This is a genomic window from Streptomyces sp. 796.1, assembly GCF_047525675.1.
Lineage (GTDB): Bacteria > Actinomycetota > Actinomycetes > Streptomycetales > Streptomycetaceae > Streptomyces.
Map to the genome: position 1 here is coordinate 1 of NZ_JBLIWA010000005.1, position 57,671 is coordinate 57,671.

Annotated in this window: 23 protein-coding genes and 2 pseudogenes (1 of these 25 running past the window's edge); 14 read left to right on the top strand and 11 right to left on the bottom strand. The window is 72.6% G+C overall.

Annotation, left to right across the window (positions count from 1 at the left end; translation table 11 throughout):
- The 7 genes and pseudogenes from ACMA1D_RS05175 to ACMA1D_RS05205 all read left to right on the top strand — a co-directional run.
- A partial coding sequence (locus ACMA1D_RS05175) for an SDR family NAD(P)-dependent oxidoreductase (RefSeq protein ID WP_414722664.1) occupies nt 1-3,720 on the top strand: 3,720 nt, incomplete at its 5' end.
- Nucleotides 3,721-3,777: 57 nt separating this feature from the next.
- Nucleotides 3,778-14,145 carry a type I polyketide synthase gene (locus ACMA1D_RS05180; RefSeq protein WP_414722807.1) on the top strand — a complete coding sequence of 3,456 codons (10,368 nt, stop codon included), beginning with the start codon at nt 3,778-3,780 and terminating at the stop codon, nt 14,143-14,145.
- A gap of 70 nt (nt 14,146-14,215) precedes the next feature.
- Nucleotides 14,216-20,542: pseudogene (locus ACMA1D_RS05185) on the top strand (type I polyketide synthase); the annotation flags it as partial.
- Between the two features lie 113 nt (nt 20,543-20,655).
- Nucleotides 20,656-27,561 (top strand): SDR family NAD(P)-dependent oxidoreductase, encoded by a 6,906-nt coding sequence (locus ACMA1D_RS05190; protein WP_414722665.1) that lies wholly within the window; start codon nt 20,656-20,658, stop codon nt 27,559-27,561.
- Between the two features lie 123 nt (nt 27,562-27,684).
- Nucleotides 27,685-29,121, top strand: a complete 1,437-nt coding sequence (locus ACMA1D_RS05195) for a class I adenylate-forming enzyme family protein (protein WP_414722666.1) — start codon at nt 27,685-27,687, stop codon at nt 29,119-29,121.
- Nucleotides 29,118-30,149 carry an ACP S-malonyltransferase gene (locus ACMA1D_RS05200; protein WP_414722667.1) on the top strand — a complete coding sequence of 344 codons (1,032 nt, stop codon included), beginning with the start codon at nt 29,118-29,120 and terminating at the stop codon, nt 30,147-30,149. Before ACMA1D_RS05195 ends, ACMA1D_RS05200 begins: the two co-directional genes overlap by 4 nt.
- Nucleotides 30,150-30,694: 545 nt before the next feature.
- Nucleotides 30,695-32,323, top strand: a complete 1,629-nt coding sequence (locus ACMA1D_RS05205) for a flavin monoamine oxidase family protein (RefSeq protein WP_414722668.1) — start codon at nt 30,695-30,697, stop codon at nt 32,321-32,323.
- 541 nt (nt 32,324-32,864) lie between these two features.
- On the opposite strand, the gene ACMA1D_RS05210 is transcribed toward ACMA1D_RS05205, so the two are convergent.
- The 4 genes from ACMA1D_RS05210 to ACMA1D_RS05225 all read right to left on the bottom strand — a co-directional run bounded on the left by ACMA1D_RS05210 (nt 32,865) and on the right by ACMA1D_RS05225 (nt 39,640).
- Nucleotides 32,865-33,548 carry a helix-turn-helix transcriptional regulator gene (locus tag ACMA1D_RS05210; protein ID WP_414722669.1) on the bottom strand — a complete coding sequence of 228 codons (684 nt, stop codon included), beginning with the start codon at nt 33,546-33,548 and terminating at the stop codon, nt 32,865-32,867.
- Nucleotides 33,549-34,770: 1,222 nt separating this feature from the next.
- Nucleotides 34,771-36,180: an acyltransferase gene (locus ACMA1D_RS05215; protein WP_414722670.1), complete on the bottom strand. Its 1,410-nt coding sequence runs from the start codon at nt 36,178-36,180 to the stop codon at nt 34,771-34,773.
- Between the two features lie 518 nt (nt 36,181-36,698).
- On the bottom strand, nt 36,699-38,222 hold the full coding sequence (locus ACMA1D_RS05220) for an aldehyde dehydrogenase family protein (protein ID WP_414722671.1): 1,524 nt from the start codon (nt 38,220-38,222) through the stop codon (nt 36,699-36,701).
- A gap of 56 nt (nt 38,223-38,278) precedes the next feature.
- Nucleotides 38,279-39,640 carry a GAF domain-containing protein gene (locus ACMA1D_RS05225; protein WP_414722808.1) on the bottom strand — a complete coding sequence of 454 codons (1,362 nt, stop codon included), beginning with the start codon at nt 39,638-39,640 and terminating at the stop codon, nt 38,279-38,281.
- A 733-nt stretch (nt 39,641-40,373) separates the two neighbouring features.
- Here ACMA1D_RS05225 and ACMA1D_RS05230 point away from each other — a divergent pair.
- Nucleotides 40,374-41,165, top strand: coding sequence for a hypothetical protein (locus tag ACMA1D_RS05230; RefSeq protein WP_414722672.1), 792 nt, complete (start codon nt 40,374-40,376; stop codon nt 41,163-41,165).
- A gap of 648 nt (nt 41,166-41,813) precedes the next feature.
- Here the strand turns inward: ACMA1D_RS05230 and ACMA1D_RS05235 are convergent.
- Complete coding sequence (locus tag ACMA1D_RS05235) at nt 41,814-41,996, bottom strand: zf-HC2 domain-containing protein (protein WP_414722673.1); 183 nt, start codon at nt 41,994-41,996, stop codon at nt 41,814-41,816.
- Nucleotides 41,997-42,057: 61 nt separating this feature from the next.
- Here ACMA1D_RS05235 and ACMA1D_RS05240 point away from each other — a divergent pair.
- Nucleotides 42,058-42,666: pseudogene (locus tag ACMA1D_RS05240) on the top strand (sigma-70 family RNA polymerase sigma factor); the annotation flags it as partial.
- 780 nt (nt 42,667-43,446) lie between these two features.
- Here ACMA1D_RS05240 and ACMA1D_RS05245 read toward each other — a convergent pair.
- The 5 genes from ACMA1D_RS05245 to ACMA1D_RS05265 all read right to left on the bottom strand — a co-directional run bounded on the left by ACMA1D_RS05245 (nt 43,447) and on the right by ACMA1D_RS05265 (nt 49,907).
- Nucleotides 43,447-44,082 carry a copper chaperone PCu(A)C gene (locus ACMA1D_RS05245; RefSeq protein ID WP_414722674.1) on the bottom strand — a complete coding sequence of 212 codons (636 nt, stop codon included), beginning with the start codon at nt 44,080-44,082 and terminating at the stop codon, nt 43,447-43,449.
- Nucleotides 44,079-46,526, bottom strand: coding sequence for a heavy metal translocating P-type ATPase (locus ACMA1D_RS05250; RefSeq protein WP_414722675.1), 2,448 nt, complete (start codon nt 46,524-46,526; stop codon nt 44,079-44,081). The genes ACMA1D_RS05245 and ACMA1D_RS05250 overlap by 4 nt, the downstream gene beginning before the upstream one ends.
- 2 nt (nt 46,527-46,528) lie before the next feature.
- Complete coding sequence (locus ACMA1D_RS05255; RefSeq protein ID WP_414722676.1) at nt 46,529-46,777, bottom strand: hypothetical protein; 249 nt, start codon at nt 46,775-46,777, stop codon at nt 46,529-46,531.
- Nucleotides 46,778-47,137: 360 nt separating this feature from the next.
- Nucleotides 47,138-48,307 carry a PP2C family protein-serine/threonine phosphatase gene (locus ACMA1D_RS05260; protein ID WP_414722677.1) on the bottom strand — a complete coding sequence of 390 codons (1,170 nt, stop codon included), beginning with the start codon at nt 48,305-48,307 and terminating at the stop codon, nt 47,138-47,140.
- 271 nt (nt 48,308-48,578) lie between these two features.
- Entirely contained in the window at nt 48,579-49,907 is a 1,329-nt protein-coding gene (locus tag ACMA1D_RS05265; RefSeq protein WP_414722678.1) for a glycoside hydrolase family 18 protein, read from the bottom strand.
- A gap of 327 nt (nt 49,908-50,234) precedes the next feature.
- On the opposite strand from ACMA1D_RS05265, the gene ACMA1D_RS05270 reads away from it, so the two are divergent.
- Together ACMA1D_RS05270 and ACMA1D_RS05275 are read left to right on the top strand one after the other, a co-directional pair.
- The gene (locus ACMA1D_RS05270) at nt 50,235-51,407 is read left to right on the top strand and encodes an acyl-CoA dehydrogenase family protein (RefSeq protein ID WP_414722679.1); all 1,173 of its coding nucleotides are present in this window, start codon (nt 50,235-50,237) and stop codon (nt 51,405-51,407) included.
- Between the two features lie 480 nt (nt 51,408-51,887).
- Nucleotides 51,888-52,823 (top strand): endonuclease/exonuclease/phosphatase family protein, encoded by a 936-nt coding sequence (locus tag ACMA1D_RS05275; protein ID WP_414722809.1) that lies wholly within the window; start codon nt 51,888-51,890, stop codon nt 52,821-52,823.
- A gap of 193 nt (nt 52,824-53,016) precedes the next feature.
- Here the strand turns inward: ACMA1D_RS05275 and ACMA1D_RS05280 are convergent, their stop codons facing one another.
- A complete protein-coding gene (locus tag ACMA1D_RS05280) occupies nt 53,017-53,382 on the bottom strand; it encodes a hypothetical protein (RefSeq protein WP_414722680.1) in 366 nt (121 codons plus the stop codon).
- Between the two features lie 211 nt (nt 53,383-53,593).
- On the opposite strand from ACMA1D_RS05280, the gene ACMA1D_RS05285 reads away from it, so the two are divergent.
- From ACMA1D_RS05285 to lnt, 3 genes are all read left to right on the top strand, one after another.
- A complete protein-coding gene (locus ACMA1D_RS05285) occupies nt 53,594-54,034 on the top strand; it encodes an Lrp/AsnC family transcriptional regulator (RefSeq protein WP_349994862.1) in 441 nt (146 codons plus the stop codon).
- A 365-nt stretch (nt 54,035-54,399) separates the two neighbouring features.
- Nucleotides 54,400-56,064 (top strand): amidohydrolase, encoded by a 1,665-nt coding sequence (locus ACMA1D_RS05290; protein ID WP_414722681.1) that lies wholly within the window; start codon nt 54,400-54,402, stop codon nt 56,062-56,064.
- 854 nt (nt 56,065-56,918) lie between these two features.
- Nucleotides 56,919-57,671, top strand: partial view of an apolipoprotein N-acyltransferase gene (lnt, locus tag ACMA1D_RS05295; protein WP_414722682.1) — the 5' end (the start) only. Its footprint extends 1,128 nt past the window's final position; the window shows 753 of its 1,881 coding nt (coding positions 1-753); it begins with the start codon at nt 56,919-56,921; its stop codon lies off the right edge, out of view.

The window sequence follows — 57,671 nt, forward strand, 5'->3', positions numbered from 1 at the left end:
TCGGCGGGTGAGGTGCGGCTGCTGACGGAGTCCACCGAGTGGCCCGAGACCGGGCACCCGCGCCGGGCCGGCGTCTCGGCCTTCGGCGTGAGCGGCACCAACGCCCACACCATCATCGAGCAAGCCCCCGCGGACACCGCGGACGCACGACCGGCCGAGGTGACCTCCTCCGACGACCGCGGCACGGCGCCCTGGACGCTCTCCGCCCGGAGCGCGGACGGGCTGCGAGCCCAGGCACAGCGGCTGCGGGCCCAGCTCACCGCACATCCGGAACTGAGCCTGAAGGACGTCGGCTACTCCCTGGTCGCCACCCGTTCGGTGTTCGAGCACCGTGCCGTACTGACCGGCGCGGACCGCGCGGAGCTGCTGCGCGGACTTGAGGCCGTCGCTACCGCCGAAGACGCCCCCGGCGTCGTGCGCGCGGTCGCGACCCCGACGGGGATCACGGCGTTCCTGTTCTCGGGACAAGGTGCGCAACGGCTCGGCATGGGACGGGAGTTGTACGAGACGTTCCCGGTGTTCGCCCAGGCGCTGGACGAGGTGTGCGCGCACCTGGACGTCGTCCTTGACCGCCCGCTCAAGGACGTGATGTTCGCGGCAGAGGGCGGCGCGGACGCCGAGCTGCTCAACCAGACGGCGTTCACGCAGCCCGCGCTGTTCGCCGTCGAGGTGGCGCTGTTCCGGCTGCTGTCCGCGTGGGGTGTGGCACCGGACGTGGTGATGGGCCACTCCATCGGTGAGATCGCTGCCGCGCACGTCGCGGGGGTGTTCTCGCTTGAGGACGCGTGCACGCTGGTCGCGGCCCGTGGCCGGCTGATGCAGGCGCTGCCCGAGGGCGGCGCGATGGTCGCCATCGAGGCGTCCGAGGAAGAGGTCGCCCCGTCGCTGATCGGTCGTGAGGCCGAGGTGAGCGTCGCCGCCGTCAACGGCCCGACGGCCGTGGTCATCGCCGGTGACGAGGCCGCGGCAGAAGAGATCGCCGGACAGTGGGAGCAGCAGGGCCGCAAGACCAAGCGGCTGCGGGTCAGCCACGCCTTCCACTCGCCCCGCATGGACGCCATGCTGGACGACTTCCGCAAGGTCGTCGAGGGGCTGTCGTTCGCCCCGCCCGTCACCGCCCTGGTATCCAACGTGACGGGCAAGCCGGCGGGCGCCGACGAGGTGTGCTCGCCGGAGTACTGGGTGCGGCACGCGCGGGAGGCCGTACGCTTCCTCGACGGGCTGCGCTCCCTGGAGAACGCGGGCGTGACCAGGTTCTTCGAGGTCGGCCCCGACGGTGTGCTCGCGGCGATGGCACGGGAGTGCCTGACGGCGCAGGAGGCTTCGGCCCCCGTCGTGGTGCCCGCGCTGCGCAAGGACCGCGCCGAGGCCCAGGCGCTGACGACGGCGCTGGCCGAACTCCACGTCCACGGAGCCACCGTCGACTGGGCGGCCCTCTTCGCCGGCGAGGACGTCCGGCGGGTCGAACTGCCGACGTACGCGTTCCAGCGGCAGCGGTACTGGCTGGACGCCCCCGAGGACGGCGCTCTTGACGCCGCCGCCTCCGCGGACTCGGTCGACGCCCGGTTCTGGGACGCGGTCGAGCGCGAGGACCTGGAGGCGCTGACCACCGCGCTGGACGTCGACAAGAACGCCTCGCTGACCGAGGTGCTCCCAGCCCTGTCCTCGTACCGCAAGGGCCACCGCGAGCGGTCCACGGTGGACGGCTGGCGCTACCTGATCGCCTGGAACGGGGTGTCCGAGCTCTCGGAGCGGGCGCTGACCGGCACCTGGCTGGTCATGGCCCCCCAGTCGTACGCCGACGACGAGCTGGTCACCTCCGCGGTGACCATGTTCGAGCGGCAGGGCGCGGACGTGACGCGGATCGTCCTCGACGGTGCGGCGGACATCGACCGCGCGGCGGTCGCCGAGCAACTGCGCACCGCGGTCGAAGGCGCGTCCGACGGGACCGTCAGCGGGGTGCTCTCCCTGCTGGCCCTGGACGAGGACCCCTGCGCCGGGCACGCGGTGGTGCCGCGAGGGCTCGCGCTGAACCTCGTCGCGCTCCAGGCACTCGTGGACGCCGATGTCGAGGCTCCGCTGTGGGTGGCGACCCGGGGCGCCGTGTCGGTGACCGGCTCCGACACCCTGCGCAGCGCGGCCCAGGCGCAGATCTGGGGCCTCGGCCGGGTCGCCGGACTGGAGCACCCCAGGCTCTGGGGCGGTCTGGTGGACCTCCCCGAGACGCTGGACGAGCGGGCCGCGAACCGGCTGTCCGGTGTGCTGGGCGGCGGTGCGGGCGAGTTCGAGGACCAGGTGGCGGTGCGCACGTCCGGCGTGTTCACCCGGCGCCTGGTGCGGGCCGCCGCGCCGCGGACCACGGCCCGGCCGTGGAGCGCGCGCGGCTCGGTGCTGGTGACCGGCGGCACCGGGGGAGTGGGCAGCCAGGTGGCCCGGTGGCTGGCCGGCGCCGGCGCCGAGCACCTGGTGCTGACCAGCCGCCGTGGCCCGGAAGCCGACGGCGCGGCCGAACTGCGCGACGAACTCACCGCCCTGGGCGCCGAGGTGACCATCGCGGCCTGTGACACCGCCGACCGCGACGCCCTGGCCGCCGTACTGGCCGCCATCCCCGAGCAGTATCCGCTGACCGCCGTCGTGCACGCGGCGGGCGTCCTGGACGACGGCGTCCTGGACTCGATGTCGGTGGAGCGGGTGGCGGGCGTGCTGCGCCCCAAGGTGGACGGGGCCCGCCACCTGCACGAGCTCACCGAGGGCCTCGACCTGTCCGCGTTCGTGCTGTTCTCCTCGCTCGCCGGGGCGATCGGCGGGGCCGGGCAGGGCAGTTACGCGGCGGCCAACGCCTACCTCGACGCCCTGGCGCAGCAGCGCGGGGCCCGGGGACTTGCCGCCACCTCGGTGGCCTGGGGCCCGTGGGCCGAGGGCGGCATGGCGGTCGACGGGGCGCTGGAGGACCGGCTGCGGCGCGGCGGCATGGCCGCGATGACGCCGGAGCTGGCGGTGATGGCACTCCAGCAGGCCCTCGACCTCCAGGAGACACACCTGGCCGTCGCCGACCTCGACTGGGAACGGTTCGTCCCGTCCTACACCGCCGTACGGGCCAGCAGGCTGCTGGACGAGGTGCCCGAGGCGCGGCGCATCCTGGAAGCCGCGACCGCGGGCAGCGGCGCCGCGCAGTTCGAGACCGGTGGCTCGGAACTGCGTGAGCGGCTGGCCGGACTGTCGGAGGCGGAGCAGGAACGAGCGCTGCTCGACCTGGTCACCACCCAGGTGGCCGTCGTACTCGGCTTCCCTTCGGTGGAGTCGGTCGAGTCCCAGCGGGCCTTCCGGGAACTCGGCTTCGACTCGCTGACCGCCGTCGAACTGCGCAACCGCCTCGACGCGGCGACGGGCCTTCGCCTGCCCGCGACGATCGTCTTCGACCACCCGACGCCCGTGGCGCTCGCCCGGCGACTGCGTACCGACGTCGTCGAGGACGGGGTCTCAGCGGCCACGCCGATCCTCAGTGAACTGGACCGGATCGAAGCGGCGATGGCCACGATCTCCGCCGACGACGTGGACCGGCCGAGGATCACGACGCGTCTGCAAACCATCCTCCTGAAGTGGGGAGAGGCGGAGCAGGATTCGCGCAACTCCGGCAAGAAGGCGGTTACGGACAAGATCCAGTCGGCGACGTCGGACGAGATCTTCGACTTCATCGACAAGGAGCTCGGGATCTCCTGAGCTGGCGCGGTTGGTTCCCGAGGGCCGTTCCTTACTACTTCCATGGGTGACATAACAATGAACGAAGAGAAGCTTCTCGACTATCTCAAGCGGGTGACCGCGGACCTCCAGCAGACTCGCCAGCGTCTGCTTGAGGCCGAGTCGGCCGACCAGGAACCGATCGCGATCGTCGCCATGAGCTGCCGGTTCCCAGGTGGGGTGAGCTCTCCCGAAGACCTGTGGCGCTTGGTGGCGGACGGTACCGACGCGATCGCGGAGTTCCCCGTGGACCGCGGCTGGGACCTCGACGCCCTCTACGACGAGGACCCGGACCGTCCCGGCACCAGCTATACGACCGAGGGCGGTTTCCTGGAGCACGCCGACCGGTTCGACCCGGCGTTCTTCGGGATCTCGCCGCGTGAGGCGCTGTCGATGGACCCCCAGCAGCGGCTGCTGCTGGAGACGTCCTGGGAGGCGTTCGAGCGCGCGGGCATCGACCCGATGTCCCTGCGGGGCAGCAGGACCGGTGTGTTCGTCGGCACCAACGGCCAGGACTACTCCATGCTCACGCTCGGCGCGGCCGAGAGCCTGGAGGACGTCGAGGGCCACTCGGGCACCGGCAACGCGGCGAGCATCGTCTCCGGCCGGATCTCCTACACCATGGGCCTGGAGGGCCCCGCGCTCTCCGTGGACACGGCCTGTTCGTCGTCCCTGGTGGCCCTGCACCTCGCCGTTCAGGCGCTGCGCCAGCGCGAGTGCACCCTCGCGCTGGCCGGTGGCGTCACAGTGATGTCCACCCCGTCGGCGTTCATCCAGTTCAGCCGGCAGCGCGGCCTCGCCGCGGACGGCCGGTGCAAGCCCTTCGGCGCCGCGGCCGACGGCACGGGCTGGGGCGAGGGCGTCGGCATGCTGCTCGTGGAGCGGCTGTCCGACGCCCAGCGCAACGGCCACCAGGTGCTGGCCGTCGTCCGGGGCTCGGCGATCAACCAGGACGGTGCGTCCAACGGCCTGACGGCGCCCAACGGCATCTCGCAGCAGCGCGTCATCCGGCAGGCGCTGACCAGCGCCCGGCTGTCGGCCGCCGAGGTCGACGCGGTGGAGGCGCACGGTACGGGTACGTCGCTGGGTGACCCGATCGAGGCGCAGGCGCTGCTGGCCACCTACGGCCAGGACCGGCCCGCGGACGAGCCGCTGTGGCTGGGCGGCATCAAGTCGAACTTCGGTCACACGCAGGCCGCCGCCGGCGTCGCGGGCGTCATCAAGATGGTGATGGCGATGCGCGAGGGTGTCCTCCCCAAGACCCTCCACGCGGACGAGCCCTCGCCGCACATCGACTGGACCAGCGGCGCCGTCTCCCTGCTGAGCGACTCGATCCCGTGGCCGGACCGCGAGCACCCCAGGCGCGCCGCGGTGTCCTCGTTCGGCATGAGCGGCACCAACGTGCACACCATCCTGGAGCAGGCTCCCGAGGTCGAGGAGGCGGAGGCCGTCGAGACCGGGCCCGCCGACGCCCCGGTGGCCTGGCCGGTGTCGGGCCGTAGCGCGGATGCACTGCGGGCGCAGGCCGGGAAACTGCGTGAATTCCTCGCGGACCGCCCGGAGTTGAACGTGGCGGAGGTGGCCATCTCACTGGCCACGACCCGGTCCGCCTTCGAGCACCGGGCCGTGGTGACCGGAGCCGACCGCGAAGCACTCCTTGTGGGCCTTGAGGCGATCGCCGAGGACACCGTCACCTCGGCGTCGAACGGAGTGGTACGCGGGAGGACCGGCGACGCCGGTCGTTCGGTGTTCGTGTTCCCGGGTCAGGGGGCGCAGTGGGTGGGTATGGCGGTGGGGTTGTTGGATTCCTCGCCGGTGTTCGCCGAGGCGGTGGCCGAGTGTGAGTCGGCTCTGTCGGCTCATGTGGACTGGTCGCTGACGGATGTCCTGCGTGGTGCTGAGGGCGCTCCCGGTTATGACCGGGTGGATGTCGTGCAGCCGGTGTTGTTCGCGGTGATGGTGTCGCTGGCGAAGTTGTGGCGTTCGGTGGGTGTGGAGCCGGATGCGGTGATGGGTCACAGCCAGGGTGAGATCGCTGCCGCGTGTGTGGCGGGTGCGTTGTCGCTGGAGGACGCCGCGAAGGTGGTGGCCTTGCGGTCGCAGGCGATCGCCGCCGGTTTGGCGGGTCGCGGCGGCATGGTGTCGGTCGGGCTTTCGGTCGACCAGGTGCGCGAGCGCATCGCCGCCTGGGACGGCGCGATATCGGTCGCCGCGGTCAACGGTCCCGGCTCGGTTGTCGTCTCCGGTGATCCTGGTGCGTTGGATGAGATGGTCACCCAGTTGGAGGGTGAGGAGGTGCGGGTTCGCCGGGTGCCGGTGGACTACGCCTCGCACTCCGCCCACGTGGAGGAGATCCGCGAGAATCTGCTGAAGGCCCTGGCGGACATCGCGCCGCGCTCCTCGGAGGTGCCGTTCTACTCGACCGTGTCCGGTGAGCTGGTGGACACGGTCGGTCTGGACGCGGAGTACTGGTACCGCAACCTGCGCCAGACGGTCGAGCTGGAGGCCACCACCCGCACCCTGCTCGATGACGGTCACACCGTGTTCATCGAGGTGAGCCCGCATCCGGTGCTGAACCTGCCGGTGCAGCAGACGGTGGAGGCCGCTGAGGCGCAGGCCGTGGTCACCGGGACGCTGCGGCGGGACGAGGGTGGTCTGGAGCGGTTCCTGACCTCTGCCGCCGAGGTGTTCGTGCGGGGTGTCAAGGTTGACTGGGTCGCCCTGATCGGGGGCCGGAGCGCCCGTCGGGTGGGCTTGCCGACGTACGCCTTCCAGCGGCAGCGGTACTGGCTGGACGTGTCGGGCTGGGAGATGTCGGCCACCGCCGACGCCCTGGGCACGGACGCCGTGGACGCGCGTTTCTGGGAGGCCGTCGAGCGCGAGGACCTGGAGTCGCTGGTCCGCACGTTGGAGGTGGAGGGCGAGGAGGCGCAGTCGTCGTTGACGGCGCTGCTTCCCGCGCTGTCGTCCTGGCGCCGTCAGCGGCGTGAGCAGAACACGGTGGACAGTTGGCGTTACAAGGTGGTTTGGAAGCCCCTGGCGCCCGTCACCGACGCGACCCTCTCGGGCACCTGGCTGGTCGCCCTCCCCGCGTCGCACGCCGATGACGCCCTCGTGTCCGCCACGGTCAACGGGCTGGAGGCGAACGGGGCCGCGGTCGTCCGCGTGGTCCTTGACGCATCGGGCAACGACCGTGAGGCGGTCGCGGAGCGGCTGCGTGGTGCGCTTGACGGGGCCGGGGTGGAGTCGTCGGGTGTGGCGGGTGTGTTCTCGCTGCTGGCGCTGGATGAGTCGGGGCACGAGTCCTTCGAGGGTGTCCCTGCTGGGTTCGCCGCGCTGGTGGGGCTGGTCCAGGGGCTGGGTGACGCGGGTGTGACCGCTCCGTTGTGGTGCGGTACTCGGGGTGCGGTGTCGGTGGGTCGTTCCGACCGGCTGGTGAGTCCGGTGCAGTCGTTGGTGTGGGGTCTGGGTCGGATCGTGGGGGCGGAGTACCCCCAGCGCTGGGGCGGCGCTGTCGACCTGCCCGAGACCGTGGACAGCCGTGCCGCGGCCCGTCTGGTCGGGGTGCTGGCGGGTACGGAGGGCGAGGACCAGGTCGCGGTACGCGGCTCCGGTGTGTTCGCCAAGCGCATGGTGCGGGCCACGGCGGCCGAGGACGCGGCGGGCCGAGGGACCTGGCAGAGCTCGGGTTCGGTGTTGGTGACCGGTGGTACGGGTGCGCTGGGTGGCCATGTGGCCCGGTGGTTGGCGCGTACGGGTGCTGAGCACCTGGTGCTGACCAGCCGTCGTGGGTTGGAGGCCGAGGGCGCCGTTGAGCTGAAGGCGGAGCTTGAGGGCCTGGGTGCCCGGGTGACGGTGGCGGCGTGTGACGCGGCCGACCGGGAGGCCCTGGCGGCGGTGCTGGACGCGATTCCGAGCGAGTTCCCGCTGACCGGTGTGGTGCACACGGCCGGTGTGCTGGACGACGGTGTGGTGGACGCCCTGACGGCGGAGCGGGCGGCCGGTGTGTTGCGTCCGAAGGTGGACGCGACACGGAACCTGCACGAGCTGACCGCCGGGATGGACCTGTCGGCCTTCGTGCTCTTCTCCTCCGGCGCCGCCACCCTGGGCGGCCCGGGACAGGGCAGCTATGCGGCAGGCAACTCCTACCTCGACGCGCTGGCGTTGCAGCGGCGCGCCGACGGGCTTCCCGCCACCTCGATCGGCTGGGGCGCCTGGGCCGGTGGTGGACTCGGCTCCGGCCAGGTCGGCGAGCGGATGGACCGTTCCGGTGTGGTCGGGATGGAGCCCGAGCTGGCGATCTCCGGAATGCAGCAGGCGCTTGAACTGGACGAGACGTTCCTGGTCATCGCCGAGATCGACTGGGACCGCTTCCAGCCGGAGTTCGTCGGCTCACGTCCCAACGCGCTGTTCCGCGAGGTGCCCGAGCTGAACCGCCCCGCTGCCGCTGCCACCGGTGGCGCGGACGCGAGCGACGGCGACGACGCGATCTCCGCGCTCCGCCGGGAGATGGCGGAACTGTCCCCCGCCGAACAGCCGGGGCTCCTCCTGGAGCTGGTGCGCAACCAGGCCGCCGACGTCCTCGGCTACGACAGCGCCGACGCGGTGGAGGCCGACCGTGCCTTCCGCGACCTCGGCTTCGACTCGCTGACCGCCGTCGAACTGCGCAACCGCCTCGGCGTGGTCACCGGCCTCCGGCTGCCGGTCACCTGTGTCTTCGACTACCCGTCCGCCACGGTGCTGGCCCGGTACCTGCACACCGAGATGTTCGGCAAGCAGCCGGTCACCGGGGACGCCGCCGCGCCCAAGCGGCCGGAAGGGCTCGACAAGCCCGTCGCCACCGACGAGCCGATCGCCATCATCGGCATGAGCTGCCGGTTCCCCGGCGGGGTACGCACCCCCGAGGCGCTGTGGGACCTGCTGATGGCCGAGGGCGACGTGATCTCCGGCTTCCCGGAGGACCGCGACTGGGACGTCGACAGCCTCTACGACCCGGACCCCGAGAAGTCCGGCACCAGCTACGTCCGGGCGGGCGGCTTCCTCGACGAGGTCGGCCACTTCGACCCTGCGTTCTTCGGGATCTCGCCGCGCGAGGCGATGGCGATCGACCCGCAGCAGCGCATGCTCCTTGAGACGTCCTGGGAGGCGTTCGAGCGCGCCGGCATCGACCCCGTGGCGCTGCGCGGAACCCAGACCGGAGTCTTCGTCGGCTCCAACTACCACGACTACGGTTCGCGCATCCTGAAGGACGCCGAGGGCGTGGAGGGGTATCTCGGCCTCGGCAGCGCCCCCAGCGTCTCCTCCGGCCGCATCTCCTACACCTTCGGCTTTGAGGGGCCGGCCGTCACGGTGGACACCGCGTGTTCGTCGTCGCTGGTCGCCCTGCACATGGCCGTGCAGTCGCTGCGCCAGGGGGAGTCCTCCGTGGCGCTGGCCGGCGGTGTCACGATCATGGCCACGCCGGGCACGTTCGTCGAGTTCAGCGCCCAGCGCGTGCTGTCCTTCGACGGCCGCTGCAAGGCGTTCGCGGCGTCGGCCGACGGCACCGGCTGGTCCGAGGGCGTGGGCATGCTCCTGGTGGAGCGACTGTCGGACGCCCAGCGCAACGGCCACCAGGTGCTGGCCGTCATCCGGGGTTCGGCGATCAACCAGGACGGTGCCTCCAACGGTCTCACCGCCCCCAACGGCCCGTCGCAGCAGCGGCTGATCGAGCAGACGCTGGCCGGCGCCCGGCTGGCCGCCGCCGACGTGGACGTGGTCGAGGCCCATGGCACCGGCACGCCCCTCGGCGACCCGATCGAGGCGCAGGCGCTGCTGGCCACCTACGGCCAAGGCCGCCCCGAGGGCCGGCCGTTGCTGCTGGGCGCCATCAAGTCGAACATCGGTCACACCCAGGCCGCCGCCGGCGTCGCGGGCGTCATCAAAATGGTGATGGCCATGCGTGAGGGCGTCCTCCCCAAGACCTTGCACGTGGACGAGGCGACGCCGCACGTGGACTGGTCGGCGGGCGACGTCGAGTTGCTGACCGAGACGGTGCCCTGGCCGGAGACGGACCGCCCGCGCCGGGCGGCGGTGTCCGCCTTCGGCGTGAGCGGCACCAACGCACACACGATCATCGAGCAGGCGCCGGTCGCCGACGAGCCGGAGGCGCCGCGGGCCACGGCCGCCCCGGATACCACCGAGGTCCCGGTGCCGTGGATCCTCTCCGGCAGGACCGACGCCGCCCTACGCGGCCAGGCCGAGCGACTGAGGGACCAACTCGCCACACAGGCCGAGGAGTTCATGCCCACGGTGGACGTCGGCTATTCCCTGGCGACGACCCGGTCGCTCTTCGACCAGCGAGCCGTCCTGGTGGGCGAGGACCGCGCGGACATGCTGCGTGGCCTCGACGCCCTCGCGAAGGGCGAGACCGCGCCCGGCGTCGTGCGGGGCACGGCCGGAGCGGCCGGCAAGACGGCGTTCCTGTTCTCGGGCCAAGGCGCACAACGGCTCGGCATGGGGCGCGAGTTGTACGAGGCGTTCCCGGTGTTCGCCGACGCGTGGGACGAGGCGTGCGCGCACCTGGACGTACTGCTCGACCGTCCGCTGCGGGACGTGGTGTTCGCGGCGGAGTGCAGCGCGGAGGCCGAGCTGCTGGACCGGACGGCGTTCACGCAGCCCGCGCTGTTCGCCGTCGAGGTGGCGTTGTTCCGGCTGCTGGAGCACTGGGGCGTCCGGCCGGATGTGGTGATCGGGCATTCCATCGGTGAGGTCGCAGCCGCCCACGTGGCCGGGGTGTTCTCGCTGGAAGACGCGTGCGCACTGGTGGCCGCGCGCGGCCGACTGATGCAGGCGCTGCCCGAGGGCGGCGCGATGGTGGCCGTCCAGGCGTCCGAGGACGAGATCGCCGGATCGCTCGCCGGTCGTGAGACCGAGGTGAGCATCGCCGCCGTCAACGGCCCGACGGCCGTGGTGATCGCCGGTGACGAGGCCGCCGCACTGGAGATCGCCGGCCAGTGGTCGGAGCAGGGCCGCAAGACGAGCCGCCTCCGTGTCAGCCACGCCTTCCACTCGCCCCGCATGGACGCGATGCTCGCCGACTTCCGCAAGGTCGTCGAAGAGCTGACCTTCGCCAAGCCGGCCCTCTCCCTGGTCTCCAACGTGACCGGTGAGCCGGCGGGCGCGGACGAGGTGTGTTCGCCGGAGTACTGGGTCCGCCACGTGCGGGAAGCAGTGCGGTTCGCCGACGGGGTGCGGGCCCTGGAGAAGCTGGGCGTGACCCGGTTCGTCGAGGTCGGCCCCGACGGTGTGCTCACCGCGATGGCGCGGGACTGCGTGGCGGACCGCCCCGAGGGCACCGCCACGCCGGTCCTGGTGCCGGTGCTGCGCAAGGAGCGCCCTGAGGCGCGGGCGCTGACGACGGCGCTGGCCGAGCTCCACGTGGGCGGCGTCGCGGTCAACTGGGAGCGGGCCTTCACCGGGCGCGACGCCCGCAGGGTCGAGCTGCCCACCTACGCCTTCCAGCGGGAGCGCTACTGGCTGGAGGCCCTGTCCTCGTTCGCCAGCGATGTGACCGCCGTCGGGCTCGTCCCGCCGACGCACCCGCTGCTGGGCGCCGCCGTAGAACTGCCCGACGCGGACGGCTTCCTGTTCACCAGCCGCCTCTCGCCGCAGACCGACCCGTGGCTCGTCGACCACATGGTGCAGGACACGATCCTGCTGCCCGGCACCGCCTTCCTCGAACTGGCCCTGCACGTCGCCGACCAGGTGGGATGCGACCGGGTCGAGGAACTGACCCTCACGGCGCCGCTGGCGCTGCCCGAGCGGGGCGCGGTCCACCTGCAACTGGCGGTGGGCGGACCGGACGAGAGTGGCACGCGCTCGCTGAACGTGTACTCCCGGCCGGAGGACTCCACCCTGGAGCAGCCGTGGACCCAGCACGCCTCCGGCCTGCTCACGCGGAGCGGGACGCAGGACGACACCGGCCGGACCGACCTCTCCGTATGGCCCCCCGAGGGCGCCGAACGGATCGACACCGAGGACGTCTACGCCCGGATGGCCGCGGGCGGCTTCGCCTACGGCCCGGTCTTCCAGGGGCTGCGATCGGTGTGGATCCGAGGTGACGAGGTCTTCGCCGAGGTGCGCCTGCCCGAGGAGAACGCGTCGGAAGCGGAGCGGTTCGGACTGCACCCCGCCCTCCTGGACGCGGCGGTCCAAGCCGTCATGTTCGTACCGCAGGAGGAGGCGGGGCTGGCCAGGCTTCCGTTCTCCTGGAGCGGCGTATCGCTGCGGGCCACGGGCGCCTCGGAACTGAGGGTGCGCCTGAGCTCGCTCGGGCCCGACTCGATCGGCCTCACCGTGGCCGACACCAGCGGCCTCGCCGTCGCCACCGTCGACTCCCTCACGCTGCGGCTGGTGGCGGAGGGGCAGATCCAGTCGGCCGGCACCGCGCCGGCCGGGCACGACTCGCTCTTCCGGCTCGACTGGACCCCCGTTCCCGTCGGCGCGCCGGCCCCGGCCGCCGAGGGGACGTGGGCCGTGCTGGGCACGGACGGCCTGGGGGTCCGCTCCGGTCTGGAGGGCGCGGGCGCCGACGTGGTGTCGTACGCGGACCTGGCCGCGCTGCGCGCGGGGGTCGACTCCGGGGCCACCCCGCCGGACGTCGTCATGGTGACGGGCGCCGCGGAGGCGGCCGGCATCGACGACGGGACGGACCTGGCCGGACGGGTACGCGAGGCCACGTACCGCGCGCTGGAACTGGTGCGGTTGTGGGTCACCGACGAGCGGTTCAGCGACTCCTACCTGGTGTTCGTGACCCGCGGTGCGATGGGCGCCCGGTCCTCCGGTGAGGTGCGCACCCCGGCCGACGCCGCCGTGTGGGGTCTGCTGCGCTCCGCGCAGACCGAGCACCCCGGGAAGTTCCTCCTGGTGGACCTGGACCCGGAAGACCAGGGCGACGCCTCAACGGCGCTGCGGGCGGCGCTGACCGCCGAGGAACCGCAGGTGGCCGTGCGGGACGGGCGGGTGCTCGCGGCACGACTGGCCCGCGTGGTTCAGGCCGAGGACCTGCCCGAACCGGGCACTCCGTCGTTCGACGGCGATGGCACGGTGTTGATCACGGGTGGTACGGGTGGTTTGGGTGCGTTGTTGGCCCGTCATCTGGTGGTGGAGCACGGTGTGCGTTCTTTGGTGTTGACGAGTCGTCGTGGTGTGGAGGCGCCGGGTGCGGCGGAGTTGGTGGCGGAGTTGGCGGGGTTGGGTGCGGAGGTGCGGGCGGTGGCGTGTGATGTCGCTGATCGCGTCGCGGTGGAGGGTTTGTTGGCGGGGATTGGGTCTGAGTATCCGTTGTCGGGTGTGGTGCATGCGGCGGGTGTGTTGGACGACGGTGTGGTGGAGTCGTTGACGCCGGAGCGGGTGGACAGGGTGTTGCGTCCGAAGGTGGATGCGGCGCTGCACCTGCACGAGCTGACCCGCGACCTCGACCTCTCCGCGTTCGTGGTGTTCTCCTCGGCCTCCTCCAACTTCGGTGGCGGCGGCCAGGCCAACTACGCCGCGGCCAACGCCTTCCTGGACGCCCTGGCACACCAGCGGCGCGGACTCGGCCTCCCCGCGGTCTCCCTGGCCTGGGGCATGTGGGAGCAGCGCAGCGAGATGACCGGGGACCTCGGCGAGGCGGACCTCCAGCGCATCGCACGAGCCGGGCTGAACGCGCTCAGCTCGCACGAGGGCCTCGCACTGTTCGACGACGCGCTCAGGACCGACGAGACCGTGCTCGTACCGACCCACGTGGACCTCGCCGCCCTGCGCGTCCAGGCCCACACCGGCGACGTCCCCGCGCTGCTGCGCGGCCTGGTGCGCATTCCCCGGCGCCGGGCCGTGGCGGCGGAGACCACGCACACCGGCACCGGGTCGCTGCGGGACCGCCTGGCCGGTCTCGCCGCGGCCGACCAACACCGGGCGCTGCTCGACCTGGTGCGGGTGCAGGTGGCCACCGTCCTCGGCCATGGCTCGCCGGAGGCGGTGGAGCCCGACATGGCCTTCAAGGAGATGGGCTTCGACTCGCTGACCACGGTGGAACTGCGCAACCGGCTCAACACGGAGACCGGGCTGCGGCTGTCGGCGGTGCTGGTCTTCGACCACCCGACCCCCACGGCGCTGGTGGACCACCTGCGGGAGGAACTCCTGCCGGACGGCGGCACGGGCGAGCCCCTGCTCTTCGCCGAGCTCGACAGGCTGGAGCCCTTGCTCTCCCACGTGATGGACGACGGCGAGGCGCGGACGAAGGCGGCCGGACGGCTGCGGGAGCTCCTGGAGAAGCTGGTCGAGGCTTCCGACGACTCCGACTCCGCCGATGTGGTCGAACGGATCGGATCGTCGTCCAACGACGAACTGTTCGCCTTCATCGACAACGAGCTCGGGCTGTCCTGAACCGGCGTCCAGCGCCCTCTGCCCCCCTGACTTCACAGTTCAAAGAAAGCGACGGCACACAGTGAGCGAGACGAAGCTCCGCGACTACCTCAACAGGGTGACGACCGACCTGCACCGCACCCGGCAGCGCCTTCAAGAGGTGGAGGCGAAGCAGCGCGAGCCCATCGCGATCGTCGCGATGAGCTGTCGCTTCCCCGGCGGGGTCAGCTCTCCCGAGGAGCTGTGGAACATGGTCGCGGACGGCGCCGACGGACTCTCACCGTTCCCCACGGACCGCGGCTGGCACGAGGAGGTGTACAACCCGGACCCCGACAGCCAGGGCACGAGCTATGTGAACGAGGGCGGGTTCCTGCACGACGCCGCACAGTTCGATCCCGTGTTCTTCGGGATCTCGCCGCGTGAGGCGCTGGCGATGGACCCCCAGCAGCGGCTGCTGCTTGAGGCGTCCTGGGAGGTCCTGGAGCGGGCGGGCATCGACCCGCTGTCCGTCAAGGGCACCACCGGCGGCGTGTTCATGGGCGCCGCCTTCCAGGGGTACGGCGCGGCCGGCCCGATCGAGGCCGAAGAGGTCGAGGGCCACCTGATGACGGGGCAGACGCCCGCCGTCACCTCCGGCCGGGTCTCGTACGTCCTCGGCCTCGAAGGCCCCGCGGTGACGGTGGACACGGCGTGTTCGTCGTCCCTGGTGACGCTGCACCTGGCCGCGCAGGCGCTGCGCCAGGGCGAGTGCGACTTCGCCCTGGCCGGCGGCATCACCGTGATGGCCGGCCCCGGAACGTTCACCGAGTTCAGCCGTCAGCGGGGACTCGCATCCGACGGCCGCTGCAAGCCCTTCGCGGCTGCCGCGGACGGCACCAACTGGGCCGAGGGCGTCGGCGTGCTGCTCGTGGAACGGCTGTCCGACGCCCGCCGCCTCGGCCACCCCGTGCTGGCCGTGGTGCGCGGCTCCGCGGTGAACCAGGACGGCGCCAGCAACGGCCTCACGGCCCCCAACGGCCCGTCGCAGCGCAGGGTGATCCGGCAGGCGCTCGACAACGCGGGACTCACCCCGGACGACGTCGACGTGGTGGAGGCGCACGGTACGGGCACCACGCTGGGTGACCCGATCGAGGCGCAGGCGCTGCTGGCCACCTACGGCCAGGGCCGGCCGGCGGACCGGCCGCTGTGGCTGGGGTCCATCAAGTCGAACATCGGTCACACGCAGGCGGCGGCGGGTGTCGCGGGGATCATCAAGATGGTGATGGCGATGCGGCACGGCGTTCTGCCGAAGACGCTGCACGTCGACGAGCCGACCCCGCACGTGGACTGGTCGGCGGGGGCCGTGGAACTGCTGACCGAGGCACGGCCCTGGCCGGAGACGGGCCGGCCCCGCCGGGCGGCGATCTCCTCCTTCGCGATCAGCGGCACCAACGCGCACACCATCGTCGAGCAGGCCCCCGAAGCCGCGGAGCCGGGGCCGGCCACTCCGCAGGAGGACCCGGAAGCCGAGGCACCCGCGACGGTCGCGACCTCCGTCGTGCCGTGGCTCGTCGCCGGCAAGGGCGAGGCCGCGCTGCGGGCACAGGCCGAGCGGCTGCACGCCCGTCTGACGGCCCAGGGCTCCGCCCAGGACGACGAACTCGCGGTGGCGCCAGTGGCGGACATCGGCTACTCCCTGGCCGTGTCCCGGTCGGCGTTCGAGCACCGCGCGGCGGTGATCGGCGACGACCGCGAGAGCCTCCTGCGCGGTCTTCGGGCCGTGGCTCAGGGCGAGATCGCTCCGGGCGTGGTCAGGGCACAGGCGGTGAAGGGACGTAGGACCGCGTTCCTGTTCTCGGGACAGGGTGCGCAACGCCTGGGCATGGGGCGGGAGTTGTACGACGCCTTCCCGGTGTTCGCCCGCGCCTTGGATGAGGTGTGTGCGCATCTGGATGTGCTGCTTGACCGTCCGCTGAAGGACGTGGTGTTCGCGGCGGAGGGCAGTGCCGACGCCGAGCTGCTGAACCGGACGGCGTTCACGCAGCCTGCGTTGTTCGCGGTCGAGGTGGCGTTGTTCCGGCTGCTGGAGCACTGGGGCGTCACCCCGCACGTGCTCATCGGGCATTCGGTGGGTGAGATCGCTGCCGCGCACGTGGCGGGGGTCTTCTCGCTTCAGGACGCGTGCACGCTGATCGCCGCCCGTGGCCGGCTGATGCAAGCCCTGCCCGAGGGCGGCGCGATGGTGGCGGTGCAGGCGTCCGAGGAGGAGATCGCCGGATCGCTGGCCGGTCGAGAGGCCGAGGTGGACATCGCGGCGGTCAACGGTCCGACGGCCGTGGTGATCGCGGGCGACGAGGCCGCCGTACTGGAGATCGCCGGCCAGTGGTCGGAACAGGGCCGCAAGACGAGCCGGCTGCGGGTCAGCCACGCCTTCCACTCGCCCCGTATGGACGCGATGCTCGCCGACTTCCGCAAGGTCGTCGAAGGGCTGTCGTTCGCCGCGCCGGCCATCCCCTTCGTCTCCAACGTCACCGGAGAGCCGGCTTCGGACGCCGAGGTGTGCACGCCGGAGTACTGGGTGCGGCACGTGCGCGCGGCCGTACGCTTCGCCGACGGGGTACGCAGCCTTGAGGCGCAGGGGGTGAACACCTTCCTGGAGGTCGGCCCGGACGCCGTGCTGTCGGTGATGGCCCAGGACTGCCTGGGCGAGCAGGCCGCGGTCAGCCCCGTGACGGTGTCGACGCTGCGCAAGGACCGGACGGAGGTCCAGGCGCTGACGGCCGCCGTCGCCGAACTCCACATCCACGGCGCCGCAGTCGACTGGGAGCAGGTCTTCGCCGGGCGGGGCGCGCAGCGGGTGGCCCTCCCCACGTACGCCTTCCAACGCCAGCGCTACTGGCTCGACTCCATGGCAGCCGTCGGCGACGTCGGCTCGGTGGGCCTGGGAACGGTATGGCACCCGCTGCTGGGCGCCGTGCTCTCGCTGGCGGGCGGCGGCGGTGTGCTGCTCAGCGGGCGGTTGTCGATGGCCACGCACTCCTGGCTCGCCGATCACACGGTGCAGGGCATGGCGCTGGTGCCCGGGACGGCCTTCATGGAGATGGCCGCCCGAGCGGGTGACCAGGTGGGGTGCCCGCGGGTCGATGAGCTGGTGATCGAGGCGCCCCTGGTGATGCCCGAGCGCGGCGGGGTGCAGATCCAGGTCGAGGTGGGGGACGTCGACGCCGCGGGCCACCGCGAGGTGAGCGTCTACTCGCGGATCGAGTCCGACGAGGACCGGGCCGACCTCGGGAACCCATGGGTACGGCACGCACACGGTGTGCTCACCCCGTCCGGCCCGGCAGCCTCCTTCGACTTCAAGAAGTGGCCGCCCTCCGGGTCCAAGCCCGTCGACATCTCCGGCGGGTACGAGCACGCCGCCGAACACGGGCTGCGCTACGGCCCCGCGTTCCAGGGGCTGCGGCGCGCCTGGCGACGCGGCGACGCGGTGTTCGCCGATGTCGAACTGCCCGAGGACCAGCTCGGCACCGCGAAGTACTTCGGCCTGCACCCGGCGCTGTTCGACGCGGCCCTGCACGCCATCGGCGTGGGCAAGGAAGTACGCGGCGGCGACGACGCGCCGAGCGCGGGCACCCTGCTGCCGTTCTCGTGGCGAGGCTTCTCCCTCGACGCCGTCGGCGCTGGAGCGCTGCGCGTCCGGGTGGTCCCCGACGGGCGCCAGGCGGTGTCCCTGGCGATCGCCGACACGTCGGGCCGCCCGGTGGCGTCGGTCGACTCACTCGTTCTGCGGCCCATGCAGGCGGACGCGTTGCGGAACGCGAACCGGAAGACCGGCGACGCGCTGTTCCTCATGGAGTGGACGGCGAGCGCGGCCGAGCCCGCCGAGGGCGCGGCGTCGGGCTGGTCGGTGGTGCTGGGCGACGACCGCCTCGGCGTGGGCGCCGCTCTGGAGGCGTCGGGCGTCACCACCGACGTGTACACGGACCCGGTGGCGCTCGGTGACGCCGTGGCGTCGGGCACGCTCATGCCCGGCACCGTGGTGCTGCCGGTGGCTTCGGACGGCTCGGCCGTGGCGGGCGAGGTACATGCGCGGGTCGCCGAGGTACTGGAGACCGTCCAGTCCTGGGTGGCGGACGAACGGTTCGCGGGGAGCCGGCTGGTGCTCGTGACCCGGGGGGCCGTGGACACCGGTGACGGTGTGACGGATCTGGCGGGCGCGGCCGTGTGGGGCCTTGTGCGCTCGGCGCAGTCGGAGAACCCGGGCCAGGTGGTGCTGGTCGACGTCGATGACGTCGAACGGTCGGCCGGGCTGCTCGCGGGCGTGGTGGCTTCCGGCGAGGAGCAGGTGGTGGTGCGCTCCGGCGAGGTCCGCGTGGCGCGCCTGGGCCGCGCGCCGCTCCCGGGCGAGGCTCAGGAGTCGGAGGTGTTCGGTTCCGGCTCGGTACTGGTGACGGGGGGCACCGGGCTGCTCGGCGGCTTGGTGGCCCGGCACCTGGTCACCCGGCACGGGGTCCGGAAGCTGGTGCTGTTGTCCCGCCGTGGGGCGGAGGCGGACGGTGCCGCCGAGTTGCGGACCGAACTGGCAGCCGCGGGCGCCGAAGCAGTGATAGAGGCGTGCGACGTCGCGGACCGCGAGGCGCTCGCCGCGGTGCTGTCGGGGCTGCCCGAAGGGTTCGCGCCGAGCGCTGTGGTGCACGCGGCCGGGGTGCTCGACGACGGGCTGTTCGCGTCCCTGTCGCGCGAGCGGGTGAGCGCGGTGCTGCGGGCGAAGGTGGACGCGGCCTGGAACCTGCACGAACTGACCGCGGACATGGACCTGTCGGCGTTCGTCCTCTTCTCCTCGGCCGCCGGTGTGCTCGGCGCGGCCGGACAGAGCAACTACGCCGCGGCCAACGTGTTCCTGGACGGCCTCGCGTCCTGGCGGCGCACCCAAGGGCTGCCGGGCGTCTCGCTGGCCTGGGGACTGTGGGAACAGGCCGGCGGCATGACCGGGCACCTCGGGCAGGGTGACCTGCGCCGGGTGTCGCGTTCGGGTCTGGTGCCGCTCTCCTCCAAGGAGGGCCTGGAGCTGTTCGACGCGGGCGTCACCTCCGGCCAGGCCGTGGTGATCCCCACCCGGCTGGACCTGGGTGCGCTGCGCGCCCAGGGGGCCGCGATGCCCGCCGTGTTCCGTGCCATCGTCCCGGAGCCCACGGTCCGGCGTACGGCCCGCGCGGGCGAGTCCGAAGCCGGTGACCAGTCCGCCCAGTTGCGCCAACAACTGGCCGGGCTGTCGGAGACCGAGACCGAGGAGGCGCTGCTCGAACTGGTGCGTACGCTCGCCGCCGCGGTGCTCGGGTACACGTCGCCCGACGAGGTCGACACCAGCCACGAGTTCATGGAGATGGGCTTCAACTCCCTTACGGCGGTGGAGTTCCGCAACCAGCTCGCCGCGGTCACCGGCCTCCGGCTGGACACCACGGTGGTCTTCGACTACCCGCGCCCCCTGGAGCTGGTGTCCCATCTGCGGCCCCGGATCGCGGCCGGGATCGCGTCCGCTCCCGCCGACCGCAAGCCGCAGTCGCCGTCGGTCCGGGCCGCCACGTCGACGCCCACGACCGAGCCTCAGGCATCGCAGGCGGACGCGCCCGACACCCTGGGCTCCCTGTTCCGGGAGGCGGCGGCGCAGGGCAAGACCAAGATCGGCATGGATCTGCTGGTGAACGCCGCGCGGCTGCGTCCCACCTTCGAGGACCCGGCCGACTTCGAGGGGACCATCAGGCCCGTGCGCCTCTCCCGGGGTGCCGTGCGCCCCCGGCTGATGTGCTGCTCCTCCTACATGGCGCTGGGCGGCGTCCACCAGTACGCGCAGCTCGCCGCCTCCTTCCGGGGCAGCCGGGACGTCGCGGCCCTGCCCGCCGTGGGATTCGTCCAGGGCGAGAGCCTTCCGGCCACCCCGGAGGCGCTGTTCCGCCTCCAGGCGCGGATCGTCTCGGAGTACGCCGACGGTGCCCCGGTCGTCCTGGTCGGTTCGTCGGCCGGCGGAATGGTCGCCCACTCGGTGGCCGCCGCTCTGGAGAGCCAGGGCACACCGCCCGCGGGAGTCGTCCTGCTGGACACGTACCTGCCGGACAGCGCGAGCATCGGCCAGTTCGAGACCACCATGCTCGACGAGATGTACGAGCGGGACGCCCTCGTCTCCATGGAGGGTGTCCGGATGTCCGCCATGGGCTGGTACCTGCATCTGTTCGAGGGGTGGAAGCCGCCGGAGAGCTCGGTTCCCAGCCTCCTCGTCCGTGCGGCGGAACCCATGGGCGAGGTGGACCCGGACGCGCCGGGCTGGCAGTCGGACTGGCCGGCCGACTCCGTGATCGACGTACCCGGAACCCACTTCACGATGGTGGAGAAGCAGGCGGGTACCACCGCACAGGCCGTCGAGGACTGGGTGGCCAGCCTCTAGCGCAGCACGCGCCCGCCCGCGCCGACGGCCGCGCGGGCGGGCGCCCCACGCCGCAGCCGAGGCCGGCGCGGCCCACAGCTTTGACGCACGGTTTTACCCAAGGCAGGAGTTAGGTGAGCACCATGTTGAACGGGTCCAGTGACTCGGGAGATTCCATCGCGCAGGCTGGACCTGGCCGTGACGAGAGCCCTGAACCGCCCTCACTCGGTCCGGACTTCCACGAGCTGCCGGACTTTGAACAGCGCAGGGTTCTGTTCGACCTGGTACGCGCACACGTCGCCGCGGCGCTGCGGTCCGATTCACCGCGCGCGCTCGACGCGGAGAGCTCGTTCCTCGACCTGGGACTGGACTCGCTCGCGGCGGTCAACCTGCACCGAGGACTGGTCGCCGCCACCGGGCTCAGCCTTGAGGTGTCACTCGCCTTCGAGTACCCGACGCCCAGCCAGCTCGTGGACCACCTCCACCGGAAGATCTTCCCCGTGGCCACGGACGACACCGCTCCCGCGCGTGCCGTCGTGGGCTCGGACGACCCCATCGCGATCGTCGGGATGAGCTGCCGTTTCCCCGGCGGCATCAACAGCCCCGAGGACCTGTGGAAGGTCGTTTCCGAGGGCGTGGACGCCATCACGCCGTTCCCCACCGACCGTGGCTGGGACCTGGAGGCGCTCTACAGCCCGGACCCGGACCGCCCCGGCACCAGCTACGCGACCGAGGGCGGGTTCATCCACGACGTGGCCGGGTTCGACGCGGAGTTCTTCGGCATATCGCCGCGCGAGGCGCTCGCCATGGACCCGCAGCAGCGGCTGCTCCTTGAGACGAGCTGGGAGGTCTTCGAGCGGGCCGGAATCGATGTGACCGAGCTGCGGGGGAGCCGCACCGCGGTCTTCACCGGCGCTGAGCACCACGACTACGGGCCCCACCTCCAGAGCACCAAGAACGGCCTTGAGGGCTACGCGCTGACCGGCATCGCGGGCAGCGTCGCCTCCGGGCGCATCTCCTACGCCTTCGGCTTCGAGGGCCCGGCGCTGACGGTGGACACGGCGTGTTCGTCGTCGCTGGTCTCCCTGCACCAGGCGGCGCACTCGCTGCGCCAGGGAGAGTGCGATCTGGCGCTCGCCACCGGCGTCGCCACCATGCCGACCCCGGGTGACTTCATCCTCTTCAGCCGCCAGCGCGGGCTCTCCTCCAACGGGCGCTGCAAGGCGTTCGGCGCCGAGGCCGACGGCACGTCATGGGCCGAGGGCGTCGGCGTCCTCCTGGTGGAGCGGCTCTCCGACGCCCGGCGCAACGGCCACGAGGTGCTGGCCATCGTGCGCGGCTCCGCCGTCAACCAGGACGGCGCCAGCAACGGTCTGACGGCCCCCAACGGGCGCTCCCAGCAGCGCGTCATCCGGCAGGCGCTGGCCAACGCCGAGCTGACAGCGGACCAGGTCGACGTGATCGAGGCGCACGGCACCGGGACCTCGCTCGGCGACCCCATCGAGGCGCAGGCGCTGATCGCCACCTACGGCGAGAGCCGCCCGGAGGGGCAGCCGGTGTGGCTGGGCTCCCTCAAGTCGAACATCGGCCACACCCAGGCGGCTGCCGGTGTGGGCGCCGTCATCAAGATGGTGATGGCCATGCACCACGGCATCCTGCCCAAGACGCTGCACGTGGAGGTGCCGACCCCGCACGTGGACTGGGCGTCGGGCGGTGTGGCGCTCCTAGCCGAGCAGCGCGCCTGGCCGGAGACCGGGCGGCCGTTCCGGGCCGGTATCTCCTCGTTCGGCATGAGCGGCACCAACGCGCACGCCATCATCGAACAGGCCCCGCCCCAGGAGCCGGCTCCCACTACGGAGGCCGACGCCGACGCTGACGCGGACACGGCCGCCCAGCCCGTGTCCTGGCTGGTGTCCGCCAGGAGCGAGGAGGCGCTGCGGGCGCAGGCCGCGCGACTGCGCGAGCACGTGGTGCGCCACCCCGACGCGCAGCCGGTCGACGTCGGATGGTCGTCCGCCGTGACACGAGCCGCGCTCGAACACCGCGGCGTGGTGGTGGCGGACGACCGTGAGGGGCTGCTGCGCGGCCTCGCGGCGCTCGCCGAGGGGACCGACGCGCCGGGCCTGGCGCAGGGCAGGTCCACGGCGCAGCGGGTGGCGTTCCTGTTCACCGGCCAGGGTGCCCAGCGGCTGGGCATGGGCCGTGAACTCTACGACACCTACCCGCTCTTCGCCGACGTGTTCGACGAGGCGTGCGACTACCTGGAGGTGCGCCTCGGGGCCTCCGTGCTCGACGTGGTCTTCGGCCCCGAGGACGACGACGCCGCGACCGCTGACGAGCTCAACCAGACGATGTTCACCCAGGCCGGACTGTTCGCCTTCGAGGTGGCCCTGTTCCGCCTGCTGGAGTCCTGGGGCGTGCGCCCCGACTTCCTGATGGGGCACTCGGTGGGCGAGATCGCCGCGGCCCACGTCGCCGGGGTGCTGACCCTGGAGGACGCGTGCGCCCTGGTGGCGGCCCGCGGACGGCTGATGCAGGAACTGCCGGAGGGCGGCGCCATGGTGGCCGTCCAGGCGTCGGAGCAGGAGGTGGCCCAGAGCCTGGAGGGCCGCGCGGACCAGGTGTCGCTGGCGGCGCTCAACGGCCCCACCTCGGTGGTGCTCTCCGGCGACGAGGACGCGGTCCTCGAAGTCGCCGGCCACTGGGAGGCCCAGGGCCGCAAGACCAAGCGGCTGCGGGTCAGCCACGCGTTCCACTCCCCCCGGATGGACGCCATGCTGGCGGAGTTCGGCCAGATCGCCGCCTGCCTGCCGTACGCGGCCCCGGCCATCCCGGTCATCTCCAACGTCACCGGCGATGTCGCGGGCGCCGAACTGGCCACCCCGGAGTACTGGGTCCGCCACGTGCGGGAAGCGGTCCGCTTCGACGACGGTATGCGCCGCCTCGCCGACCTGGGTGTGACCACGTGCGTGGAACTCGGCCCCGACGCCGTGCTGACCGCGATGGGCCAGGACTGCCTGGACGCCGTCGACGCCGACGTGGCCTTCGTACCGCTGGCCCGCTCCGGGCGCGCCGAGGCCCAGACGCTGGCGGAGGCGGTCGCCACCCTGTACGCGAACGGCGTCGGCGTGGACTGGGACGCCGTGTACTCCGGGCGCGGCGCACGCCGCGTCGCCCTGCCGACCTACGCCTTCCAGCACAAGCGGTACTGGCTTGAGTCGGGCGGCGCCGTGGCCGGCGACGCCCGGAGCGTCGGCCTCGGCCGGGTGGACCACCCGCTGCTCGGCGGCCTCACCGAACTCGCCGAGGGCGACCGTACGGTGCTGACCGGACGCCTGTCGCTACAGACCCACCCGTGGCTCGCCGACCACGCCGTGGCCGGCGGAGTGCTCTTCCCCGGCACCGGATTCGTGGAGCTCGGCCTGCTCGCCGGCGTCGAAACCGGGGCGGGACGGCTCGGCGAACTCACCCTCGAAACCCCGCTCCTCCTGCCGGAGCAGGGCGGTGTCCGCGTCCAGCTCGTGGTCGGCCCCGTCGACGAGTCCGGCATCCGGCCGCTGGGCGTGTACTCGCGCTCCGACAGCGACGAGCCGGGGGAGGAGTGGGTGCGGCATGCCCAGGGCGTCCTTGAGGCGGACAGCGGCGCAGCGGACACCGACAGCCTGTTGCAGTGGCCCGTCCCGGGCGCCGAGCAGGTGCCGATGGAGGGCTTCTACGCGGGCCTGGCCCAGATCGGTTACGGATACGGGCCGGTCTTCCAGGGCCTGGAGGCGGTCTGGCGGCTGGACGGCGACGTCTACGCCGAGGTGGCGCTGCCGGACTCGGCCGCCCAGGAAGCCGGACGGTTCGGCCTGCACCCCGCCCTGCTCGACGCCGCCCTGCACGCCATGGAGATGGGCGACTTCGGCGGCGAGAGCGGACGCGTGACCCTGCCGTTCTCCTTCACCGGGGTGACCCTGCACGCGGTGGGCGCCGGACGGGTGCGGGTGCGGCTGCGCCCGCAGGGCAAGGACACGGTCGCCCTGCTGGTCACCGACGCCACGGGTGCGCCCGTCGCCTCGGTGGAGTCGCTGGTGGTACGGGAGGTGGCGGCCGAGCGGTTCGCGTCCGGGCCGCGCTCCACCGGCGGCGACGGAACGCTCTTCCGGGCCAACTGGGATGTGCTCGCCACCGCCCGCGGCGGCGACCAGAGCGCGGGCGAGGTGTCCACGGCCGTGGTCGGCGCCGACCGGGCGCGGGTGGCCGAACTGCTCACCGCCTCCGGTGTCGAGCACGCCGAGTACACCGGAGTGGACGCGCTCGTCTCCGCCCTCGACGAGGGCGCCGAGGCGCCCGACGTGGTCTGGGCCTGGTGCGGTGCGGACCCGGACGTCGACGATCTCGCTGACGCCGCCCGGAAGGCAACCCACCGGGCGCTGACCCTGGTGCAGTCCTGGCTCGCCGAGGACCGGTTCGACGGTTCCCGGCTGGTCTTGGTGACCCGCGACGCGGTCGCCGCGGGGCCGGGCGAGTCCGTCGCCGGACTGTCCGACGCCGCCGTGTGGGGGCTGATGCGCTCGGCGGCCACGGAGAACCCGGGCCGGCTGCTGCTGGTGGACCTCGACCGCCACGCCGAGTCGGCCAGCGCGGCTGCCGGTGTGGTGACGACCGCTATCGCGGCGGGCGAGCGCGAGGTGGCGGTCCGTGTCGGCCAGGGGCTGGTCCCCAGGCTCGCGAGGGACGCCTCCGGGCGGGTGCTCGAAGCCCCCGCCGGCACCTCGGCGTGGAAGCTCGGCACCACGGGCGGCGGCACCCTGGACAGCCTCTCGCTGCTGCCCGACCCCGAGGCGGAGGCGCCGCTGGCCCCCGGACACGTCCGGATCGCGGTGCGTGCCGCAGGTCTGAACTTCCGTGACGCGCTGATCGCCATCGGCATGTACCCCGACGATCACGCCACCATGGGCGGCGAGGGCGCCGGTGTGGTCCTGGAGGTCGGCCCGGGCGTGACCGACCTGGCACCCGGCGACCGGGTCATGGGCATGATCAACGCATCGTTCGGGCCCATCGCGGTCGCGGAGCGGCGACAGATCGTCCCCCTGCCGCAGGGCTGGACGTTCGCCCAGGGCGCCTCGGTGCCGGTGGTCTTCCTGACGGCCTACCTCGGTCTGGTCGAACTCGGCAAACTGCGGGCGGGCGAGTCCATCCTCGTGCACGCCGCCACCGGTGGTGTGGGCATGGCGGCCGTGCAACTCGCACGCCACCTCGGGGCCGAGGTCTACGCCACGGCCAGCCCCGGCAAGTGGGACACCCTGCGGGCGATGGGATTCGACGAGAAGCACATCTCCTCCTCCCGCGACCTGGACTTCGAGCCGCGCTTCATGGAGGCGACCGGCGGCCGGGGCGTGGACATGGTGCTGGACGCGCTCGCCCGCGAGTTCGTCGACGCCTCACTGCGGCTGCTGCCCAGGGGCGGCCGGTTCCTGGAGATGGGCAAGATCGACGTGCGCGACCCCGAGGTCGTCGCCGCGGACCACCCCGGGGTGGAGTACCAGGCGTACGACCTGGTCATCACCGACTTCGACCGGATCCAGCGGATGCTGGTCGAACTGGTCGAGCTCTTCAACCGCGGTGTGCTGAGCCCGCTTCCGGTGACGGCGTGGGACGTGCGGCGGGCCCCGGACGCGGTGCGGTACATCAGCCAGGCCCGGCACATCGGCAAGAACGTGTTCACCATGCCCCGGACCCTCGACCCCGAGGGCACGGCACTGGTGACCGGCGGCACCGGCGGCCTGGGCCGCGAGGTGGCGCGCCACCTGGTGGCCGAGCGCGGCGTGCGCAACCTGGTGCTGGTCTCCCGGCGCGGGCCGGACGCGGAGGGCGCCGCCGACCTCGCGGCCGAACTGACCGAGGCGGGCGCGTCGGTGACACTGGCGGCCTGTGACGTGGCCGACCGTGCCTCGCTGGAGCGGGTGCTGTCCGACATACCCGCCGACCACCCGCTGACCGCGGTCGTGCACGCGGCGGGCGTACTCGACGACGGCGTCATCGACACCCTGTCTCCGAAGCGGATCGACGCGGTCTTCGAGCCGAAGGTCGACGCGGCGTGGAACCTGCACGAGCTGACCCGGGAGACGGACCTGGCGGAGTTCGTGATGTTCTCCTCCGTCGCCGGCGTGTTCGGCAGCCCGGGGCAGGGCAACTACGCCGCCGCCAACTCGTTCCTGGACGCGCTCGCCGCACATCGGCGCGCCCTCGGCCTCCCGGCGGTCTCACTGGCCTGGGGCCCGTGGGAGCAGGCCGGTGGCATGACCGGCACCCTCAGCCAGGCGGACATGGTGCGCATGGCGCGCGAGGGCATGGCGCCCCTGTCCATGGCGGGCGGTCTGCGTCTGCTGGACGCCGGCGCCGGGAGCGAGGACGCCCTGCTCGTACCGATGCGGCTGGAGACCTCAGCGCTCAGCGGCGGTCAGACCGACATCCCCGCTCTGCTGCGCGGTGTGGTCCGGGTCCGGAGCAAGGCGGCGGCCGGCGGGAAGGCGACCGCCCCCGAGTCGGCCAAGGTACGGCTGGCCGGTCTGGCCGGAGCCGAACTTGAGCGGGCGCTGCTCGACCTGGTCCGCGGCAGCGCGGCGATGGTGCTGGGGCACAGCGGTGCCCAGTCGATCGAGCCCGACCGTTCCTTCCAGAACCTCGGCTTCGACTCGCTGGCGGGCGTGGAGTTCCGCAACCGGCTGAACTCGGCCACCGGGCTCCGCCTCCCCTCCACGCTGATCTTCGACAACCCCACGCCCGCGGCGCTCGCCGAGTACCTGCGCGGCCGGGTGGCGACGGACGGCCCGGCCGAGCCGGACGTCGACCCGGAAGAGGCCAAGATCCGCGCCCTTCTGACGTCGATCCCGCTGGAGCGGCTGCGCCGCGCGGGTCTGCTCGACACGCTCACCGAGCTGGCGAGCGGCAAGGAGCCGACCGAGAAGGACACCGAAGAGCAGGAGACGGACTCCATCGACGCGATGGACGACGACGACCTGATCGACATGATGCTCGGCGACCTCGACACCTGACGAGCCGCGGGTCCCCCCGGAGACCTCCGGGGGGACCCGCGGTACCGGCCCACGGCTCGCGAAGGGTCGCCGTCGTGGGGCCCACCCCAAGAGACTGCAAGAAGAAAGGCTCAGTGAAACCCGATGACCGCAAAGGTCTTTGCGACGGAAGCGGTGCATTCGCTTCCCGAGTTCGAGCAGCGGGCCCTGACCATCGCCGAAGCACTGCGCGAGCGCGGGGTCGGTAACGGCACCCGGGTCATGCTGAAGGCCGGCAACTCCGCCGGCTTCGTCGGGGTCCTCCTCGCTCTGATGCACACCGGCGCGTCGATCGTCATGGTCGACCACCAGGAACGGCCGGACGCCACCCAGCGCATCTGCGACCTGGCCGGGATCAAGGTCTGCGTGGTCGACGACGACACGCCGATGCCCGCGAACAGCCCGGCCCAGGTCACCGTCTACGAGCTGCTCGCGGCGTCCATGGACTACACCCCCGCCGAGCCGCGGCTGTCCGTCGACACCTGGTGCGAGCTGCCCGACGGGCTGATCATGTGGTCCTCCGGCTCCACCGGGGAGCCCAAGGGCGTCGTCAAGACCGGCGCGAAGTTCCTGAAGAACCTGGAGCGCAACGCCCAGCAGGTGGGCCATCGCCCCGATGACGTCCTGCTGCCGCTGCTGCCCTTCTCCCACCAGTACGGGCTGTCCATGGTGCTCATCGCCTGGCTGGTCAAGTGCTCGCTGGTCATCGCGCCCTACCGGCGGCTGGACCGGGCGATGACCATGGCGGGCATCTGCAAGGCCACGGTGGTCGACGCCACCCCCGCCAGCTACCGCAGCATGCTCAACATGATCGGCCGCAAGCCCGCCCTGGCGGACGAACTGTCCGGCGTCCGGATGTTCTGTAGCGGGGCGGCCCCGCTGGAACCCGGCCTGGTCGCCGACTACGTCGATCGGTTCGGGCTGCCCCTGCTGGACAGCTACGGCAGCACCGAGGCCGGGAACGTGGCCTTCGCGACCGAGGACAACGCGGTCGCCTGCGGGCGGGCCGTCGAGGGCCTGAAGCTGCGGATCGTCGACGACGAGGGCGCCGTCCTCACCACCGGCGAGGTCGGGGAGATCCAGGTCCACTCGCCCGACCTGATGGAGGGCTACCTGGCGGAGGACGGCACGCTCGCCCCCGTCGACCCCGCCAAGACCGACTGGTACCCCACCGGCGACTTCGGCTATCTGGACGGCGGGGAGAACCTCATCGTCCTCGGCCGGAAGTCCGCGGCGCACCGCAACGGCCACACGCTCTACCCCGAGATCATCGAGCACAAGCTGGCCGCGGCGGGCTGCCTCGTCAAGATCATCCCGGTCCCCGACGAACAGCGCGGCTGCCAGCTCTTCTTCTTCGTGGAGGACGAGCAGCAGCGCGAGCCGCGGTTCTGGCGGGAGCCGATCACCTCCCTGCTGCCCGACGCCGAGCACCCCAACCGCATTCACGTCCTGGAGCGATTCCCCCTGAACCGCAACGGCAAGCCCGACAAACGACAGCTTGAGCAGTTGGCTCTCGACCTAGCGCCGCGAGCGAAGGCATGACCGAGCCGCAGATCACTGAGCCGCAGGCCGCCGAGGCACAGGCCGCCGAGGAGCGGACCGCCGCTCAGGAGACCAGCCGTACGGCGATGGTCTTCCCCGGGATGGGGCCCTTCCGCTTCACCGATGTGGGCGAGTTCCTGCTGACCAACCCCCATGCCCGGCGCCGGCTCGCGATCGCCGACGAGGTGGTGGGGTACTCCGTGTTCGACCGGTACCGCCAGTCGGACGCCGAGGAGGAGGCGCAGTACGCCGCGCACACCCAGATCGCCTTCCTGACGATCTGTCTCGCCCTCGCCGACTGGGCGGAGGAGACGCTGGGGGAGCGGCCCGAGCTGTGCGCCGGACCGAGCTTCGGCCAGCGGGCCGCGGTGACCTACGCGGGGTCCCTGCCGTTCGAGGAGACCGTGCGACTCACCGCCGAGCTGGCGCGCTGCGAGGAGGAGTACTTCCGGCAGGAGCACCAGGAGGCGGTCACGCACTGCGTGATCCACACCCCCGAGGAACTGCTCCAGGAGGCGCTGGCCGAACTGGACGCCGAGGGGGAGTGGCACGACGTCTCCGGCTACATCGACCGGGGCTTCTACCTCGTGTCCCTGCGCGAGCCCGTGCTCGACCGGTTCAAGAAGCGGATCGGCGAGCTGGGGGGATACAACATGTACACCATGTGGCCGCCCGTGCACGCCCCGGCGTTCGGCGCCCTGCGCCGCAAGGCGGAGGAGGTCCTTGCCACCTTCGAGGTGACCGACCCCAAGCTGCCGGTCGTCGCCGACCAGAACGGCGAGCTGCTGACCGGCGCGGACGGTGTGCGCACCATGCTGCTCGACACCTTCGACCACCCGATCCGCTGGCCGGACATGGTGGAGACGATGCGGGAGCAAGGCATCACCAGGGTCTGCATCGCGGGTCCGGACAACCTGTTCGGCCGGGTGAACCGTACGGTGGACAACTTCGAGGTAGTGGCCATCGACGCCCGAAAGGCGATGCGTCCGCGGGTCCGGCAGAGGAGCGCCCGCCGGGCGAGGCGGTGATGGTGGGCGCTGCCCCGGGCAGCGCCCACCGTGTCATCGTCGTGCAGCAGCGCGTTCAGCCACCCAACTACCGCAAGCAGCCTTCCGCGTTCGTGGCACACCCTTGTCGGGACCTCGACGTGGTCTGCTGCTCGCGGTCCTCAGTGAACAGCCGCCGTACGTCCTGCCGTTCGGCGCTGGTCAACTCAACTCCTCGGGCCACCGCGCTCCGCGTACGCGATCCGCACCTGGGCGCCACTGGCCTGTGCGGGTGCGGGGCGGACAGATGGGCCACGGCGGGGGCGCAGGCTGGTCGGGGCCGGGCGGCCGTGACCGGCAATTCCCTAGAGTTCTCTGTCCTCGCTGGTCCGTGCCCTGCATGGCGTGCTGGGCTATGGACGCCCACCCACCACAGGGAGAAGCCATGTGTGATGCGCGAGGTCCGGGTTTGATACCACGACGAAGGGCCGGTCGGCCCGAAGCGGGTCCCGGCGTGACGAGGGGATAGGTCCAACATGCTCCTCACTGACCTCCACGGGAATGGCCCGTCGAGCTCTCGAATCACCATGCTCGGACCCGACTTTCCCTTCTCCTACGACGATTGGCTGCGCCACCCCGCGGGCCTGGGCGCCGTCCCGGCCGACGCTCTGGGAACCGAGGTCGCGATCGTCGGCGGCGGGATGGCCGGGTTGGTCGCCGCGTACGAACTGATGCGGATGGGACTGCGTCCGGTCCTCCACGAGGCGGAGCGCCTGGGCGGCCGGATGCGCTCCGTCGGCTTCGACGGGTTTCCGGACGAGGTGGCCGAGCTGGGGGCCATGCGGTTCCCGACCTCGGCCGCCGCGCTGTTCCACTACGTCCGCATGTTGGGCCTGCGCACCACGCCGTTCGCCAACCCGCTCAGCCCCTCCACCCCCATGACGGTGTTGGACATCGGCGGCGTCAGCCACTGGGCCCGGACCGAGGCCGATCTGCCGCCCGTCTACCGGGAGGTCGCCGACGCCTGGGACAAGACGTTGCGCGAGCACGCCGACGTCTGGGTCATGCAGGAGGCGATCCGTACCCGGGACACGGCCACGATCAAGGCGGTATGGAACCGCCTCGTGCCGCTCCTTGACGACCAGTCCTTCTACGGCTTCCTCAGTTCCGCGCCCGCCTTCGCCTCCTTCCGGCTCCGTGAGCTCTTCGGACAGGTCGGCTTCGGCACCGGCGGCTGGGACACCGACTTCCCCAACTCGATGCTGGAGATCCTCCGCGTCGTCTACACCGAGGCCGACGTCGACCAGCAGACCATCGAGGGAGGCTGCGAACAGGTACCGCTGGGCCTGTGGCGGCACGCCCCCGAGGACCTCGCGCACTGGCCGGCCGGTACGTCGCTGGCCACGCTGCACGACGACCGGCCGCGGCCCGCCGTCACCGCCCTGCGGCGTGCGGGGGAACGCATCGAGGTCACCGACGCCGACGGCCGGACGCACGGCTACCGTGCGGTGGTCTTCACCGGACAGCACCGGCTGTTGAACAGCCGGGTCGCCTGCGACGACGCGCTGCTGCCCGGGCCGGTCCGGTCGGCGATCGAGCGCACCCACTACATGGGTTCCTCCAAACTGTTCGTGCTCACCGACCGGCCGTTCTGGCTGGACGTCGACGCCGCGACCGGGCGGGACGTGATGGGCATGACGCTCACCGACAGGCTGCCGCGTTCGGTGTACCTGTTCGGCCGGGGGCCCGACCGACCCGGAGTGATGTGCCTGTCCTACACCTGGAACGACGACTCGCAGCGGGTCGCCGCGCTGTCCGCCGAGGAGCGGTTGGAGGTCGTCCTGCGCTCGCTCGACGAGATCTATCCGGGCGTGGACATCCGGTCGCACATCATCGCGCCGCCGGTGGCCGTCAGTTGGGAGAACGAACCCTGGTTCACCGGAGCCTTCAAGGCCAACCTGCCGGGCCACTACCGCTACCAGCGCCGCCTGTTCACCCACTTCATGCAGGGTGAGCTGGCTGAGCAGCAGCGGGGGCTCTTCCTGGCCGGCGACGACATCTCCTGGACCGGCGGCTTCGCGGAGGGCGCGGTCACCACGGCGCTGAACGCCGTGTGGGGCGTCGTACGCCATCTCGGCGGCGGCTGCCATCCGGTCAACCCGGGGCCGGGGGACGTGTTCGCCGAGCTCGCGCCCCTGGAACTGGACGAGTTCTGACCCGGGAGCACCACGAAGAAGCGGTCCCGTGTGCACCCGGCACACCGGACCGCCGCTTCGTGCCCGGCGGGCACTTTCCCCCTCCAGGAACGCGCCGCTGACGTGCTGCGCGTCCTGGACGATCGCGGCGCGCGTGCCGCCGGCTCTTCACGCCAAGGCCGCATGCACTAAGGCGAACCCTAGAATCTGCCTGGCCCAATGCTTTTCACGAGGTCGCGACGCACCCCGCCTTTTGGGAAACGACCAAATATCGCGCCGAGGACGAAACAACTATTGCGCTTGCCCAGGTCTTCCTCCTTAATAGGTTCGACCAGCCCGAAGCGACGGGACGTGCATGCCCGGGATCCTGGATCGGCACAGGCGGCGGTGGACTGGCCGGTCCTGAAGAGACGGAGGAATGCATGATGAGCGCGGAACTGGTGGAAATCCGAAAACCCTTGACGAAGCTGCGAGATCGGCGGCCACCGCCGCTGAGCGGGCCGCCCGGCACCGCGGCGGCGGCCCGCCGGGAGCGGAAATCGGGCGGCCCGCTCTTCGGCGGTCACTTCACGAAGTCGGGCAGTACCCGGGGCGGCCAACTGCCAACCGTGAAGACGCCCATCGCGTAGGCGCGGGAGACCAGCGTGGCACGGTTGGGCGCCTTGAACCGGCGCAGCATCAGGCCCACGTGGTACTCGACGCCCTGCCGGCTCAGGTACAGGCGCGAGGCCAACTGGACGGTCGATGCGCCGGTGGCGACCCCCTCCAGGATGCGGGCGTCGAGAGGCGTGAGGAGCGGCTTCGACTTCGCTTCCGGGGCCGCCTCGGACAAGTCGTCGTCGGGGGTCATCAGGACGACGACACCCGAGAACGCCTCTCCCTCTCCCTGAATGGCGATGCCTGTCATCTCGGTCGTGAAGACCCGGTCATGACCGCGTTTCGCGACGACCTTCTCCACGAATGTTCCGCCGTGGCCGTCCGAAAGGTGGCTAAAATGCTTGGGCAGGACCTCGCGGGCGCTCGGGTGCAGTACGTCGTAGATGCTCTGCCCACAGACCTCCCGCGAGGGACGCGCGACATGACGGAAGAAGTCGGAATTCGCTGCTTCGATGTTGAGCTCGGCATCGAGGCTCGCCATGCAGGTGAAGGGACGCGGCCCGTTGGTCCGGCGGTTTCGGTGAACAGCGTTTTGTGCGGGCATGGGAAGGCCGCCGGCCATGGTCGTTCGGTCGGTGTTCTGGAGCATGAAAGCCTCTCCCGAGTATTTCGGTTGAACTATTTGCAGCGGGGTCAGTGCTGCAAACCAGTGCAAGGGTCGGATGCGCTATTGCCGTGCCGCTGGCGGTGATATCAGGGTTGGCTCACTTCGGGGGTCGGTGAGTTCCCTGACCGCAGCGGAAAGACTGCGATGCCCCTGCGAGCGGGCGGCCACGCACTGAATCTGCGTACGCGTCGCAGGACGTCATCGAGTTGACCGGCACCACGAGCGCGCGTGCTGCACGCTGGCCCGGCGTCAGGCGCCGGCCAGCGGGAGCCGTCGGGGAGTGGCAGGTCGAGCGGCAAGTGGCGCCGCTTCGGCAGATCCACTCCCGTGTCGACGGTCGGGCCGCCCTGTCCCCAACATCTGCGCCGCCGTGGTGGCTGGTCTTCATGATCAGAAAGGTAGGGACCGGAATGAGCCACCACTAGAGATATAGGGTCAGAGCTGTTGCCTAAATGGGCATATCTTCCTGGTCACGAAGGCTCCGGCTGACTCGTGGCAGCGGCAGACAGCGTGCAGCCACGGAGTGGCGGCAGGCCCGGGCACGGCCTTGCCGGGGGAGACGTCCGGTAGGGCGGCACCGCACCCGCGGGCGAACTACGTGTCGGTGCGGGTCGGCCGGCGGACACCGTCGAGCCTGGCGGCCGGCCTGGGTAAGGCCAGGTGAGACACGTATCCGGCAGCGCCCAGCCGGCCGGGCCACCGGCCGCCGCGACCCGCCGCCGTGCCAGGCACCGAGGACGAGGACGAACGCGGAGGGGGCGGGGCGTGATACGGCTGCCTCCCCTCATCGGGGAGGGGAAACAGGCCACATACGCGAGGCGCCGGAACCCCGAGAAGTTGGCTCGCCGGAGGTTTGCAGCGTCAGCTCCCGTCCGAAAAGCGGTGGAACCAGCCGCAGTTGCCGCCCCTCGGCCGGACTTGTGGAACGACCGCTGGCAGGGAGGGGGCGCCGTGGCCGACCGTCAGCCGAGCTCCGCCCGCACCGTCGTGCGCGGCCCGGCTCGACCCCTATGCCCCGCCGGTCCGCGGACGTGGCCACCGGGGCAAGCCCCCGGCCCGGCTGGGGGTCCGGCTCGGGCTCACCGGCTTTCACAAAACGGGCCCAGCCCGGTCGACCGCGCACGGCCGCGCAGCAAGCACCACGTCCACCGGCTCCGTCAGGGCCGACCGGCCCCGGCGCTCCGCCGCTTCGCGGTCTTACGGCTCAGCGCTTCGCTTTGGCATTCATAAAGGCCAGCGGAAACACCTCGCCGCAATCCGCGTACGGGTGGAACCGGCCGACCCAGGCCGGCTCCTCAAGGGCACGGACCTGGGCACGGGGCAGTGCCATATGCACATCTCGGGCGCCGTCCTGGTCGGCCGGGGTCGGCGCGATGTGCACGGTCCAGGGAACCACCATGGAGGTGAAGTCGTACCAGAAGGGGGCGCCCTGCCCGAAGTCGATGCTGTAGAAGGGCAGCTTCGACCAGTTGTTGATCGCGATCGTGCCGTCGAACGAGTCCAGAGCCATCGTGGTCATGACGCGCTTGAAGCGCCCCGCATCGCGTTCGGCGCGGAGGAATGCCACTTCCTCACGGATTCTGTGCTCCGTGTTCTCGGCGTGAGCCGCGCGGACCGCCGCGGCGACCTCGCCGAGGGGGCGGGAGCGCAGTTCGGCCGCGGTCATCCTGGGCCGGGTATTGGTGACGGCGTTGCCCCAGTAGTCATCCGGTACGGCTGTCCCGACGAACGAACGGAAGTCGGCGATGAGGCCGAGCCTTGTCTCGCTCGTGTCGGGGCGGTCATGTAATGCGCCGAGGACTTTCCAGAGATGGGCGGTCAGCGCGTCATTGGTGGACACCCACTGCTCGGTGCCAGCGAGGTCGGCCATCGCGGTGGCCTTGATGGCGGCCAGTTCAGCCGCGGTGAAGCGGGTGGTCACCGTCGTCACGCTGCCGAGGCTGCCCCGCAGGATGCGCCCGAAGAAGGCGGCCTTCCGGCCCCGCTCCATGACCGTGAGATGGGCGCCGCCTATGGAGGTGTCACCTAAGGCCGACTCGGCGAGCGCGTCGATGACCCCGCGGTCGTGGCTGGGCTCGGGGTAATCAAGGCCCCGGTGCTCGCGCGCCCAACTCTCCACGAAGCTCATGTAGCTGGCCCCGTCGGCCACGGCGTGGTTCATCGTGAGGCCCAGAACGGAGCCGCCGCCCCTCATATGGGTGAGCTTCACCGTGAAGAGCGGCGTGTCGCGGTCGACCACCCAGAACGGCATGGCGTGACTGAGGTGGCGCTCCAGCCCCTTCTTCGCCGTGTGGCGAGGCCCGTAGTCCGGCATGGGCACGGACGCGTATGCCTCGACGAAGCGCACACCGGAATCATCGCAGAGGACGCTGAGACCGCCGTCGGGATCCCTCTTCATGCGGCCGGCGAGGATCGGGAATTTGCGCAGTGTCCTGCCGAGGGAGGCACGGAGCGCCTCGCCGTCGAGTGTCTCCCGGTAGAAAAAGACACGAGGCGTATAGACCGTGCCGATGAGCATGTCGTAAACACTCAGTCGGATGCGGTCACCACTCGCCTCTCCGGCCCGTACGGCAAACGTTCGCTTGGCGCCGCTCGCGGTGGCGGTTGCCGTCATACTCCCACGCTCTTTCGTCCGGACCGAATACGCTGTCGCGCCGACGCGTCGACCCTAGTCCCCCGTGGTGAGCGGCCCCACGAAGTGGAACCGGGTTTAGGGAAAACCTCACCTTCCGTCGAAGTCGATCCTTTCCGCGGGGCCGTGGGCCTACTGCGGGGCGTTCGGCGAAGTACGCAGGGCAGCCGCACGCCGATGCCGGGGCAACCGCGCCCGCTCCACCAGCCCGTGTGGGACGTCGGGCAGGGAAGGAAGCGGAACCAGCAGAGCCCCTCCGTTCGTCGGGGCGATGAGTGGAATCACCACCCCGACGAACGAGGGGCTCCGGCGCGTGAACCGGCCCTGCTGGCCACACTATTTCGCCCAGTGCGGACAGGACGAAAGAGGTTCAGTGATCAGAAGTGGGTTTCCTGCGGGAGGAACTGGCATTCATCGAGCAAAACAGACTCGCTGAAGATTGCACCGTCGGGAGCTGCCTGACGGGTGAAAGACCAGGTCGGGCACCTCTTTTTGCGCGTCTAGAAGAAGCCCAGCTTCTTCGCCGAATACGACACCAACAAATTCTTCGTCTGCTGATAGTGGTCGAGCATCATCTTGTGGTTCTCCCGGCCGATGCCGGACTGCTTGTAGCCGCCGAACGCCGCGTGCGCGGGGTACGCGTGGTAGCAGTTGGTCCAGACGCGGCCGGCCTGGATGGCGCGGCCCGCGCGGTAGGCCGTGGTGCCGTTGCGGGTCCAGACGCCTGCGCCCAGGCCGTACAGGGTGTCGTTCGCGATCTCGATGGCCTGGTCGAAGCCGGCGAACGGGGCCACTGCCACCACCGGACCGAAGATCTCCTCCTGGAAGACGCGCATGTGGTTGGCGCCCTCCAAGATCGTGGGCTGGACGTAGTAGCCGCCCTCCAACTCGCCGCCCAGTTCTGCCCGGGCGCCTCCGGTGAGGGTCTTGGCGCCCTCCTGGCGGCCGATGTCCAGGTACGAGAGGATCTTCTCCAACTGGTCGTTGGACGCCTGCGCCCCCACCATCGTCGTGGTGTCCAGCGGATGTCCCTGCACGATCTTCTCGGTACGGGCGACGCCGGCGGCGAGGAACTCCGCGTAGTGGCCCTGTTCGATCAGGGCCCGGGAGGGACAGGTGCACACCTCGCCCTGGTTGAAGGCGAACATGGTGAACCCTTCGAGCGCCTTGTCCAGGAAGTCGTCCGCCGCGGCGGAGACGTCGTCGAAGAAGAGGTTCGGGCTCTTGCCGCCCAGCTCCAACGTCACCGGCTTCACGTGCTCCGCCGCGTACTGCATGATCAGCCGGCCGGTGGTGGTCTCGCCGGTGAAGGCGACCTTGGCCACCCGGGCGCTGCTGGCCAGCGGCTTGCCGGCCTCCACGCCGAAACCGTTGACGATGTTGACCACACCGGGCGGCAGCAGGTCGGCGACGAGTTCGAGCCAGACGTGGATCGAAGCCGGAGTCTGCTCGGCCGGCTTGAGGACGACCGCATTGCCCGCGGCCAGCGCCGGCGCCAGCTTCCACGCGGCCATCAGGAGCGGGAAGTTCCACGGGATGATCTGCGCCACCACGCCGAGCGGCTCGTGGAAGTGGTAGGCCACGGTGTCCGGGTCGATCTCGGACAGGCTGCCTTCCTGGGCGCGGATGGCACCCGCGAAGTACCGGAAGTGGTCGATGGCCAGCGGCACGTCGGCCGCCAGCGTCTCCCGTACCGGCTTGCCGTTGTCCCAGCTCTCGGCCACCGCGAGCGCTTCGAGGTTCTCCTCCATCCGGTCGGCGACCTGGAGGAGCAGCGCCGCGCGCTCGGCCGCGGGCGTCCTGCCCCACGCCGGGGCCGCCGCGTGGGCGGCGTCCAGGGCCGCCTCCACGTCCTCGGCGGTGCCGCGGGCGATCTCCGTGAACGGCTGCCCGTTGACCGGGCTCGGGTTCTCGAAGTACCGGCCCTGCCGGGGCGGCACGTAGCCGCCTCCGATCCAGTGGTCGTAGCGCGGCGCGAAGTTCACCACGGCACCGTCGGAACCGGGGTGCGCGTATCGAGGCATGGGACGACCTCCCTCACATGCCACCCACTCCCACCGCGGGCGGCGCTGCGCGGAGGCTAGTGAGCGCCGCGTTGCGCCGACGTTGCAGCGGGCCGCGCCCGCGCCACCGGGTGCGCCGCCGGCAGGCCGTACGCCGCCCGCAGCCGTTGGGTGTCGCGGGCGACCGCGGCCCGCTCGGCGCTGCCCGCGGGCAACACGGCGAGCAGCGCCTCCCGCACCTCCAGATCGCCCTCGGCCCACGGGGTGCGCACCCACGTCCGCAGCAACTCGACGTCCCGGCCGTCGAGCACCGCTCGCCGCACGCGGTCGTCGAGGACCGCCCGCAGCCGCCGCACCCCGGGCGCCTCCGACAGCGGGAGCAGCGGCCCCTGGTACGTGCGGAGTGCGGCGTGCGGGAAGCCGGCGGTGAGTTCGTCCGCCGCCATCAGCACGTCACAGCGGACCGTGGCGCACAGTCGGTACGGGCGGGAGCCGAGCAGCGGGCCGATCCGGCGCCGCAGCCGGGACAGCTCGGCCCGTAACGTGACGGGGTCCACCTCCTGCTCCCCGTACAGCAGCGCGGCCAGCCGGTCGCCGGTCAGGCCGTCCGGGTGCGTGGCGAGCAGGACCACGATCTCGCTGTGCCGCCGGCTGAGCCGCAGCCGCCGGCCCTGCGCCACCCACAGCGCCTCGTCCCGGCCGAGCGCGCTCAGCCACACGTCGGGGCCGGCGGCCGGGCGGCGCTGCGAGGTCAGTTCGGCCTCGGCCGCGCGGGCCGTCGCCTGCACCAGGGCCAGGCTGTGCGGCCCGGCCAGATGGTCGCCGCCGGTGATGTCGACCGCGCCGAGCAGCCGCCCGGTGTGCGGGTCGCGGACCGGCGCCGCCGCGCAGGTCCACCGTTGCATCGGGCGGCTGAAGTGCTCGGTGGCGAAGATCTGCACCGGGTGGCCGACGGCGAGCGCGGTGCCCGGCGCGTTGGTGCCCGCGTGCCGTTCGTCCCAACTGGCGCCGGCCACGAAGTTCATCCGCTCGGCCCGGCGGAGCTCACCGCGGTGCCCGTCGACCCACAGCAGCCGGCCCAACTCGTCCGAGACCGCGAACAGATGGCCGCCCTCCTGCGCGACGCCGCCGAGCAGTTCGCGAAAGAGCGGCAGCAGCCGGGCCAGCGGGTGCCCGCTGCGGTACGCCTCCAGGGCGCCCGGCTCCAGGCTGATCGGGGCGACCACGTCGCTCGCCACCCGCGCGGTGGCCGACCGCCGCCACGACTCGGCCACCACCGGGCGCACCGACGGCGTGATGGCGCCCCGGGCCACGAACTCCTCCCAGCCGTCGCGCACCGCCCGCGACCTGCCCGCGGGGTCCGTTCCCGGCACCATCGCCAGCCACGGGTTGAGGGACGCGTTGACGCTCGGGTTGACCACGGGGCCTGCCTCCTGCATTCGCATCGGACGACCTACGGTGGTGAGGCGTATCCGCACGTGTGGCAGATCTTCCAACCGTCCTGGTTGACGGCTAGCTGACCACCGCAATTCGGGCACTGCTCGGCTCGCGGGATCGGAAGGGACGGTCGTTGCCCGTCCCTGGTGTCGGACAGTACGCCACTCGTCGGTCTCATGTTCCTCGTCCGTTCTGCGGTACCCAACGCCCCCCGCCAGGTGAATGCCCCGGATGCGGAGGAACACGCCCGCGGGCGGCGCCCGGCGGCCCGCACGTTTCACACGGGGTGTGCGCAGCGCACCCGTCGTCGGGGGTGCACACACCCTCCCGACGGCCCGCGATCCGCAGTTGACTGGAGAGCGGGCAGCCGGCCGGCCCGTCGCACGACGGAGCGGCCGGGCACCGACGCGCATCCCGGCCGGCCGCCGGCCACCACCGATATCCGCTGGTACGCGGGGTGGGGCGGGCGGCGTACCGGGCCCGCCGCCCCACCCGAGTGGCGGGCGGCACCGCGCCCGGAGCGGGTGTCGCGGCGCGCGGCACCCGGACTGACCCGAACGGCGCAGCGACGGCGCAGGCGCACGGACCAGGCCGCGGCTCCATCCCCCCGAGCCGGCGGCCCTCCACCGCCCCGTACCGACGGGCCGAGGTGCGGGGCGGCGCTTCGCGCCCTGCGCGGTGATTCGCGCCCCCGCACGCGAGCGCTCGGGCGACGGGTGCAACGATGAGTGCGTCATGGAAGCGGGGCACGTTCTGCGGGCGCTGCGAGCAGCGGTGTTCGCGGCGGTCTGCGTGCTGCTCGCCGCCGCCGGGCACGCCGTCATGTCGGCGACGCCCATCCCGCTGTGGGCGCTCGGTCTCGCCCTGGCCGGCACGGGCGGGGCGGCCTGGTGCGCCGGGGGCCGCGAGCGCGGCCCCGTGCTGATCATGTCGTTGACGGTCGGCGCGCAGTTGGCCCTGCACACGTTCTTCAGCGCCGCCCAGACGGGCGTCGGCGGGCACGGGGCACACGGAGCACACGCCCACGGCGCCGGCGGCGCGATGTCAGGACACGGCGCGGCCGGGGCGTCCGCCGCCCTGCGGGAGCAGATCGCTGCCAGTGGCCGCGTCTGGCCGCCCAGTTGCGGGCCGTCCGACCAACTGGCCGCCGGGGCGAGCCCCACCGGCGGCAACCGGCTCGGCGTCGGCCAGCAGATGACCGACCTGGGCCAGGACGTCATCACCTCCGCCCACACCATGGCCCTGCACGACGGGCACGGCGGCCTCGGCATGTGGAGCGCCCACCTGGTCGTCGCGCTGGTCTGCGGGGCCTGGCTGTGCGGCGGGGAGCAGGCCGCGTTCCGGGTCGGCCGGGCGCTGGCCGGCTGGCTCTTCGCCCCGCTGTACGTGCTCTTCGGCGACACCGCCCCCGGGCCACTGCCCGAACACGGCCGCCGGGGCCGGGCGCACGAGGCCCACCGGCCGCGGCGCCTGCTGCTCGTCCACGTCATCGCCACCCGTGGTCCGCCACGGCCTGCCGTCGTCTGACGGCCCGTCCCCACCCGGCAGTTCCCCCTCCGGCGCGTCCCGTTGACGGCCGGAGCCGGCCTGCCCGCGCGGCACGCCGGAACCCAGGAAGGACACATGGCGATGACCCCTGCCCACCTCCGGGCAGCAGCGACGGGGCACCTGACGCCCCGCCGCGGCACGACCACTGACCAACACCGACGCACTGACCAGCACCGATGCATTGACCAGCACCGGCCCACCGGCCAGCACTGCCCTACGGGACACCGCCGGCCTGCTGCGCAGCACCGGCCCGGGCCCGTGCCGTCCGCTGGCCCTGACACTCCGCGTGCCGCCGGCGCTGACGCCGCTCCCGGCTCGCCCGTCCCACGCCCCCGGGTGATCGACGACGGACTCTCGGCCGCCCTGCCCGCCCGTGCCGCCAACGCGCGCGGGGCGGGGGAGCGCCGACCGAGCGGGATCGATCCGTACGGGACCGGCCCGCACGGAGTTGACCCGCACGGAATTGCCCCGCACGGCGTCGGCCAGTACGCGATTGGTCCGCACCAACTCACGATGGCCATGACGGACCGCGGGCCGGCCGCCGGCGCGTCGCGCGCCGGGCGGGGCCGTGCCGGGCGGGCCGGTGCCGAGGCGATCGGGCGCCCCGACCCGGCCGGGCCCGGCCGCCTAGTGCGGCCCGCTGTCGATGCTGGTGATCCACTCGCGCAGGGCCACCACCTGGTGCTCCCAGCGCCGGCAGTCGATGCAGCCACGCACGTGGGCATCGAGCGCCGCCCCGGCTACCCCGGGTGGCAGCGCCTCACCGTCGACCCTGGCGGAGAGTGCGGTACGGGAATCGGAACAGTGCACCCGCACATGGTCCCCGCTGCCGCCACCGCCCCGTGCAGCGCCCCCCGCGCGCGCGGGCGCGATGCCGCCGGGGCCCGGACCGCAACCCGGCACGGTGTGGAGCGCGGTGGCGCCCGTGGCTGAGCGAGACGACGCGGCGGTGACCGCCTGGGCCCTCGCCGCGCGCGGCGGTGACGCCGACGCGGTGGACCGGTTCGTACGAGCCACCCAGCGCGACGTGTGGCGCTACGTGCTGCGGCTGAGCAACGACCCGCAGGCGGCCGACGACCTCGTCCAGGAGACGTACCTGCGCGCACTGCGCAGCCTGCCCCGCTTCGAGGGCAGGTCGACCGCCCGCACCTGGCTGCTGTCGATCGCCCGCTACACGGTGGTGGACCGGCTGCGCTGCAACGCGGCCAGGCCGCGGCTTTCCGACACGGACGACTGGCAGACCGCGGCCGAGTTGGCGCAGTCCCGCGAACTGCCCGGCTTCGACGAGGGTGTGGCCCTCTCCCAACTGCTGGGGCAGCTCCCATACGAGCGGCGCGAGGCGTTCGTGCTCACCCAACTGCTCGGCCTGCCGTACGCCGAGGCGGCGCTCGTCGCCGGCTGCCCGGTGGGCACGGTGCGCTCGCGCGTCGCGCGCGCGAGGGAGGCCCTGATCCACCAACTGACCAGCGCCGAACGGGCCGGGTTCGGCCCCCTGGAGGCCGCCGGACCACCGCCGGCCACCCCGCGCGCACCGGCCGCGCCAGCGGCGCCCCCGCCGGCCGGGGGCAGGGCTGCTGGGGCGGCCGACGGCCGGGCCGCGGGGGCCGCGGGGACGACCGGTAGCCGGGCTGCCGGCGCGGGCGCGACCAGGTTGCAGCCCGCCTCGCTGAAGCCCGCTCCAACCGAGCCCGCCTCGCTGAAGCCTGCGCCGGCCGAGCCCGTGCTCGCTGAGCCCGCCCCGGCCGAGCCCGTCGTGGTGCAGGCGGCGCGGTCGGCGGGAGCGCCCACGCCCGCCGTAGGGGTGGCCCCGCCATCCGCCGTGGCGCACCGTACGGCACCGCTGCGAGGCGGCGCCGCCGCGCCACCGGCCGCTCCACGTGCGGGCGCGGGCGCGAGGCCGGACGCGGAACCGTTGCGCGTACCCGAACTGGCCGGGGCGCGCTGAACCCGTCGGGTGGGGGCACGGGAAGTCTTGCCGTGCCCCCACCCCGGGACCTCCCACCCCGGGACCTCTCGCGCCGCGCCGCCGCGGTGGGTAGGCCCGAAGCGTGCCGACGGCGCGGCACGCCCGCCCCGCCAGCCGCCGCGCCCGTACTCCGGGGCCACGGTCCGCCGGACATGCCAACGGCCCCACCCCGAGCGTCGCAGGACGTCGTGGGTGGGGCCGGTGGGGCGCGCGAGGCGGAGGGGGAGTCTCCTGGGGCCGCTACTCGCCCGCCCGGGCGGCGGCTGCGCGCCGTGCTTCTGGCTGCCGGGTTCGCTAGCTCCCGGGCCGTACCACCAGGGCGTTGACCCGTAGCGGCGGGCTGTCGCGGAAGTGCAGGACGAACGGCACGCGTTCGCCGAGCCGCATCGGCGGCGGGTCCTCGACCATCACGTCGAGGCCGGTCGCCGACATCTCCAGCGAGCCACCCGCGGGCAGCTCGACGGAGGAGACCATCTGCATCGTGCCCACGCCGTTCTCGTGCACGCTGCGGCTGAGCATCACGCGCCCGGCCTTCGCCGGCGTCGAGACGCGTACCAGGGCGTCGTCCGCACCACCCTCGTTGGTCAGGTTGAACAGCGCCGCCGTTGCGTCTGGGTTGGAGGGGAGCATGATGCGCGCGTCGACCAGGGTGGGTTCGGCGGGGCTGCCGGCCGCGCCGGAGGCCGTCCAGGCGGTGAGCGCGCCCAGGGTGACGGCGCAGGCGAGGACCGGCGCGAGGACGGCCGCGAAGGCCCCCCGGCGCGCCGCGATCGCCGCCAGACCCCGACGCGGGGGCCGGGGCCCCGGCCCGCCCGTCAGGTCGGCGGCCCCCGTCTTACCGGCCGCCCCGGACGGGCCGTTCGCCACGGCCGGGGCGGCGTCGGCGCCGTGGTCGATGTCGGACTGGTAGGACACGGATTCCTCGCTCATGACTGCTTCCGGGTGGCCGAGGCCGTGGCGCGGGCGGGGCCCGGGCGGGAGCCCCCGGGCCGCGGGCCGCCGGGACGTGCGGTGCCGGAGCGCGGGCGCCCCGGTGCGCCGCTGGACGAACTGGGCTGCCAGCCGCGCAGCCGCAGGCTGTTGCCGACCACGATGACCGAACTGGCGGACATCGCCGCGGCGGCCACCATCGGGTTCAGCCACCCCACGGCGGCCAGCGGCAGGGTGACCGCGTTGTAGCCGAACGCCCAGGCCAGGTTGGACCGTACGGTGCCGAGCGTGCGCCGGGCCAGCCGCACCGCGTCCGGCAGCGCGCCCATGTCCTCGCGCACCAGCGTCACGTCGGCCGCGCCGATCGCGGCGTCCGTGCCGCCGCCCATCGCGATGCCGAGGTCGGCGTGGGCGAGGGCCGCCGCGTCGTTGACGCCGTCGCCGATGACCGCGACCCGGTGGCCGCGTTCACGCAGCGAGCGGACCAGTTCGGCCTTGCCCTCGGGGGTCGCCCGGGCGTGCACCTCGGTGATGCCGAGCCGCTCGGCGACGGCGCGGGCCGTCGCCTCGCTGTCGCCGGTCGCCAGGACCGTCCGCAGACCGAGCCGGCGCAGGTGGTCAACGGCCCGGTAGCTGCCAGGCCGCAGGCTGTCGCCCAGTGCGAGTACGGCCTCGGGGACGCCGTCGACCCGGACCAGCACCGCGGTGTGCCCGGTGTCCTCGGCGCTGCGTACGGCGGCGGCGAGTTCGGCCGGCAGCGCGGGCCCGGCGATCGGGTCCGTGGCCGTGCCGTCCGCCGCCGGGTCCGTCCCGGTGACTGGCGCGTCCGGGCGGGAGACCGTCACCCGCTGCCCGTCGACCCGCCCGCTGACGCCGAGACCGGCCGTCGCGGCGAACTCCGTCACCGGCGGCAACGCGGTCTCCTCGGGCGTCGTACGGCGCGCATGCGCCAGCACCGCACGGCCCACCGGGTGCTCTGAACCCTGCTCGACCGCGCCCGCCAGCCGCAGTACCGCCTTCTCGGCCAACCCACCGGGGCGGCAGGTCACCTCCGTGACGCCCATCTCGCCGACGGTCAGCGTGCCCGTCTTGTCGAGCACGACGGTGTCCACCCGGCGCAGCCCCTCCAGTGCCTGCGGGCCCTTGACCAGGATGCCGAGTTGGGCACCGCGTCCGGTGGCGGCGAGCAGCGCGGTGGGGGTCGCCAGGCCCAGGGCGCACGGGCAGGCGACGACCAGGACGGCCACCGCGACGGTCACCGCCGCCTGCGGGTCGGCGCCGGCGCCGAGCCAGAAGCCGCAGACGGTGACCGCGATGGACAGCACCACCGGTACGAACACGCCGGCCACCGCGTCGGCGAGGCGCTGCGCCTTCGCCTTGCCGGCCTGCGCGTCCTCCACCAGGCGGGTGATGCGCGCCAGTTGGGTGTCGGCGCCCACGGCGTCGGCCCGTACCAGCAGCAGGCCACCCGAGTTGACCGCGCCGCCCACCACGGCGGAGCCCGGGCCCACCTCGACCGGTGCGCTCTCGCCGGTCACCAGCGACATGTCCAGCGCCGAGCCACCCTCGGCGACCACGCCGTCGGTGGCCACCCGCTCGCCGGGCCGCACCACGAACAGGTCGCCCACCTGCAACTGCTCGATGGGGATGCGCCGTTCGGCGCCGTCGACCCTTATCACCACGTTCTTGGCGGCTAGCGAGGCGAGCGCGCGCAGCGCGGAGCCCGTGCCGTGCCTGGCCCGGGCCTCCAACAGCCGCCCGGTCAGGACGAACAGCGGGACGGCGACCGCCGCCTCCAGGTAGACGTGCGGGGTGTCACCCGAAGCGGAGGGCAGCAGCGTGAACGGCATCTCCATGCCGGGCTCGCCGGCCCCGCCGAAGAACAACGCGTACGTGGACCAGGAGAAGGCGGCCAGCACCCCGAGCGAGACCAGGGTGTCCATGGTGGCCGCCCCGTGCCGCAGCCCGCGGGCCGCCCGGGAGTGGAACGGCCACGAACTCCAGGCGGCGACCGGTGTGGAGAGCACGAAGCACACCCACTGCCAGTTGCGGAACTGGAGCGCGGGGACCATCGAGATCACCAGCACCGGGATCGACAGCAGCGCCGTGATCAGCAGCCGGTCCCGCTCCTCGCGGGCGACGGCCCGATCGGCGCCCGCCGCCTCCCCGCCCGCAGCCCCGTCGTCCGCTTCACCGGCCTCGTCCGCCGGTCGGCCGCGCTCGGCGGTGATCGGCTCGGCGGTGTAGCCGGCGCGCTCCACGGTGGCCGTCAGTTCGGCGACCGAGATGGTGGGTGGGTGGGTGATGTGGGCGCGTTCGGTGGCGAGGTTGACGGTGGCGGTGACGCCTTCGAGGCGGGCGAGTCGTTTTTCGACGCGGGCGACGCAGGCGGCGCAGGTCATGCCGCCGATCGTGAGCTCGGTCGTGGCCGGGGTGGTGGGCACGGTCACCGGGCACCCCCGGCCGCCGCCGGCACGTCCCGGGCGGGCGCAGGCGACAGCACGCCGAGACCGTGGTTGTCCATCCCACCCATGTCGTCCATGCCGCCGCCGGACCCTCCGTCACCCGAACGGTGGAGGCCCGGCGCGACCGGCCCGGCCGCCGAGCCGACGGCGTACGCGACGCCGAACATGGCCCCGAGCAACAGGACGAAGCCGATGAGCAAGAGGACTGGACTGAACTGAGACGAGGTCATCGCCGCTCCAAGACGGACAGACGCGGACAGGGGACAGGGGCAGAAGGGATAGGGGGCAGTAGGGGTACGCAGGAAGCATGGGCAATGGGCAATGGGCGGGATCGGGGGAGGGCAGAGACGGATGCGTGACGGCGACGGGGGCCACGACGACGGTGGCCACGGGGCGACGAGGCATCATCGTGACACGGGTTAACCACATCCCGGCCCGGTTGGTCCGGCCGCGCGGCACGTGAGGTTTCTCCCTGTGCGCGCCGGGAACTGGGACCCCCACCAACCCGACTTCTTATGGATGACGGCACCGTGCCGAAGGGCGCCGCACGGCGCGGCCACCCGGCGCTGAGCCGGCCCCGGTCGCCCCGATCAGCCGCGGGCCGGCTGGCGCGACACCGGGTCGGCCACCGGCAACCGCTCCATGATCAGCACCGCCGCGTCGTCCTGGAGCTGCCCACCGGTGTGCACGTCCAGGTCGGCCCGCAGGGTACGGAGCAGTTGTACGGTCGGCAGCGCCGCCCAGCGCTGGAGCCGGGCCGCCAGCGGATAGAACGCGCCGTCCGGGCCCCTGGCCTCGGTCACGCCGTCCGTGCAGGCCAGCAGCCGACAGCCGGCCGGCAGCACCACCTGCTGGATGTCCCGCGGCTGCTCGGCCAGCTCGCCGAGGCCCAGCGGCAGCCCCGGCTCGGCGATCTCGACCTCCCGTACGGTGCCGTCCGGGCCGATCACGTACGGCGCGACGTGGCCGCAGTCCACGACGAGCAGCGGGAGCGGCGCGTCCGGGGCCGGGTGCCCGGCGCCGTGCGGGGGTGTGCCGTCGGTGCCGAGGACGAGCGCGGTCACGAAGCGTTCCTGCGCGCCGAGCGGCTCCTGGCCCTCGCCCGAGGCGTTGTAGCGGGCCAGGCCCTGCTCCATCGCGCCCACGCTGCTGAGCAGGCTGCGCCGGTGGTAGGCCGCCTCCCGGAAGGCGGTCAGCACGGCCGAGCCGGCGCCCAGCGTGCTCAGCCCCTTGCCGCGGACGTCGCCGATGAGCACCCGGGTGCCGTGCGGGGTCTCCACCGCCTCGTACAGGTCACCGCCGACCAGCGCGTCGCGCTGCGCCGACACGTAGAAGCCGTCCACCACGACCTCGCGGGTACGCAGCGGAAGCTGGCGCAGCAGGGCCCGCTGGGCGGCCTCGCCGGTGGCGCGCTCCCGGGCGAGCAGGTCCTCGCGGTCGCGCAGCAGCCGGGCCACGGCGATGCTCGCGCCCACCATCAGCGCATTGCTGAGGATCGCGCCGGCCCGGGTCACGGTGGGCACGCTGGTCGGCAACACGCCGTAGATCACGGTCATGGCGACGAAGTCGAGAGCGCCGATGACCAGGGTCTGGCGGTAGGTGCACAGGGCGGCGGCGACCATGGGCGCGACCGCGGCGTACACGTCGAGCCGCAGGTAGCGCGAGGTCAGCTCGTCGATGACGACGATCGTCGCCAGGTACCCGAGCAGCACCACGAACAGGCCACGGGCGAACCTGGGGGTACGGAGCCGCCACGACACTGTGGTGAGACCTCCCGGCGGGGCTGGGGATGCCCCCAGGCTGGCACGGACCCACGCGGTCGGCCACCGCACGCACGGCACGGACGGGCCGCGTACGGGAAGGTACGGGCGGGCGTCGTGCGGCCGGCGCGGGCGGGCGGCGTACGAGACCAGGAGGGCGCGCGGGCGCCGTACGGGGGCCCGGAAAGGCGAGCGGGTGGGAAGCCGGCGGACCGGCTCCCCACCCTGGGGGCGTCACCGACCGCGGTCGCCCGCGGTCATCGGGTGTCGACTACCTGATCGCCTTGATCAGCTCGCCGCCCGCGGTGTCTCCGCTGAGCTCCCAGAAGAAGGTGCCGCCGAGACCCTGCTGGTTCTTGTAGTTCATCTTGCCGCCGATGGTGGCCGGGGTGTCGTAGCTCCACCACTGGTTGCCGCAGTGGGCGTAGGCGGTGCCGCCGACGGTGCCGTTGGACGGGCAGCGGGTCTTGAGGTCCTTGTAGTCCTCGATGCCCTGCTCGTACTTGCCCGGCGCGGGGCCGGTCGCCTTGCCGCCCGGCTCCTTCTGGGTGACGCCCGTCCAGCCGCGGCCGTAGAAGCCGATACCGAGCAGCAACTTGTTGGCGGGGATGCCGAAGCCCTTCAGCTTCTGGATCGCCGCGTCGGAGTTGAAGCCCTCCTTCGGGATGCCCGGGTAGGCGGTGAGCGGGGAGTGCGGGGCGGTGGGGCCCTGCGCGTCCCAGGCGCCGAAGAAGTCGTACGTCATCGGCATGATCCAGTCCGTGTACTGCGCGGCGGACTTGTAGTCGGCGGCGTCGAGCTTGCCACCGTTGGAGCCGTCGGCCGAGATGGCCGCCGTCACCAGGTTCTGCTGCCCGAACTTGGACCGCAGCGCGGACAGCACCTTGGTCAGCGCGTCCTTGCCGCTGGTGTCACAGGTGAGGCCACACGCGTTCGGGTACTCCCAGTCGATGTCGATGCCGTCGAAGACATCGGCCCAGCGGGGGTCCTCGACCAGCTTGTAGCAGGACTCGGCGAAGGCCGCCGGGTTCTGCGCGGCCTGACCGAACCCGCCCGACCAGGTCCAGCCGCCGAAGGACCAGATCACCTTGAGGTTCGGGTGCTTGGCCTTCAACTTGCGGAGCTGGTTGAAGTTGCCGCGCAGCGGCTGGTCCCAGGTGTCGGTCTTGCCGTCGACGCTGGTGTTGGCGTCGTACAGCTTGTCGTAGTCGGCGTAGCTGTCACCAATGGTGCACTTGCCGCCCTGAACGTTGCCGAACGCGTAGTTGATGTGCGTCAGCTTCGATGCCGCGCCCGACGTCTCGATGTTCTTGACGTGGTAATTGCGCTGGTAGACACCCCAGTTGACGAAGTATCCGACCACCTTGTCGCCCGCGGCCTTGGTGGGGGTGGCCGGGGCGGAACGCGGTGCCTGGGCGTTTTGCTGGTCGCTCTGCGCGGTGACCGCGGTGCGTGCCTGGTCGTCCTTGGTGGCGCGGGCGCCGTCCGCGTTCGCGGGGCCGGCGCCGGTGAACAACGTGCCGACCAGGACCGCCGCCGACGCGGCGAATGCGGTGACCAACGCGGGCAGACGCGTGCGTGTGCGCTGTGATCTGACCATGGGGTCTCCTGAGTGGGGAGAGGTGGGGGGATCAGTCCGGAGAACGCGGAACTTGACATGAACGCGTTCTCTTCTGCGGGGAAACCGTAGAAGGACTAGACCACTACGGTCAATGGTTCGGACCAATTCACGCGTGACAGAACCTGATCGTCGGCCGGTGACGCGAAGCCGCCGATCAGGCATACTCCAACCCGCTACAGCCGCAGGTCATCCCGGGTCGCAATCCGGCAAGGGAAGATCGGCTGAGCCGCAGAAACGGCAGAGCCGCCGCACCCGGGCGACTTCGTCGTGCGCCGATGAGCGCCCAACAGGGAGGAGAGCGCCGCCATGACCCACCCCGGCCCGCAGCCGGTGGAGCGACAGTTGCCCACCGAGGAGTCCCGCGATCTGCTCGCGCTGGTGCGCGACCTCGCTGACCGAGAGATCCGGCCACGGGCGGCGGAAGAAGAGGACGCCGGGCACTTCCCCCGCGAGGTCTTCGCCCTGCTCTCCACCTCCGGCCTGCTCGGCCTCACCTTCGCGGAGGAGTACGGCGGCGGCGCCCAGCCGTACGAGGTCTACCTCCAGGTCCTGGAGGAGCTGGCGGCGGCCCGGCTCACCGTGGGGCTCGGCGTCAGCGTGCACACCCTCTCCTGCCACGCCCTGGCCGAATTCGGCACCAAGGAACAGCGCACCGAGCACCTGCCCGTGATGCTCGGCGGCGGGGTGCTCGGCGCGTACTGCCTCTCCGAACCGGCCTCCGGGTCCGACGCCGCCTCCCTGGTCACCCGCGCCACCCGACAGGGTGACGACTGGGTCATCGACGGCACCAAGGCGTGGATCACGCACGGCGGCGTCGCCGACTTCTACTCCGTGCTCGCCCGCACCGGCGAGCAGGGGCCGCGCGGCATCAGCGCCTTCCTGGTGCCGGGCGACGCCGAGGGGCTGTCGGCCGCGGCGCCCGAGCGCAAGATGGGCATGAAGGGCTCGCCCACCGCGCAACTCCACTTCGACGGCGTGCGCATCCCCGACAGCCGGCGGCTCGGCGAGGAGGGGCAGGGCTTCTCGATCGCGCTCTCCGCCCTGGACTCGGGGCGCCTGGGCATCGCCGCCTGCGCCATCGGCATCGCACAGGCCGCGCTCGACGAGAGCCTGCGCTACACCGCCGACCGCCAGCAGTTCGGCCGCCCGATCGCCGACTTCCAGGGCCTGCGCTTCATCCTGGCCGACATGGCCACTCAGATCGAGGCCGGCCGGGCGCTGTACCTGGCCGCCGCGCGGCTGCGCGACGCCGGCCAGCCGTACTCCAAGCAGGCCGCGATGGCCAAGCTGTTCTGCACCGACACCGCCATGCGCGTCACCACCGACGCGGTCCAACTCTTCGGCGGCTACGGCTACACGCTCGACTTCCCCGTCGAGCGCTACATGCGCGAGGCCAAGGTGCTCCAGATCCTGGAGGGCACCAACCAGATCCAGCGCGTGGTCATCGCCCGTCAGATCGCGGGCCGCGAATCCCGCTGACCCGGGCAGCACGGCCGGCCCATCAGCGGCCAGATCCGGCCACCCCCTTTGCGTGACCCTTTGCATGCGCGCGGCGCGGCACCCCACCGGGACGGGGCGCCGCGCCGCTTCGCGTACCGCCATGCGCTCGGCAGCGGCGACAGGCCGAACGGCGGAGACGAGGGGAGACGGCGGGAGACGGGACGGGGCGTGCGGGAGGGATGGGGCAGGCAGGGCGGGTGTGCGAGGGAGGACAGGGGTGTGCAGGTGAGGGGTGGTGAACTCCGGGGCGGTCACCGACCGTTCGCACCCCCGGTGTTCACATGCCACGCCCGGCACACCAGTCACCCGAACACTCTGCTGTGCCCGCACCGCACCCGGTCGGGTGCGCCGCCATCGACCCCTGGAGCAGTCATGACCGATACCCCCACCACCGCTCCCGCCACATCCGTCACGTCCGCCACATCCGCCGAAGGGAGCGGATTCAGCCGCCGCGACGGGATGCGCGCGGCGGCAGCCGCGGCCCTGGCCCTGCCGCTGACCGTCGGCGTCGCCCAGTCGGCCAGCGCGGCCGGTGCAAGCGGAACCGCTACCGGCTCCGCCGACGCCCCGCGGCCGAGCCCCGCCGCGGCAGCCACCCCGGCCGCCAGCGCCAGCGCCAGCGCCCTGCGCGCCATGACCTTCAACCTGCGCTTCGCCTCCGACGCCCGCCCCAACTCCTGGGCCGAGCGCCGCCCCGTCATGCGCACCCTGCTGCGTCGCGAGCGCCCGCACCTGCTCGGCACCCAGGAGGGCGTCTACGGCCAGATCCGCGACATCGCCCAGGACCTCGGCCCGCACTACGACTGGATCGGCACCGGCCGCGAAGGCGGCAGCCGGGGCGAGTTCATGGCCGTCTTCTACGACACCCAGCGGCTCGCCCCACTGGAGTACGACCACTTCTGGCTCTCCGGCACGCCGTACGTGATCGGCTCCAACACCTGGGGCAACGCGGTGGTGCGGATGGCGACCTGGGTGCGCTTCCGCGACCTGCGCAGCGGCGGCCAGTTCTACGCCCTCAACACCCACTTCGACCACCGCAACCAGGTGGCCCGCGAGCGCTCGGCCACCCTGATCGCCGAGCGGCTGCGCGGCCTGGACCCGGTCGTGCCCAAGATCGTCACCGGTGACTTCAACGTGCCCGCACACCAGAACCCGGTCTACGACACCCTGCTGGGCCAGGGCGGTCTGATCGACACCTGGGACCACGCCGAGCGGCGCGGCAAGCAGTACGCGACCTTCCACGGCTACCGGCCGCTGGTCCCGGACGGCGACCGCATCGACTGGATCTTCACCTCACCCGGCATCCACACCAGCTACGCGTCGATCAACACCTTCGCGCTCGACGGCCAGTTCCCCAGCGACCACCTGCCCGTGCAGGCGCAACTGGAGCTGTGACGACGGCGGTAGGGGAAGGACGGCGCGGCCCTGGCCCGGCGGGAGCGGACCGGCCGGAGTCGACCGGGCGCCCGGAGGCGGGCGGTGACGCCGGCGTGATGGGCGCGGGACTCGGGGCGAGACGGCCACCGAGGGGTTGAACCGGAGTCGAGTCGGACGGTGCCGCCCCGACCTGCGGGCGGCGCCGTCGCGGCTACTTGCGGCGCGACGGCTGGCGCGGCACCTGGCGCGGACGCGAGCCGGGGCCGCCGATGTGCGAGAAGGGCTGGGTCCGCCAGTCCAGGCTCTCCGGCAGCGTCAGCAGCAGGGCCGCGTCCTGCTCCTGGGAGCCGGTGGTGTCGTCGGCGGGCGTCGCGTCGGCGACACCACGGCCGGTGCCCGGGCAGACCGTCAGCCCGAACGGGTTCCACGGCGACGGGCACAACGCGTGCTCGGGCAGCACGTCTTCGTCCGCGAGCAGAGCGATGGGACGCGCGCAGTCCGGGCACATCACCCGGAACATCTCGTACGTCTCGTAGACGTCGCCGTCGCTGCTGTCCAGGCGTTCAAGACTGGGCATCGAGTTCTCCCCCTCGGGCTAAGGTCGACAAGGCGACAAGGTCGCCTCGACCACAGCAAGCATTTCCCGGGCCGCGGTGGCGGTAATCGCCGGCGCGCCCATGTCCCGAGCCACTGGCTGTGGCATTCGTCACATGCCCCGCGCAGATGCGACGCACGCGCGGGCGCCCGCCCGCTGTGCCTCAGTGCCTGCTACCCCATAGGGTGACCGGGTGGAGGAGTTGGACAGACAGATCGTGGAACTGCTCGTCAACGACGGGCGGATGAGCTACACCGACCTGGGCAAGGCCACCGGCCTGTCCACCTCGGCGGTGCACCAACGGGTTCGGCGCCTGGAACAGCGCGGCGTCATCCGTGGCTATGCCGCCGTGGTCGACCCGGAGGCCGTCGGGCTGCCGCTGACCGCGTTCATCTCGGTGAAGCCCTTCGACCCGAGCGCCCCCGACGACATCGCCGAACGGCTGGCCGAGGTGCCACAGATCGAGGCGTGCCACAGCGTCGCCGGAGACGAGAACTACATCCTCAAGGTGCGCGTCGAAACCCCGCTGGAGCTGGAGCACCTACTGACCCGCATCCGCTCACTGGCCGGGGTCTCCACCCGTACCACGGTCGTGCTCTCCACTCCGTACGAAGCCCGGCCACCCCATATCTGATCCGGCGTACCCGGCCTGGTCCACCCGGCGCCGCGCCCAGCCACACCGCGGGCGGGCCGGCCCCGGCCGGACACTCCCCGGTACGCGCAGCCGCCCCGCCCAAGGCGCCGGCCGGCAGGCGACGCCGCCCCACCTGGGACGCCCGCCGGCCCGCCCCCGGTGCGCAGCGGCCCGCCCGCAGCACACACCCGTGCTGCCCCGCAGGGCCCACCGATTCCCAGGACCCGGGTGGACCCCCGGCGCGGACCGCGCGCCGCCCCGAGCGACACTGGCACCCTGGCGCAGGTCAGCGACGGCGGCGCGGACGCGTCCGGCTGCCTGCCCCGATGCCCACCCCGAAGACCCGACACCGCGAGGCGAACCCCGTGAGCGACCTCATCCCGGCCACCGGCCCCAGCGCCGGCATCCCCCCGACCGAGGGCGGCACCGTGCTGCTGCGCGGCGGCACCGTGCACAGCCCGGCCGACCCCTTCGCGACGGCGATGGTGGTCGAGCGCGGCAGCGTCGCCTGGGTCGGCTCGGAAGGCGCGGCGGACTCCTTCGCCGACGGCGTGGACGAGGTCATCGACCTCGCCGGCGCGCTCGTCACCCCCGCCTTCACGGACGCACACGTGCACACCACGTCCACCGGGCTCGCCCGCACCGGCCTCGACCTGGCCGGCGCGCCCACCCTGGCGGCGGCCCTGGACCTGGTCCGCGACCACGCCGCCGCGCACCCGGGCGGCGGTGTGCTGCTCGGCCACGGCTGGGACGCCTCCCGCTGGCCCGAGGGCCGCGCCCCGTCCCGCGCCGAACTCGACCGGGCCACCGGCGGCAGGCCGCTCTACCTCACCCGCGTCGACGTGCACTCCGCGGTGGTCACCAGCGCCCTGCTCGACCAGGTCAGCGACATCGCCGGACGCGCCGGCTACCAGCCGGACGGCCCGCTCACCGCCGATGCCCACCACGCGGTCCGCGCCGCCGCGTTCGCGAACGTGACCGACGCCCAGCGGGCCGACGCCCAGCGGGCGGCCCTGCGCCACGCGGTCACGCTCGGCATCGGCACCCTGCACGAGTGCGCGGGACCCGACATCTCCAGCGAGGGCGACCTGACCGACCTGCTGCGGCTGGCCGGCGAGGAAGCGGGCCCGCGGGTCTTCGGCTACTGGGCCGAGGCCGCGAGCAGCGCGGGCGACCTGGCCAAGGTGCGCGAACTGGGAGCCATCGGGGCCGCGGGCGACCTGTTCGTCGACGGTGCGCTCGGCTCCCACACGGCCTGCCTGCACGCCCCGTACGCGGACGCCGCGTCCACCGGCACCCAGTACCTGGACCGGGGCGCCATCGCCACGCACGTGGCCCTGTGCACCGAGGCCGGGTTGCAGGCCGGGTTCCACGCCATCGGCGACGCGGCCGTGGCGGCCGTGGTGGCCGGCGTGCGCGCCGCGGCCGACAAGGTCGGGCTGGCCCGCGTCCGCGCCGCCAGGCACCGGGTGGAGCACGCCGAGATGCTCACCCCCGAGACGATCGCCGCCTTCGCCGAACTCGGCCTCACCGCCTCCGTACAGCCCGCCTTCGACGCGGCCTGGGGCGGCGACGAGGGCATGTACGTCCAGCGCCTGGGCGCCGAACGCGCCCGCACCCTGAACCCGTACGCCGCCCTGCTGCGCGCCGGCGTCCCGCTGGCCCTCGGCTCGGACAGCCCCGTCACGCCCTTCGACCCGTGGGGCACCGTGCGAGCCGCGGCATTCCACCGCACGCCCGAGCACCGGATCTCGGCGCGCGCCGCGTTCACCGCGCACACCCGGGGCGGCTGGCGGGCCGCACGGCGGGACGACGCGGGCACCCTGGTGCCGGGAGCCCCGGCGGACCTGGCCGTCTGGACGGCCGGCGACCTGGTGGTCCAGGTGCCCGACGAACGCGTCGCCGGCTGGTCGACCGACCCGCGCTCGGGCACCCCGGGCCTGCCCGACCTGACGCCGGGACTACCGCTTCCGGTGTGCGTCCGCACGATGGTCGGCGGACGCACCGTCTTTGAGCGTCCGAACGAGTGATCCGTACCCGCCGCGTACCGCCGAACGATGCCCGATCGGCCTGTCGAGGAACGTTCCTTCCCTCCGTACTGACCTGCTGATTTGACGCAACGCCGCAGGTAGCACGGCTGTTGACAGGGTGCGGGAGACGGCGGGTAGTTTCGGCCGAGTCCACCACAGGACGTCCGACCAGGGACGGATTCTCCACGCAGTCGTCGAGCGCCGCTGGGCCATGGGGCGGTGAGCCGTATCGGTTCGCCACCCACTGGGAGCCAGGTCCAGCGCACGGGGGCGGGGGAGGAGTCCACCGGGTCGGCAGGTGCGACCCGGGTGGGGCCCGGACGTTCAGTAGACAACGGCTTTCGGTCGACCCGCAGCCAGCGGGCCCCAGGTCGGCCCGAAGGGCGACGGGCCCCTACCCGCACCGGCGCACGCCACGCGCCTCATCCCTGCGCCGCTCGCCGCCGTGCCCGCACCCATGCGGTTCCGCATCGGTACGCGTCGTGCTGATGCGCCGGGGTACGACGTCCCGTCGTCCTGCTGTGCTGGCTTACGGGCGCCCCGCCGTATCTGTTGTGCTGGCGCACAGGTGCGCTGTCCCGCGGTGTGTGCCGCACCGGTACGGCCGCCCCGTACCCGACGCGCGTGGGGCGTGGTGCGCCCCGTCTGCCGGCCGGCCCGCACCCCCGAACCCACGGCCCGGCACCGCTCCCGCACGAGCCGCTACCCGCCGCCCGCCCGCTGGCCCCTGCCCTTCCGCAGGGGGCGGGCACGTTCGTCGGCCGGTACCCGTTACGCACCCAGCGGGCCACGTCCGGCCCACCGCGGTATACCGTCACTTCACCACCGCTCGACCTGCAAGGAAGGCCGCGACGTTGCACCCCGGTTCCGACACCTCCGCTGGAGCCACCGCCAGCGGTCAGGCGGCCGACTCCCCGGTCGACAGACCGGCCGGGTCGCCGGCCGCCCCCGGTACGCCCGCCCCGAGCGCGACGCCAGCGCCGGGGGCCACCCGGCGCCAACGGCTGGCCGTGCTCGCCCGCCGCGAGGCCCGGCGCACCGGCCTCGCCGTGGCCAGCGGCCTCGCCCTCGCGCTGGCCTTCCCGCCGTACGACCTGTGGCCGCTGTCGCTGCTGTCCGTCGCGGCGCTCTCCCTGCTCACCTGGGGACGGACGGCCAGACAGGGGGCCTGGACGGGGTTCGCGTTCGCCCTGCCGTTCTTCGTGCTGCTGCTCAAGTGGCTGCACGTGGTCGGCTGGGACGCGGTGGTCGGCCTCTCGATCGCCGAATCGCTGTTCTTCATCCCGTTCGGCGCCGCGCTGGCCCGCACCTCCCGGCTGCCGGCCTGGCCGCTGTGGGCGGCCTGCCTGTGGGTGGCCGAGGAGTGGGCCAGGGACCGGGTGCCGTTCGGCGGTTTCCCGTGGGGGCGGCTGGCGTTCGCCAACACCGGCTCACCCTTCACCCCGCTCGCCGCGCTCGGCGGCGCGCCGCTGGTGACCTTCGGGGTCGCGCTGGCCGGTGCCCTGCTCGCGTTCGCCGTCGGCACGCTCTGGCGCCTGTACGTGCCGGCCGGCGCCCCTGAACGGGGCGCCCCGGCGCAGCCGGCGACCGACACCACCGGGCCGGCC

Bases quoted from the DNA above. Each gene is read 5' to 3' on its own strand.
- ACMA1D_RS05180 (WP_414722807.1), top strand. From the start codon at position 3,778: ATGAACGAAGAGAAGCTTCTCGACTATCTCAAGCGGGTGACCGCGGAC.
- ACMA1D_RS05195 (WP_414722666.1), top strand. From the start codon at position 27,685: ATGACCGCAAAGGTCTTTGCGACGGAAGCGGTGCATTCGCTTCCCGAG.
- ACMA1D_RS05200 (WP_414722667.1), top strand. From the start codon at position 29,118: ATGACCGAGCCGCAGATCACTGAGCCGCAGGCCGCCGAGGCACAGGCC.
- ACMA1D_RS05205 (WP_414722668.1), top strand. From the start codon at position 30,695: ATGCTCGGACCCGACTTTCCCTTCTCCTACGACGATTGGCTGCGCCAC.
- ACMA1D_RS05210 (WP_414722669.1), bottom strand. From the start codon at position 33,548: ATGCTCCAGAACACCGACCGAACGACCATGGCCGGCGGCCTTCCCATG.
- ACMA1D_RS05215 (WP_414722670.1), bottom strand. From the start codon at position 36,180: ATGACGGCAACCGCCACCGCGAGCGGCGCCAAGCGAACGTTTGCCGTA.
- ACMA1D_RS05220 (WP_414722671.1), bottom strand. From the start codon at position 38,222: ATGCCTCGATACGCGCACCCCGGTTCCGACGGTGCCGTGGTGAACTTC.
- ACMA1D_RS05225 (WP_414722808.1), bottom strand. From the start codon at position 39,640: ATGCAGGAGGCAGGCCCCGTGGTCAACCCGAGCGTCAACGCGTCCCTC.
- ACMA1D_RS05230 (WP_414722672.1), top strand. From the start codon at position 40,374: ATGGAAGCGGGGCACGTTCTGCGGGCGCTGCGAGCAGCGGTGTTCGCG.
- ACMA1D_RS05245 (WP_414722674.1), bottom strand. From the start codon at position 44,082: ATGAGCGAGGAATCCGTGTCCTACCAGTCCGACATCGACCACGGCGCC.
- ACMA1D_RS05255 (WP_414722676.1), bottom strand. From the start codon at position 46,777: ATGACCTCGTCTCAGTTCAGTCCAGTCCTCTTGCTCATCGGCTTCGTC.
- ACMA1D_RS05265 (WP_414722678.1), bottom strand. From the start codon at position 49,907: ATGGTCAGATCACAGCGCACACGCACGCGTCTGCCCGCGTTGGTCACC.
- ACMA1D_RS05270 (WP_414722679.1), top strand. From the start codon at position 50,235: ATGACCCACCCCGGCCCGCAGCCGGTGGAGCGACAGTTGCCCACCGAG.
- ACMA1D_RS05275 (WP_414722809.1), top strand. From the start codon at position 51,888: ATGCGCGCGGCGGCAGCCGCGGCCCTGGCCCTGCCGCTGACCGTCGGC.
- ACMA1D_RS05280 (WP_414722680.1), bottom strand. From the start codon at position 53,382: ATGCCCAGTCTTGAACGCCTGGACAGCAGCGACGGCGACGTCTACGAG.